The 55,331-nt window shown below is 69.4% G+C and carries 55 protein-coding genes and 5 pseudogenes (2 of these 60 running past the window's edge); 34 read left to right on the top strand and 26 right to left on the bottom strand.

Annotated elements, in window-relative coordinates:
• Window positions 1–1,091 carry the beginning of a lantibiotic dehydratase gene (locus CG740_RS19765; protein ID WP_234376398.1) on the bottom strand. Its footprint begins 2,071 nt before the window's first position, so the window shows 1,091 of its 3,162 coding nt (coding positions 1–1,091); its start codon is at window positions 1,089–1,091; the stop codon falls past the left edge of the window.
• Window positions 1,092–1,315: 224 nt separating this feature from the next.
• Here CG740_RS19765 and CG740_RS39730 point away from each other — a divergent pair, with 224 nt between their 5' ends.
• The 5 genes and pseudogenes from CG740_RS39730 to CG740_RS19750 all read left to right on the top strand — a co-directional run bounded on the left by CG740_RS39730 (window position 1,316) and on the right by CG740_RS19750 (window position 4,715).
• Window positions 1,316–1,456, top strand: coding sequence for a hypothetical protein (locus CG740_RS39730; protein ID WP_159030346.1), 141 nt, complete (start codon window positions 1,316–1,318; stop codon window positions 1,454–1,456).
• Between the two features lie 401 nt (window positions 1,457–1,857).
• Window positions 1,858–2,611, top strand: a pseudogene (locus CG740_RS41050) (TetR family transcriptional regulator); the annotation flags it as partial.
• Window positions 2,612–2,839: 228 nt separating this feature from the next.
• On the top strand, window positions 2,840–3,352 hold the full coding sequence (locus tag CG740_RS19755) for a DUF2199 domain-containing protein (RefSeq protein WP_100576508.1): 513 nt from the start codon (window positions 2,840–2,842) through the stop codon (window positions 3,350–3,352).
• Window positions 3,353–3,523: 171 nt separating this feature from the next.
• Window positions 3,524–3,738 (top strand): annotated as a pseudogene (locus tag CG740_RS41045) (dihydrofolate reductase family protein); the annotation flags it as partial.
• A gap of 221 nt (window positions 3,739–3,959) precedes the next feature.
• Window positions 3,960–4,715, top strand: a complete 756-nt coding sequence (locus tag CG740_RS19750; protein ID WP_100576507.1) for a GntR family transcriptional regulator — start codon at window positions 3,960–3,962, stop codon at window positions 4,713–4,715.
• Window positions 4,716–4,869: 154 nt separating this feature from the next.
• Here CG740_RS19750 and CG740_RS19745 read toward each other — a convergent pair whose 3' ends face one another.
• Together CG740_RS19745 and CG740_RS19740 are read right to left on the bottom strand one after the other, a co-directional pair.
• Complete coding sequence (locus CG740_RS19745; RefSeq protein ID WP_100576664.1) at window positions 4,870–5,373, bottom strand: TspO/MBR family protein; 504 nt, start codon at window positions 5,371–5,373, stop codon at window positions 4,870–4,872.
• Between the two features lie 125 nt (window positions 5,374–5,498).
• Window positions 5,499–5,861, bottom strand: coding sequence for a WhiB family transcriptional regulator (locus CG740_RS19740; protein ID WP_100576663.1), 363 nt, complete (start codon window positions 5,859–5,861; stop codon window positions 5,499–5,501).
• A 700-nt stretch (window positions 5,862–6,561) separates the two neighbouring features.
• On the opposite strand from CG740_RS19740, the gene CG740_RS19735 reads away from it, so the two are divergent.
• Window positions 6,562–6,993, top strand: a complete 432-nt coding sequence (locus CG740_RS19735) for a chromosome partitioning protein (protein WP_100576506.1) — start codon at window positions 6,562–6,564, stop codon at window positions 6,991–6,993.
• A complete protein-coding gene (locus CG740_RS19730; RefSeq protein ID WP_100576505.1) occupies window positions 6,990–7,895 on the top strand; it encodes a hypothetical protein in 906 nt (301 codons plus the stop codon). Before CG740_RS19735 ends, CG740_RS19730 begins: the two co-directional genes overlap by 4 nt.
• A 48-nt stretch (window positions 7,896–7,943) precedes the next feature.
• Here the strand turns inward: CG740_RS19730 and CG740_RS19725 are convergent, their stop codons facing one another.
• From CG740_RS19725 to CG740_RS19715, 3 genes are all read right to left on the bottom strand, one after another.
• Window positions 7,944–8,504 carry a hypothetical protein gene (locus tag CG740_RS19725; protein WP_199846515.1) on the bottom strand — a complete coding sequence of 187 codons (561 nt, stop codon included), beginning with the start codon at window positions 8,502–8,504 and terminating at the stop codon, window positions 7,944–7,946.
• Window positions 8,505–8,708: 204 nt separating this feature from the next.
• On the bottom strand, window positions 8,709–9,584 hold the full coding sequence (locus CG740_RS19720) for a cyclase family protein (RefSeq protein WP_100576504.1): 876 nt from the start codon (window positions 9,582–9,584) through the stop codon (window positions 8,709–8,711).
• A 186-nt stretch (window positions 9,585–9,770) separates the two neighbouring features.
• On the bottom strand, window positions 9,771–11,414 hold the full coding sequence (locus tag CG740_RS19715; protein WP_100576503.1) for an FAD-dependent oxidoreductase: 1,644 nt from the start codon (window positions 11,412–11,414) through the stop codon (window positions 9,771–9,773).
• A 71-nt stretch (window positions 11,415–11,485) separates the two neighbouring features.
• Here CG740_RS19715 and CG740_RS19710 point away from each other — a divergent pair, with 71 nt between their 5' ends.
• On the top strand, window positions 11,486–11,926 hold the full coding sequence (locus tag CG740_RS19710) for a MarR family winged helix-turn-helix transcriptional regulator (protein WP_234376376.1): 441 nt from the start codon (window positions 11,486–11,488) through the stop codon (window positions 11,924–11,926).
• 29 nt (window positions 11,927–11,955) lie between these two features.
• Here the strand turns inward: CG740_RS19710 and CG740_RS19705 are convergent, their stop codons facing one another.
• From CG740_RS19705 to CG740_RS19670, 8 genes are all read right to left on the bottom strand, one after another.
• On the bottom strand, window positions 11,956–12,963 hold the full coding sequence (locus tag CG740_RS19705) for an Acg family FMN-binding oxidoreductase (protein WP_100576502.1): 1,008 nt from the start codon (window positions 12,961–12,963) through the stop codon (window positions 11,956–11,958).
• Between the two features lie 163 nt (window positions 12,964–13,126).
• Entirely contained in the window at window positions 13,127–13,579 is a 453-nt protein-coding gene (locus tag CG740_RS19700) for a universal stress protein (protein WP_100576501.1), read from the bottom strand.
• A gap of 321 nt (window positions 13,580–13,900) precedes the next feature.
• On the bottom strand, window positions 13,901–14,857 hold the full coding sequence (locus CG740_RS19695; protein WP_199846514.1) for an STM4011 family radical SAM protein: 957 nt from the start codon (window positions 14,855–14,857) through the stop codon (window positions 13,901–13,903).
• Between the two features lie 7 nt (window positions 14,858–14,864).
• Window positions 14,865–16,229, bottom strand: a complete 1,365-nt coding sequence (locus tag CG740_RS19690; RefSeq protein WP_100576500.1) for an STM4012 family radical SAM protein — start codon at window positions 16,227–16,229, stop codon at window positions 14,865–14,867.
• Complete coding sequence (locus CG740_RS19685; RefSeq protein ID WP_100576660.1) at window positions 16,226–17,032, bottom strand: STM4013/SEN3800 family hydrolase; 807 nt, start codon at window positions 17,030–17,032, stop codon at window positions 16,226–16,228. Before CG740_RS19685 ends, CG740_RS19690 begins: the two co-directional genes overlap by 4 nt.
• A gap of 62 nt (window positions 17,033–17,094) precedes the next feature.
• Complete coding sequence (locus CG740_RS19680; RefSeq protein ID WP_199846513.1) at window positions 17,095–18,291, bottom strand: STM4014 family protein; 1,197 nt, start codon at window positions 18,289–18,291, stop codon at window positions 17,095–17,097.
• A 44-nt stretch (window positions 18,292–18,335) separates the two neighbouring features.
• Window positions 18,336–19,301, bottom strand: a complete 966-nt coding sequence (locus CG740_RS19675) for an STM4015 family protein (protein WP_100576499.1) — start codon at window positions 19,299–19,301, stop codon at window positions 18,336–18,338.
• Between the two features lie 262 nt (window positions 19,302–19,563).
• Window positions 19,564–20,442 carry an EamA family transporter gene (locus tag CG740_RS19670; RefSeq protein ID WP_100576498.1) on the bottom strand — a complete coding sequence of 293 codons (879 nt, stop codon included), beginning with the start codon at window positions 20,440–20,442 and terminating at the stop codon, window positions 19,564–19,566.
• Window positions 20,443–20,487: 45 nt separating this feature from the next.
• Between CG740_RS19670 and CG740_RS19665 the strand changes: the two genes are divergently transcribed.
• On the top strand, window positions 20,488–21,336 hold the full coding sequence (locus tag CG740_RS19665; RefSeq protein WP_100576497.1) for a MurR/RpiR family transcriptional regulator: 849 nt from the start codon (window positions 20,488–20,490) through the stop codon (window positions 21,334–21,336).
• A 144-nt stretch (window positions 21,337–21,480) separates the two neighbouring features.
• Here the strand turns inward: CG740_RS19665 and CG740_RS19660 are convergent, their stop codons facing one another.
• Entirely contained in the window at window positions 21,481–22,104 is a 624-nt protein-coding gene (locus CG740_RS19660) for a TetR/AcrR family transcriptional regulator (protein ID WP_234376375.1), read from the bottom strand.
• Between the two features lie 86 nt (window positions 22,105–22,190).
• Here CG740_RS19660 and CG740_RS19655 point away from each other — a divergent pair, with 86 nt between their 5' ends.
• Complete coding sequence (locus tag CG740_RS19655) at window positions 22,191–23,123, top strand: aldo/keto reductase (RefSeq protein WP_100576495.1); 933 nt, start codon at window positions 22,191–22,193, stop codon at window positions 23,121–23,123.
• A gap of 208 nt (window positions 23,124–23,331) precedes the next feature.
• On the opposite strand, the gene CG740_RS19650 is transcribed toward CG740_RS19655, so the two are convergent.
• Together CG740_RS19650 and CG740_RS19645 are read right to left on the bottom strand one after the other, a co-directional pair.
• On the bottom strand, window positions 23,332–23,850 hold the full coding sequence (locus CG740_RS19650; protein WP_234376374.1) for a hypothetical protein: 519 nt from the start codon (window positions 23,848–23,850) through the stop codon (window positions 23,332–23,334).
• A 432-nt stretch (window positions 23,851–24,282) separates the two neighbouring features.
• Complete coding sequence (locus tag CG740_RS19645; protein WP_100576493.1) at window positions 24,283–25,263, bottom strand: alpha/beta hydrolase; 981 nt, start codon at window positions 25,261–25,263, stop codon at window positions 24,283–24,285.
• Window positions 25,264–25,685: 422 nt separating this feature from the next.
• Here CG740_RS19645 and CG740_RS41550 point away from each other — a divergent pair, with 422 nt between their 5' ends.
• The 8 genes from CG740_RS41550 (at window position 25,686) to CG740_RS19610 (ending at window position 33,345) form a co-directional block, all read left to right on the top strand.
• Window positions 25,686–25,817: a hypothetical protein gene (locus tag CG740_RS41550; protein WP_267895413.1), complete on the top strand. Its 132-nt coding sequence runs from the start codon at window positions 25,686–25,688 to the stop codon at window positions 25,815–25,817.
• Window positions 25,818–26,497: 680 nt separating this feature from the next.
• A complete protein-coding gene (locus CG740_RS19640; RefSeq protein ID WP_234376373.1) occupies window positions 26,498–27,697 on the top strand; it encodes an ATP-binding protein in 1,200 nt (399 codons plus the stop codon).
• On the top strand, window positions 27,694–28,092 hold the full coding sequence (locus tag CG740_RS19635; protein ID WP_100576491.1) for a roadblock/LC7 domain-containing protein: 399 nt from the start codon (window positions 27,694–27,696) through the stop codon (window positions 28,090–28,092). Before CG740_RS19640 ends, CG740_RS19635 begins: the two co-directional genes overlap by 4 nt.
• Window positions 28,089–28,478, top strand: coding sequence for a DUF742 domain-containing protein (locus CG740_RS19630; RefSeq protein ID WP_100576490.1), 390 nt, complete (start codon window positions 28,089–28,091; stop codon window positions 28,476–28,478). Before CG740_RS19635 ends, CG740_RS19630 begins: the two co-directional genes overlap by 4 nt.
• Window positions 28,453–29,058 (top strand): GTP-binding protein, encoded by a 606-nt coding sequence (locus CG740_RS19625; RefSeq protein WP_100576489.1) that lies wholly within the window; start codon window positions 28,453–28,455, stop codon window positions 29,056–29,058. The genes CG740_RS19630 and CG740_RS19625 overlap by 26 nt, the downstream gene beginning before the upstream one ends.
• Entirely contained in the window at window positions 29,055–30,401 is a 1,347-nt protein-coding gene (locus CG740_RS19620) for a cytochrome P450 (protein ID WP_100576488.1), read from the top strand. Before CG740_RS19625 ends, CG740_RS19620 begins: the two co-directional genes overlap by 4 nt.
• Window positions 30,402–30,748: 347 nt before the next feature.
• A complete protein-coding gene (locus CG740_RS19615; RefSeq protein WP_100576487.1) occupies window positions 30,749–31,999 on the top strand; it encodes a tryptophan dimethylallyltransferase family protein in 1,251 nt (416 codons plus the stop codon).
• Window positions 31,972–33,345 carry a tryptophanase gene (locus tag CG740_RS19610; protein ID WP_100576486.1) on the top strand — a complete coding sequence of 458 codons (1,374 nt, stop codon included), beginning with the start codon at window positions 31,972–31,974 and terminating at the stop codon, window positions 33,343–33,345. Before CG740_RS19615 ends, CG740_RS19610 begins: the two co-directional genes overlap by 28 nt.
• A 327-nt stretch (window positions 33,346–33,672) precedes the next feature.
• On the opposite strand, the gene CG740_RS19605 is transcribed toward CG740_RS19610, so the two are convergent.
• Window positions 33,673–34,521 carry an NmrA family NAD(P)-binding protein gene (locus tag CG740_RS19605; RefSeq protein WP_100576485.1) on the bottom strand — a complete coding sequence of 283 codons (849 nt, stop codon included), beginning with the start codon at window positions 34,519–34,521 and terminating at the stop codon, window positions 33,673–33,675.
• Window positions 34,518–34,943: a nuclear transport factor 2 family protein gene (locus CG740_RS19600; RefSeq protein ID WP_100576484.1), complete on the bottom strand. Its 426-nt coding sequence runs from the start codon at window positions 34,941–34,943 to the stop codon at window positions 34,518–34,520. The genes CG740_RS19605 and CG740_RS19600 overlap by 4 nt, the downstream gene beginning before the upstream one ends.
• Before the next feature lie 86 nt (window positions 34,944–35,029).
• Here CG740_RS19600 and CG740_RS19595 point away from each other — a divergent pair, with 86 nt between their 5' ends.
• Window positions 35,030–35,641: a TetR/AcrR family transcriptional regulator gene (locus CG740_RS19595; RefSeq protein ID WP_100576483.1), complete on the top strand. Its 612-nt coding sequence runs from the start codon at window positions 35,030–35,032 to the stop codon at window positions 35,639–35,641.
• Window positions 35,642–35,675: 34 nt separating this feature from the next.
• Complete coding sequence (locus tag CG740_RS41925) at window positions 35,676–35,837, top strand: zinc finger domain-containing protein (protein WP_442802834.1); 162 nt, start codon at window positions 35,676–35,678, stop codon at window positions 35,835–35,837.
• Window positions 35,838–36,002: 165 nt separating this feature from the next.
• On the opposite strand, the gene CG740_RS19585 is transcribed toward CG740_RS41925, so the two are convergent.
• From CG740_RS19585 to CG740_RS19570, 4 genes are all read right to left on the bottom strand, one after another.
• Entirely contained in the window at window positions 36,003–37,541 is a 1,539-nt protein-coding gene (locus CG740_RS19585) for a sulfatase family protein (protein ID WP_100576482.1), read from the bottom strand.
• 335 nt (window positions 37,542–37,876) lie between these two features.
• Window positions 37,877–39,601 (bottom strand): FAD-dependent oxidoreductase, encoded by a 1,725-nt coding sequence (locus tag CG740_RS19580; RefSeq protein ID WP_267895412.1) that lies wholly within the window; start codon window positions 39,599–39,601, stop codon window positions 37,877–37,879.
• A gap of 18 nt (window positions 39,602–39,619) precedes the next feature.
• Entirely contained in the window at window positions 39,620–40,093 is a 474-nt protein-coding gene (locus CG740_RS19575; RefSeq protein WP_100576480.1) for a MarR family winged helix-turn-helix transcriptional regulator, read from the bottom strand.
• Between the two features lie 351 nt (window positions 40,094–40,444).
• On the bottom strand, window positions 40,445–41,431 hold the full coding sequence (locus CG740_RS19570) for an alpha/beta fold hydrolase (RefSeq protein WP_100576479.1): 987 nt from the start codon (window positions 41,429–41,431) through the stop codon (window positions 40,445–40,447).
• A gap of 143 nt (window positions 41,432–41,574) precedes the next feature.
• Between CG740_RS19570 and CG740_RS19565 the strand changes: the two genes are divergently transcribed.
• On the top strand, window positions 41,575–42,234 hold the full coding sequence (locus CG740_RS19565) for a helix-turn-helix domain-containing protein (RefSeq protein WP_100576478.1): 660 nt from the start codon (window positions 41,575–41,577) through the stop codon (window positions 42,232–42,234).
• Between the two features lie 144 nt (window positions 42,235–42,378).
• Here the strand turns inward: CG740_RS19565 and CG740_RS19560 are convergent, their stop codons facing one another.
• Complete coding sequence (locus CG740_RS19560) at window positions 42,379–44,316, bottom strand: BTAD domain-containing putative transcriptional regulator (protein ID WP_100576477.1); 1,938 nt, start codon at window positions 44,314–44,316, stop codon at window positions 42,379–42,381.
• Window positions 44,317–44,427: 111 nt separating this feature from the next.
• On the opposite strand from CG740_RS19560, the gene CG740_RS19555 reads away from it, so the two are divergent.
• The 8 genes and pseudogenes from CG740_RS19555 to CG740_RS41040 all read left to right on the top strand — a co-directional run.
• Window positions 44,428–45,306 (top strand): alpha/beta fold hydrolase, encoded by an 879-nt coding sequence (locus tag CG740_RS19555; RefSeq protein ID WP_100576476.1) that lies wholly within the window; start codon window positions 44,428–44,430, stop codon window positions 45,304–45,306.
• A 523-nt stretch (window positions 45,307–45,829) separates the two neighbouring features.
• On the top strand, window positions 45,830–47,356 hold the full coding sequence (locus CG740_RS19550) for an alpha/beta hydrolase (RefSeq protein ID WP_100576475.1): 1,527 nt from the start codon (window positions 45,830–45,832) through the stop codon (window positions 47,354–47,356).
• 198 nt (window positions 47,357–47,554) lie between these two features.
• On the top strand, window positions 47,555–47,806 hold the full coding sequence (locus CG740_RS19545; protein WP_100576474.1) for a hypothetical protein: 252 nt from the start codon (window positions 47,555–47,557) through the stop codon (window positions 47,804–47,806).
• Window positions 47,807–47,921: 115 nt separating this feature from the next.
• Window positions 47,922–48,215, top strand: coding sequence for a hypothetical protein (locus CG740_RS19540; RefSeq protein ID WP_100576473.1), 294 nt, complete (start codon window positions 47,922–47,924; stop codon window positions 48,213–48,215).
• 847 nt (window positions 48,216–49,062) lie between these two features.
• Window positions 49,063–49,911: an oxidoreductase gene (locus CG740_RS19530; protein ID WP_100576471.1), complete on the top strand. Its 849-nt coding sequence runs from the start codon at window positions 49,063–49,065 to the stop codon at window positions 49,909–49,911.
• Window positions 49,911–50,525, top strand: coding sequence for a TetR/AcrR family transcriptional regulator (locus tag CG740_RS19525; protein ID WP_100576470.1), 615 nt, complete (start codon window positions 49,911–49,913; stop codon window positions 50,523–50,525). Before CG740_RS19530 ends, CG740_RS19525 begins: the two co-directional genes overlap by 1 nt.
• A gap of 127 nt (window positions 50,526–50,652) precedes the next feature.
• Window positions 50,653–50,760: pseudogene (locus CG740_RS41920) on the top strand (IS5/IS1182 family transposase); the annotation flags it as partial.
• Window positions 50,761–50,895, top strand: a pseudogene (locus CG740_RS41040) (IS5/IS1182 family transposase); the annotation flags it as partial. It abuts the pseudogene before it with no gap.
• A gap of 109 nt (window positions 50,896–51,004) precedes the next feature.
• Here CG740_RS41040 and CG740_RS41915 read toward each other — a convergent pair.
• A pseudogene (locus CG740_RS41915) lies at window positions 51,005–51,070 on the bottom strand (hypothetical protein); the annotation flags it as partial.
• A 229-nt stretch (window positions 51,071–51,299) separates the two neighbouring features.
• Here CG740_RS41915 and CG740_RS19515 point away from each other — a divergent pair.
• Window positions 51,300–52,802, top strand: a complete 1,503-nt coding sequence (locus CG740_RS19515) for a metallophosphoesterase (RefSeq protein ID WP_100576469.1) — start codon at window positions 51,300–51,302, stop codon at window positions 52,800–52,802.
• A gap of 42 nt (window positions 52,803–52,844) precedes the next feature.
• The gene (locus CG740_RS19510) at window positions 52,845–53,039 is read left to right on the top strand and encodes a hypothetical protein (RefSeq protein ID WP_100576468.1); all 195 of its coding nucleotides are present in this window, start codon (window positions 52,845–52,847) and stop codon (window positions 53,037–53,039) included.
• Window positions 53,040–53,046: 7 nt separating this feature from the next.
• Here CG740_RS19510 and CG740_RS19505 read toward each other — a convergent pair whose 3' ends face one another.
• Window positions 53,047–54,021, bottom strand: coding sequence for a helix-turn-helix domain-containing protein (locus tag CG740_RS19505; RefSeq protein ID WP_100576467.1), 975 nt, complete (start codon window positions 54,019–54,021; stop codon window positions 53,047–53,049).
• 455 nt (window positions 54,022–54,476) lie between these two features.
• Between CG740_RS19505 and CG740_RS39725 the strand changes: the two genes are divergently transcribed.
• The 3 genes from CG740_RS39725 to CG740_RS19495 all read left to right on the top strand — a co-directional run.
• Entirely contained in the window at window positions 54,477–54,641 is a 165-nt protein-coding gene (locus CG740_RS39725; protein WP_159030345.1) for a hypothetical protein, read from the top strand.
• Between the two features lie 7 nt (window positions 54,642–54,648).
• Window positions 54,649–54,957, top strand: a complete 309-nt coding sequence (locus CG740_RS19500) for a hypothetical protein (protein WP_100576466.1) — start codon at window positions 54,649–54,651, stop codon at window positions 54,955–54,957.
• Between the two features lie 136 nt (window positions 54,958–55,093).
• Window positions 55,094–55,331, top strand: the beginning of a protein-coding gene (locus CG740_RS19495; RefSeq protein WP_100576465.1) for a chap protein. Its footprint extends 1,397 nt past the window's final position; only the first 238 of its 1,635 coding nucleotides appear in the window; the start codon lies at window positions 55,094–55,096; its stop codon lies off the right edge, out of view.

Raw genomic sequence — 55,331 nt, 5'->3', positions numbered from 1 at the left:
GCGGCGCCCGCTCGTTCCAGTTCCTCGGCCACCCCGTGCGAGAGAACGGCGGTGCCCTCCAGGCGCAGGTCCACCTGAACGGCGTCCGCCGGCAGGGCCCGGCGGCCCGCGGCCCGGGCGTCCGTGCCCGGCCCGGACTCGGGACCCGAGGCCGCAAGCTCAAGTGCCCTGCGCCAGGCGCGACTTCCCTCGCCGAGCGGAGTGCGGCGGTAGTCGTCCAGGGACAAACGCAGCCCGGCGACCCATTCGGCGGCAGGCGTGCCGGGCGGGAGCAGCGCCGCCACGTGAGCCAGCGGATCGGGAGCGTCCAGCGGCGGACGCAGCTCCGTGAGCAGTACCTCCGCCCCGATCAGCTGGGCGACGAGGCCGGCCACGGCGCCCTCGGGTGCGCCGGGGAACTCGGCTTCGACCGCCCGGATCAGGTCGTCGCAGCGGACCGGGCCTGCGGCGGCCTCGACCACGGCGCGTACGACGGGGGTGTGGCGGAGCGTCCGGGACGTGGGACGGTCTCCTGGTGTGCCGCCGGGGCCGGAGCCGGCCGCCTCCGGCCCCGGCGCGGCCGGGGCGAACGGCAGGACCAGCCGGCCCCCGCGTACGAAGCACAGTCCGTTCGCCACCACACTCAATCCCCGGTGCACCGCGGGGTCGCGCTCCCACCGGGCGATCAGCCCGGCGAGCCGCCCGGCATCGGGCCGCACCGCCCTGTGCCCCTCGCCCGTGAGCTCCCCCTTGGTGGCCGCGCCGAACGAGCCCCACAGCACCCCGGCGAGCAGCCCGAAGGGGGTGGGCCGTGACGCGGCCCGGAGCAGGTACCGGGTCACAGCCCGATGTGCCTTGCGCAGATCGGACGTGGTCACGGGGGAGCCCGCGAGCACGGCGTCCACGGTACGGGCGAGCGAGGGACTGGAGACGTCCAGCGCCTCGCGGAAGCGTGCGTCGACGAGCAACTCCACGAGACGGGAGCGGAGTTCATCGGCCTCCCGGCCGGTTCCGCCGAATTCGGCACGGGGCCCGTCCCGCCAGGTGGCGCGCACGCTGGAGCGGGCCAGGAGCGGCGCCCTCAGCAACACTCCGTCCGCGCAGCGAAACATCGGTTCCACGCCATGGCCGTGCTGCATCCCTGCCCCGCCCTCCAACTTGATGCCCCATGAAACGGACTGGGTAATTCCCGGCTTCTCCCTCGGTAATACCTCGCCACACTAACCCCGTCCGAACCTTCCCGTAACCCCTTGACTGTGCCTGCCGTCGCTGCCTAGATTCCGTTTCTGTCGCCAAAATGGCGGCGATTCGACAGGTTCCAGAGGAAGGAATTCCCATGTCCGAAAACATGACGGACCTCTTCGATATCGACCTCACCGAGACCGCCATCCAGGATGTCGAGTCGGAGGGTGCCGCAGGCGCCATTTCCGGCGAGGGCACCTGTTTCCGCACGTGCACGACCTGCGCCGTCTGCTGACGCAGGCCGTCTGAGCCGGTTCCGGCACGATCCGTTGCCGGAACCGGCCTTGCCGGTAGGTGGCGAGTTTTCGAGGTGTCGCCGAGCCTGGCGCCGGTCCCGACGTCCTGGGTGCCCGAGGCGGTGACGTCGTGGCGAGGGCAACGGAAATTGCCCTTCCGGGCACAGGGAGATTGCGCAGCCGGGCACAACAGTCCAGGCTTGCATCTCACCGTTGACGCGCGGGAATCCATCGGTGATGCTTTTTGATGCTGCGGCGCAAAGCGGTGCGCGGGCGCGGATTAATCGAGGGCGTCGCGTATCGCGCACTGCGCTTATGTAATTCTGCTTTTATTGCGACAGCTCATGGATTCCCGTGTTACCGGCGCCCCGGGACGGCTGCGGCCCGCACAGCCGCCGTGATGGCGCATCGCTACGGCCCCCGACCGGTCGGGAGAGCACGGACGGGCAGATGGTCGGGACAAGGGCAGGGGGAGTGCGGGCGCCACGATTGGGCCTGGCGGGATGCCACCGCTGCGGACGTCACTGCCCTTGACGGCCCCTCCGGCCATGTCGCACAGGTCGCGCCGCGTCGGCGCACTCAGCAGGGCATCGCCAAGACCTCGGCCCGCTCGATCGCGACGACCGCAGGGGTAAACCAGGGCTTGATCTGCTACCACTTCGGCTCCGTGGACGAACTCCTGGCCGCCGCCTGCATACACGGCGCCGAGCCGAGCAGCGCGTACCCCACCATCGCGAGCGGCTCGCCGCCCTCAACTCCCTCACGAAACTGGTGGACTTCGCCCGCGCAGTGCAAGTCGAGGAACGGGCGTCAGGGCAGGTGGCCGTCCTGGGTCACCTGCTGGCCGCCGGGCAGACCTCGCCCACCCTGGCGGCCGCCACCGCCGGCGGAATCGCCCTGTGGATCGAGGAGTTGGAGACCGTCCTCACCCGGCTCGGCGCCACCCCCTGGCGGCCTTCACCGACCCGGCCGGGCTTGCCCGCGCCGCGGCCGCCTCCTTCGTCGGGATCGAACTGTACGAGGGCGTCGACCCCGAGGGTGCCACCCGCACCCTGGACTCACTCGATCAACTTGCCGTCCTCGCCGAGGCCCTGGACGGACTCGGCCCCCTGTCCCAACGCGCCGTCGCCCACCCCATCCGCCGCCGCGCCCGAAGCTGCCCAGCACGCGTCCCGTGCGGCCCACGTCCCGTGCCGCCCGCGGCGTCGGCTACGGGGCAGCCTTCAGACAGACCGCGTCGACAGACCTGGCAGGGCGGCGCCGCACCAGGCGGGCACTAGGGGTGTGGACACACGAGCGTTTTGTCCTGCCAGGGGTGTTTGGTGAGGCCGTGGTTGAAGCGGACCACGGTTGACGTTTCATCAGTCATTAGGCTCCCGCCCATGACCAGTGATCACGGATTTACCTGCTCGTGCTGCGGTGAGCGTCATGCGGAACTGCCGATGAACTACGCGACCGCGGCCCCCTACGTATGGGACGAGAGCTTCGCGGACGCACCGGACTGCCTGCTCTCCTCCGACATGTGCGTCATCCAGGCACAGCACTACTTCGTCAAGGGTCTGATCGAGATACCAGTCATTGGCAGCGCCGAAGTGTTCTCGTGGGCGGTCTGGGTCTCCCTGAGCCGCAACAACTTCTCCCGTGCCGCAGACCTCTGGGGCAGCCCCCAACGCCGAGCCGAAGAGCCGTACTTCGGATGGCTGAGCAGTGAACTCGGTCTCTACTCTCCCAGCACCCTCGACCTGAAAACTCACGTGCACACCAGGCAGGTCGGGCGACGCCCGTTCATTGAACTGGAGGTCACCGACCATCCCCTCGCCGTCGAGCAACGGACCGGCATCACCGTGGACCGCGTGCGCGAGATCGCCGAAGCCATCCTCCACTCAGCGACTTGACCGATGTCCGGGACCGCTGACTCTGCGCCGCGCTTGTCGAAGTCCACGAGCCGACCGCGATCGGTTACAGAACACCACCTGCATGATCGATGTGTCGAGGGATTCGGCGGTGGAGCCGGCTCCGGACGCCGACTCGCTGGGCGGCATGCGCTCGTGTCTGGGCGAGGCGCGGGCCCGATCATCATCCACGGCGGCGCCTCGCTGAGAACCGGGCAGTCTCGAACGCCGGCTTGATGGAGCGCTACCACCCGTTCCTCTTCCCGCTCCTGCTCGGCCCGGGCAAGCGGCTGTCCAGCGCGACCGACCAGGACTCGTAGGCGCCGTGGCTCGTGGAGCGGGAGGCGTCCGCAAATGATCTGCGGAAGCAGGTGTTCGACGTGGTCCGACGGTCCCTCCCTCCCGCCGGCCGGTGGCCCCGCCAATCATCGCCAACCGGCTTTGCCACCGTGGGGCGGCGGCTCGCGGTGGGCCGGTCGGCTCGGGGGTCGGAATCCGGCCGGGTGGGCTCGCGGCGTGGTCCGGATCGTGAACCAGGCTTGCCGAGAGGTGTAGACCAATCTAGATTGTCGCGCGAACCGCACGAGCCGTTACGCACTGTGAGGTCGTTTTGCCAGTCGCTGGATCCTCCTCCAGAACACCCACCTATCAGTCGATTGCCGCCGACCTGGCCAAGGCCATCAGCTCCGGCCGCATCGAGGTAGGCGCCGGGCTGTCGTCGGAACGGGCCCTGGCCCAGAAGTACGGAGCGGCCCGTCACACCGTCCGGTCCGCCCTGGAACTGCTCCGCGAACAGGGCCTGGTGTTCACCGGCCGCCGCGGCACTGTCGTCCGCACGTCCGCCACCGAGCCCCCGTCGAGCCCGGCCGCCCGGCAGGAGGCGTCGCCATTCGTCGCCACCGTTCCGCCGGGCCCCGGGCGCCTGTTCAGCGCCTCGGTCGCGCCCACCCTTGCGGCTGAGCTCTCCGTCGAACCAGGCCGGAGCGTGCTCACCTACCGCTATACCCTTCACCAGCCCCTGGGCGACACCGCGGTGGACGCCATCACCTACTTCACACCTCGACTGACCGACGCATTGCCGCAGTTACGGACCTACGCCCACCGCTTGCCCGTGACCAACCCCGATCTGAAGAGCCTGCCCCACTGGTGCGAGCGCGCCGGGCTGACCGTCACGGCCAAGGAAACCGTGACCCTCACCCGCAACGACCACGTACGGGGGCCCGCATGGCCGACGCTGAGGCTGCGGCGACGCCTGTACGACCAGACCATGGGCCTCCTGGCGCTCACCGATCTCTGCCCGCCCCTGACATGGAGCGAAGTCACCGTGGAATCAGGCCAATTCCACTCCTGCCAGGTCAGCGTCTGAACGTTGGGTCGGAGCTTCGGCTTCGTCCCGTCCGGCCGACGGTCTTTGTGCCGCGACGAAAGGCGAGATCGCTGCCGCCCAGGCCCACTTGTGCGGGGGCGTGCACGACCATATGGGTCGTGTCGGGCGGGTCGGGTCGGGCCCGGCGAGGCCTTTACGGGTTCTTGCGGACGATCGATGCGTTGAGCGCGGTGGCGAAGGCGCACCAAACCGCGTAGGGCAGGAGGGCTTGGGCCGCACGGCGGTCGAGCCGTGCGGTACGGCGGATCAGGTCCACGTTGCTGACGTTCAGGAGCATGGTTCCGGCCAGGCCCGCCCGCGGACTGTGAAGGCGGAAGAAGAGCCAGTTCCAGCCTGCGTTGAGGGCGAGGTTCGTGGTGAGACCGGCCGCCAGTCGTGTGCGTTCGTGTCGGTCCTCGGCCTCGCCCAGAGCGCGGCCGCCTGCGTAGGCGATGGTGGCGTACAGCGGAGTCCACACGGCACCGAAGGCCCAGGACGGCGGCTGCCATGACGGCTTGCGCAGCGACCGGTACCAGACGCTCGCGGGATCGACGGCTCGCGCCCCGAGCACCGCGGTGGCTGTGACGGCCGCGGTGGTGGCGCCATATCGCAGCCAGGGGCCGACGGCATTGCGTGTGTTCGTGATCGTGATTGCCATGACCTTACGGTTCCCCGCGCGGAGCGCCAGTATCGGAAGTCGGCGGTGGAAGCCCCCGCCGGTCCCGTCGTCGGTCCCGGCCGAGGGCGGTATCACCGCCCCGTACGGCAGCGCGCGCTTCCGCGTCAGGCCGCCTTCGAGGCCGAGCCGGTGGATCGCAGAGCCGACCGTGCCGCGGGGGCGCTGCCGGTGGCCGGTACCCGGACCAGGTCCTTGCCGTACTCCATATGGGCGCTTTCGAGGAGGTCGCTCCACGAACTGACGCGCGGGCGCCGACGGAGCAGCGCCCGACGCTCCCGCTCCGTCATGCCACCCCAGACGCCGAACTCGATCCGCTGATCCAGAGCATGGGCCAGGCATCGGGTCCGGACCGGGCACGCGCCGCACAACGCCACGGCCTCCTGCTGCCGCGCGGCCTCGGCGAACAGTGCGTCCGCGTCGCTCTCCTTGCAGACCGCCCGCTCACTCCACCCCAGCAACACCGTCATGCCCGCCTTCTCTCCCGTACCCGTCTTGCGCCCGTCGTGGCTGGCCTCATCCTCAACGGCGAGGTGAGACAAGGGGGTTCACAGTGGATCCGCCCGCGCTTCCGTATGCCCCGGATCGGTGATGACGCACGGCAGAAGTGGGACGGATTGTGCGCGAGGGGCGACGATGGGATCCGTAGTCCGGTCGGGGCGGGAGTCGGGGACGCGCCGGCTGTCGATGGGGCACGGGACCGAACGGCTGATGTGCGTGGGTCGGGTCGCCGCAGTGGGGTACGGAGGCCGGGGCGGCGTGAGCCACTCGCCGGGCGCCCGTGCCGTGTGTACGACGACGTCACGCCGGGTGTACCACGACGTCACGCCGGCACGGGCTGACGGCTCGGGGACCCGAACTCCCGACGGACGTACGACCTGGACGAAGCGCCCTGGGCCCGGACACAGTCCCGCTTCGTGAGGCTGCTGCTCGCCGCCCCGCTCGGACCGTCCGTGCATCCGCGGGCGGTCCAGGACGGCGGTTCGGGCCGTCGCCGTTCGCCGCCCGCGAGGTTCTGAACCTATGCCGTCCGCACGGTGGTCGGCCCCAGCAGGCCCAGGGGCCAAGGGAGTTCGCGGCCGAGTGGGGCACCGTCGCGGAATCTCGATATCGGCGTTCCGCTAGCGGTACTGTCTGACGTGAGGTCAGCAGTGGTCTTGGGGGGATGCGGTGACAGGCATCGAGATCGCGATCGGGTACTTGTTCGCTTGGGCTGTACGGAAGGCCCGGCTCGCGGCCGGGCGTGCCGACGGGGAAGTCGACCGCATGGTGAACGCCGGCATGGACCGCCTGCACGAGGTCGTGAGCCGCAAGCTCGGCGACGACCCGGCGCTCCGCCGGCTGGCGGACGAGGCGTCGTCCGGTCAAGAACTGCCCAGTGACCGGACCCGGCAGCGGGTCCGGCTCGCACTGGAGGAGGCGTCGGAGACCGACCCGGGCTTCGCGGTCGCGCTCGAACGGGCAGCGGCGCACCTGTGGTCCCTCGCCCCGCAGGCCGGTGCCCCGGCAGGCGGTGACCACATCGAGTTCCAGCACAACACCTTCCACGGCCCCGTACAGGCCAAAGGCGTTCAGCACATCGATCACGGTGACGCGCCATGACCGACGGCAACCGGTGGCCCGGCGGGCACGAGGGGCAAGACGCCATCCGATTCCACGACAACTCGTTCCGAGGCCCCGTACAGGCCGAGGGCGTCCAGCACATCAACTACTACAGCGGACCTCCGGAACATACGCCGAAACAGCCGAAACAGAAGTGGTGGCACCGTAGGGCAGCGAGGGCGATCGTCGCCGTGACGCTCCTCCTCTCGGCTGCCGGTGGGTACGCGGTGTACGCGCTGGCAAAGTCCCTCAACGGCGGGGACGCCCAAGCGATCCAGGTTTCACGTCCGCTCGATCCCGGCAGCGCGACCCTGCCGTCCTACGTCCATCTCCAAGCGCAGGAGGACTGCGCGTCCGACGTCCACTACTACGCGGAGACGGCGGCTGACTATCAGAACGGCGACAAGCGCGGGCAGCGGAGCCTGGGACCGGTGGCCGTCGACATCACCAGTCAGACGTCTTCCGACGAAGCGGTCCTGCTGGTGGGCATGAGGGTGCTGGATGTGCAACGGCAGCCGGCTCCTACCACCGGCATCGCAGTCCAGGACGGTGGATGCGGTGGCCAGGTGGACGTCAGACCTTTCGCGACCAATCTGAACAAACCCGACCCTCCCATCTTCGCGGAGCCGTCCGGCGGACACCCGCCGGTGAAGTTCCCCTACAAGATCTCTCCCGGCGATCCTGAAGTGTTCAGGCTGGCAGTGGACAACACGACCTGTTTCTGTGCGTTCGCCGTCGAACTCGACTGGATCGCGGCGGGAAAGGCCGGCAAGACGATCCTGGACAACGGCGGAAAGGGCTTCCTGTCCGCCGCCGCTCCCGCCGTTCCGGCATACCAACTCGATTCGACCAGCCACCTCATGCGGTCCACGTACCAGAGGATCGTGCCGTCGCACTCGTAACATCAGGAGTGAATCCGCCGTTGAACCCGGGCATCGGGCATCGGGCATCTACACGTCGGGTGTTACCTGCTGGGCCCTTGCCCAGCTTTCCTCGAACTCGTGCCGACTGATCTCCTGGCCCGCCAGCACGGGATCGAAGAGGTCGACGACGGGCGGGTTGAACGGCCAGTCCTCAGGGCCACTACGCCATGCGGTTCCGTCGTCGGCCAGCTCCACTTGGCGAACCCGGCGTCCTGCGGGCCCGATTTCCATCAGGTAGACGACCCGTCCGTCGTCCTCGTCGTCCCACGGCTTCCGGACGTAAACGACGTCCCGGCCGGCGAGCGCGCCAAACCCCTCGCGCCCACGCTGCGAGTCACGCTGGGCGCGCAGGCCGTCCAGACCTGGAGGCATCACGGGAGCGTCGATGTCGAATTCCTCCAGTTCATCGCCTTCGCGCTGCGTCACTGCCTCGGGATCAGTCTCGGGATCAGTAACGACCTCCACCCAGGCGAACTTTTCGAGGACCTCCCGCGCAGACCGCGCATGGACCCACCACCAGGCGCCACCCATGCCGTAGTCGTGGAGGACGAGGAGGCGATGCTTGTGTGCGCCGCCGGTGTCCGTCATGGGGACTGAGCCTAACGGCGAAAGGCCGTGGCTCCTCAATGGAAGTCCGATGCCCGTCCGCTGCGGTGCTAGGGGCCCGACCGCGTGGGGCGTACGGCGCGGGTGCGCCTGGGCCGGTGTTGTCGGCTGTAGCCCCCTCGCTCCCGTCCGATGTCTCCACACCCTTCGCAGCCGGGACGGCCGCGCCGTCGCGCGGGTTCCGTTTCAGAAGACGGCGATCGGGTTCACGGCGAGTCCGGTGGTGCCAGTGATGCGCGGCGGCGCCAGTATCAGCATGAAACTGGAACGCCCCAGCCGTCCGCAGACTTCGGCGAGCTCGTCCAGGTCCGCGGCATCGACCAGCGGCAGGCCGAGCCGAGCGAGGGCGACCTGGTGCATGGGCATGGGGAATGGGGCCGGCCGGGCGTCGCTGATGTCGCCGAGGTACACGCTCACACCATGTTCGTCCAGCCATCGCACGGCGCTGAGATCGAGGCCGGGTACCGGTTCGCTGAGCGGGCGATGGGTGTCCCATCCTCCCCGCACGGCCACGGCGTCTCCCGAAGACAGCACGGTGCCCGCACGATCGAGCGCGGCGTCGAGATCGGTCGCTCCGATACGCCGGTCGGCCGGCAGGCTGCCGCCGTCGGGAGCCAGGTCAAGGAGCACGCCGCGGGTCACGATTCCGGCGCCGAACGGGTCTGCCGAGCCGTGCACAACACCCGTCGGGGTCACGGCGGCCTGCACCGGCACACCGGGGTAGACATGCTCGTCGACCGGCATGTGTGCGACGGCGTCGAGATGGGTCAACGCGGCGTTGTGTGTGTTGATGACGAGCGTGTCGGTCAGTGCCACGGGCTTCGCCCCGTTGAAATTCATGATCTGTAGCACGCCGGCCGGCATCACCGCAGGACTGCCGACGGGGCCCAGTCCTGTGGTGAGAGGTACCGGCCGAATGCGGCGGGCCAGGCTGACGTGGTGCGCGTCGCGCACTTCGGTGGCGGCTCGCTTCTTTGCCGCCGCGTCGATCAGGTGCAGGGTGCCCAGTTGATCGTCGTCGCCCCATCGACCCCAGTTGCTCGGAAGTGCGGTCTCGGTCATGGTTGCTCCTTTCCGGCGGGACGGTGCTGTAGTGCCGTCCCGCTGCTGGTCCGAGGGGGAGTTCAGCCTGTGCGCGTTCACGCGCACTTGCTTTGCCGCCCCTGACGGCTGTCTCGTATCGCCGATGCCGATGCCGATGCCGATGCCGATGCCGATGGTGTGCCGGTGGCTGCGGCGATGCCGGCTCTATGCGTCTGCCCCGCTCGTGACTTGTCCCGCCGGTGCCGCCTCGCGCATGAACAGTCCGGTCAGTCGGTCCAGTGCGGCGCGAAGACGGTCGCCCCCGGTGCCGCGTGCGCTGAGATAGCCGTCGGGACGCACGAGGATCCAGTCGCCATCGGAGGCGTTCAGTGTGTCCCGCACCCGGCTGCCGGGATCCCACACGCCGCAGTCGTTGCCTTCCGGCCGATGCCGGCTGACCGTCACTCTGTTCAGCCACGCTGGGAGCGTGCTCGTCCCGGCGGTCGTCCGATCCTCGCTGGAGGCAGTGCCGTCGGTGAAGACGAGCAGGTGCCATGCAGGGGCCCTGAGCAGCGCGCGCAGCGCGGTCCAGCCGGGGGATTGAGCATCGGCTGCGGAGATCTGAGTCAGTCGTTGGCCAGGACGTGGGCTCTTGTCCGCCTCGCCTTCCGCCTCGCCTTCCGGCTCGGTGAGGGGGCTTTCGGGGTAGGCGATGCTCAACCCCGACATGCTCCGAATGAGCCCGCGCATGAACCCGCGATCATGGTGCTCGGTGTCCCCGGTCTCCCCGCTGGACGTGTCGACCATGGCCGTGTTCATGACTTTCGCGGTGGAGGCAAGCAGGGCTTGGCCGATGGGAACCCGCTCGGCGTCGTAGGTGTCGAGCAGTGTGTCGTCGGCGTGACCGTGGACGACCATGGCCAGTTTCCAGGCCAGGTTGAACGCGTCCTGGATGCCGGTGTTCAGACCCTGCCCCGACGCGGGCGAGTGGACATGGGCGGCGTCGCCGGAAAGCAGGCACCTGCCGACGCGCATGGTGGGGACCGCGCGCTGCTGGATGGTGAACTTCGATGCCCAACTGGGCCTGTTCACAGCGGTTTCGCGGCCCAGAGCCTGTGACAGCTTGGTGCTGAACTGGTGGGCGATCACCTCTGGATGTTCAGGTTCCCCTTCACCTGACGTATCCAGTAGCCGCCACTTCCCCGGTTCCGGAAACGGAAACAGCATCAGCGCGCCGCCGGGCGGAAACAGCCAGTGCACCCCGTCTCGTTCCACGGCGGCGTGCACGATCGCATCGGCGATCAGCCATGTGTGCGCGGCTTCGCCTGCCAGGGGGAGCCGGAGGGCCTTGCGTACTGTCGAGTGTCCGCCGTCGCAGCCCCACAGGTATTGAGCACGCACGGTCTCCTGCGCGGCGCCCGTGCGGTCGCCGCTGCGCAGCACGGCAGTGACACCGTCGGCGTGGGGCTGGAACGACTCCAGCTTGGTGTTCCACTCCACATCGATCCCGGCCGACACTGCATGCCCACGCAGTACTCGCTCGGTGATCACCTGATCGACGTTGAACATGTACGGAAACCGGGTCACCAGGTCGCCGTAGTCGAAGTCGACCCGGGTCGTGCGGTCGGCCTGATGGCGGACGAACGCGTTGACGCGCGTTCCGTGCGGAGCGATGTCGCCGAGGATCCCGAGCTGATCGTAGATCTCCAGGCTGCGGGCGTGGGTCCCTAGCGCGCGGCTGGTGGTGGCGGGTCCGGGTGCGGCATCCACCAGGCGAACCGACAGTCCCCACCGGGCCAGTTGCATCGCCGCCGTGAGACCGACAGGGCCCGCTCCGGCGACAAGGACGTCAACGGTATTGCTTGCCATGGCAACCGAACCTCTGCTGTGTCAGCTATGCTGACGCAGGAACATACCCCACAAGCGACAGGACCGCGAGCGTGAGCGCACAGGAGAATGCGGGGACGAACCCGCCGCTCCTCACACTCCTGCAACGAGGGGCCCGTTGGTTCTCCGACGAGTTGATGGAGCGTCTGGAAGCCGCGGGCGTGGACCCCATCACACCGGCGCACGCGGCGGTGCTCGCGCACCTGGACTCCAGCACGTCGCTGAGCATCGCCGAACTCGCCCGCCGTGCCGGCGTCACCCGTCAGACGATGCATCGCGCCGTCACGCAGCTTCTCGAAGAAGGCCTGCTGGTCAGCAAGCCGGGGCCGGGATTCCCTCGCAGCACCCTGATCGGCCTGACGGACGCGGGTCGTCGGCGTCGTGACGTGGCGTCAAGGATCCTTCGCGACCTGGAGCAGGTTCTGGAAAGCCAACTGGGCACTGGGGCAATGGCGGATCTGCGTGACAGCCTGACGCGGGCCTGGCCGGGGTGAAGAAGTGGGTCGTCCACCAGCCCCCAGGGTCACTCGACGGTGAGAACGTCCCGCACCGGGCGACGGGGGGAGCGCGGCCCGGCCGGACCGTATCCGATCCGGAGCATCACCTGTACGTACGGCATGGCGGAGAGCGGGTCTCGTACGGCCCATCGCAGGTCCTCGCGCTCAAGGGCCTCCGTGGTGACGTTGGCCACGACATCGTGGTGCGTGGCCAGGAGCAGTACGTGTTGCAGGGCCTGGCCGACTCGCAACCAGTCGCCAGGGGAGTCCTCGGCCGTGCCCAGGAGGGCCAGTTGCGGGACCTGCTCGAAGTCCAGGCGGCCGCGGTCGGCGACCGGGCGGCCGGTGGCGAAGTCGCGGATGGGGGCGGCGCCGCTGCGACGACGCGGCGCGAAGGCGAACTCGGGGACTCCGTCGACGGCCGTGTCCGATGGGGCGGCCCCGACGCGGGTCCAGCGGGCGACTTCCGCGATCTGCTCGGGGTCGTGTGCGTTCTGCGATTCCGCGTCCTGGACCAAGTCCAGTAGCGCATCCACGTGCCAGGGATGGGGGAAGAGGAGTTCCGCGCCCTCGCATGCCGCCGCGTCGCGGAGAGCGTCACGGACGGGCTCCGGTACGAGTGTCGGAGCGAACGGGTGTCTGCTGGTGTGCCGCCTGGCGATGTCCTGACGCAGGGAGGCCAGGTCCCGGGCCCCCTGTGTGTCCTGGGGTGGCTGCGCGTCCAGCCGTACCACGGCGAGGAGTTCGGGCCGGGCCGGATCGGGCAAAAGGGTCACCTTCGGGTCCAGGCCGGCGTCGGCGCAGGCCACCCGCAGGGTGAACAACGACGCGCCACACCCGATGTGCAGGGCCCGGCCCTGGGGGTCGGCGTACGGGACCGCGCGCCGTTCGTCCGAGTACAGCTCGATGCTGCTCGTCGCGCGCAGGAAGCGGAACCGCCAGGGTTGGGCGTTGTGCAGGGACGGCGCGGCCGTGGCGGCCTCGATGAGTGCGGTCACGGCCGGAACGTCCAGGGTGGGGATGGTCCGTGGCATGGTGTTGCCCTCCTTGCCGAGGCCGGGGCGCGGTGGTGGCCCCCTTCGCCGGATGCCCCTGCGGGCGTGGGCCCGGCGTCCCGGGAATCCTTGGCGGGCCGTGCGCTCGACCCCGGGTACGAACTGAGGCGGGCGGAACGGCCGCCGTGCACAAGGGAATTGATCAGCTGTCAGTGGACGCGCGCACCACGGCGACGGTGCAGTGTGCGTACTGGACGACCTGCTGGCTCACGGAGCCCAGGAGCGCGTTCTTGAACCCGCCGTACCCGCGAGTGCCCACGACCATGGTGCGGGCGTCCTGTGACACCTCCACCAGGACGTGGGCGGGCGAGCCCTGCATGACCCGGGGGTGGACCGGAACCGCAGGGCGGTCGCCCAGGGCCTCTTGGATGACCTCCGCCAGCTTCTCGCGGGCCATCTCCTCCGGGCTCACCATCCCGGAGGCGAGCCCCGTGGTCCCCATCCCGAGGGGGTTGCGCGACCACTCCCAGCACATCACCGCGTGCACGCGCCCCTCGATGGAGGCGGCGTGCTCGACAGCCCACCGCAGGGCGTCCATCGAGTTGCGCGAGCCGTCCACACCGACCATCACCAGGGGCTTTCTGGCCTCGTTCATGTCGTCCTCTCGCTTCGCTGTCGTACGCGACGGGCACTCGGGGGAGATCGAGGTATCGGTGCGGTGCCCGCCCTTCGGCGGTCCGCGCTCACTCTCAGCCTCACCGTTGTGAGCGGGCGCTCACAGATGCCAAGGTCCTTCGCGGCAGGGCCGGAGGTCCCGACCGCAGGGGCCGTCGACCGTCCGGCGCGTACCGGCTCGTAGGTCTCCACAAATCCTGCCCGGCTTTGCCCGGAACCGCCTGGCGAGATCGGCGCGTGCACTGGGGCTGCCCGGTCCCGGCGTCTCGCACTCGCCTTCGTCGTGCACTGCGGGCTCGCCTCACGCCGGTCGTACGACTGCGCCCGGGCTTGCGAGGTCGAGGCGGGTCCGCGCGGCCGCTTGTCGGGTTGCTTGTCGGGTTGATGGAAGCGCGGGTACGGGCAGTACGGCCGGCAACGACCGGGGTATGCGTTCCAGGACGCCGCCGGCGAAGACGTCGTACAGGGGCAGGGACTCCAGGTGCACGTACCCGATGTGGCAGTCGCACGTGGTCAGGGGGCAGGGACGCGGGGCGAGGGCGGTGCGGTAGGAACCGTCGTAGAGATTTCCCAGTTCATTGCGTACGAAGTGGCAGCGGCGGACCGTGCCGTCCCCGTCCACCGAGATCACGGACTCTCCGGTGCGGCAGGGCAGACCGCCCGATGAGTGCGGATGACGGCTGAAGGGGAAGAGCGGATCGAGCGCGGTCCACCGGGCGGCCTGCTCGTCCGTGTAGGTGTGGCCTTCGGCGGCGTTCACCCAGAGGTACACCTGCTCCGGCAGTTCCTCGCGCAGCTTGCGGGCGGCGTCCATGTGCTCGGGCAGGCCCACGACTCCGACGCTGAACCGCACGTTCAGATCGCGCAGTTGGCGGGCCTTGGCGAGGAAGCGCTCGTGCGGTGTCTGCCCCGGGTGGTAGGTGCACCACAGAGCCGCCGTGTCCCGGTCGGCTTCGCCGAGCCAGTCGGTTCGGCAGCTGAGGTTGGTCTGGATCGCCACGCGCCGCACGTGCGGTTGACGGGACAGGCGCACCAGGGCGCGCCGGTACCAGGAGCGGGTGAGGCCTTCGCCCCACGGAGTGAACAGTACGGAGAGGCTGTCTTGGTGCTGCGCCGCGACCCAGGCCTCGAAACGCTCCAAAGCCGCACGGTCCGCGCGCAGTTGAGCCGTTGAGTCGCGGCGCTTGGCGAACGGGCAGTAGGGGCAGTCGTAGTCGCAGGAGGCCAGCGGGCCGCGATAGAGGATGGTCAGGTCCACGGTGGCCTCACTTCAGTTCGTAGGCGGCCATGGCGTCGCGTACGGCCGGGGAGAAGAACTCGGGACCGATGGCATCGGAGTGGGCAAGTCCTTCGGCGGACAGGCGCAGCAGCTCGTCGCTTCCGGCGCCGCCGTGCAGCCAGCCGCGCGCGGCGAGGACGCCGAGTTCGGAGCGGAAGTCTTCCCAGGGGGCGGATCCGAAGCGCAGGCGGTATTCCGCTGCGGGCAGTCCCTCGGCCTGCAGCAGGGACTGGAGCAGGTGTCGGCGCCGGGCTTCACCCTCGTCGACGTGCCGGCCGTGGAGGGCGCGGGAGAAGTCCTCGGTGGCGGTGTAGTCGTCGATGATGCCGCGGATCTCCCGCATGGAGACGGCGTAGTCGAAGGAGTAGTGCAGCGTCGAGGTGTACGAGCGGGCGCCACAGCCCAGGCCGATCATGCCGTCGGTCTGACAGGCGTAGTCGTCCGGGCCCTGCGGCGGGGCGTCCGCACGGCGGAACATCCGCATCGACACCTGCTCGTAGCCGTGGGCCAGCAGATGGTCCCGGCCCTCCCGGTAGCGGCGCAGGCGCTGCTCGTCCCAGTCCCGTCCGGCGCGAAGCGGGTCGGCGTGCCGGCCGAGGCCCGTCAGGGGACGGACATAGAGCGGGTAGAGGTAGATCTCCTCCGGCCGCCAGGCCAGCGCCGCGTCGAGGGACTGGCGCCAACTGGCGGCCGTCTGGCCGTCGATGCCGTAGATCAGATCGATGTTGAGGACGGGGATACCCGCCTCACGGATGCGTGCGAGCGCAGCTTCCACGTCGGAGCGGCGTTGCGGCCGTGCTGCGGAACGCGACTCCTCCTCGATGAAACTCTGCACTCCCAGGCTGAGTCTGGTGGTGCCGCGGGCGGCCAGTACGTTCAGCCGATCCGTCGTCGCGGTGGAGGGAGAGGCCTCGACCGACAGGGGAACAGCACGGAGGTCCGCCCCCATCTCCTGCTCGGCGATGTCGCACAGCTGCTCCAGTTCGCGGGGCTCCAGGAACGTGGGTGTGCCGCCGCCGAACGCGGCGTTGACGAACCGCGGGGGTTCGTCGTCGCCGAGGGCCGTGCGCACCGCGGCGGCTTGGCGGCGCACCGCGTCCAGGTAGCGGCCGGTCAGGTCGTCTGGCGCCCCGATGCGGGTGAACAGGTTGCAGAATCCGCAGCGGACCTCGCAGAACGGTATGTGCACATACAGCGAGAGGGACCCACGGGGCTCGCCTGCCCACAGGTCCTTGAGCGCGGGGTGCGGATCGAGCGGCCGGTAGGCGGTCTTGTGCGGGTAGGCGTAGGTATAGCTCTGGTAGGGGCGTGGAGCCGTGTGCGACGGCGGTGCCAGGGGGGTGTGGGTCATGTGGTCGGCTCCAGGAAGAAGTGGCTGTACGGCACGGTCCATACGCAGTCGTGGCCGAGGCGATGACCGGTGTAGCCGTCGTCGCCGTACGCGGTGCCGTGGTCGGAGCTGACGATCGCGAAGCAGCGGCGGCGGGAGCTCATCGCGTCGAAGAGCCGTCCGACATGGCGGTCGATGTACTCCAGGGCCGCCGCGTGGGACGCCCGGCTGTCGCCCGACTCACGGGTCGCGCCGGGCAGGTGGAACCAGTTGGGCTGGTGCAGGGCCGAGGCGTTGACGAAGAGGAACAGCCTTTGTTCGGGCGGCAGTTGGGCCACGACCTTTTCGGCGCACTCCACTTGGGCTTCGAAGGAGGTAGGGGAGGCCACCGAGAAGGCGGGTTCCCAGTGGCTCTCCTGGAAGAGTCCCGGCAGAACGTTGCCCAGCGCACCCTGCTTGTTGAAGAAGCCGACTCCGCCGACGCACACCGTCCTGTAGCCGCGGGCGGCGAGCCCGGCCACCAGGTCGGGGGCATCGAAGACGAACGTCCGCCCCGCGGTGCTCTCACTGCCCGCGAATCGTGCCGCGAACAACCGCGGGTGGGGGCCGGGCGAGGCCGGAGTGGGGAGGAAGCCCGCGAACATCGCTTGATGGGAGGCGTAGGTGAAGTTGCCCGGCGCGTGGCGCTGTTCCCAGGTGCCGCCGGGCAGATGCGCGGAGAGGTTCGGGAGGCGGCCGGTGGCGGCGAGTTCGACGGCCACGTCGTAGCGCAGGGTGTCGAGCGTCAGCAGGAGCAGGTCGTCTCGCCCCACCACCTCGTTCATGTCCGGGATGTCGTGCCACGGGGGAGTGGTGTCCGCGGCGGCCCGGGGGGTTTCAGGGGCGGTCATGTGCTGTCCTCGGTGGTGCGTCGAGCGTGGTGGGTGGGGCGACGGTGCGTCGAGTCGGGAGCGCGTGTGATGAGCGCGGGTGATGGGGGAAGGCGCGCGGGCGGCGCGGTGCGGCCGGACCGGACCGCGGCGATCTGGGCCGCGTAGGTGTCCATGCCTTCCGCGCCGCTGTCGGGCAGTCCAGTCAGCCGGGGGAGGAGATCGCCGAAGGCATTGACCTCCCCCACGGCGAACCGACGCCAGCCCACGGCGGGCAGCAGGTCCACCCCGACGCACAGGGTGCCGGGGAAGCAGGCCGCGGCCCGCTCGCTGATGGCGAGGGCTTGCGTCCACTGGTCACCGGCCAGTGCGCGTACGGCCGAGAGGTCACCGCGGGCCCCTCCCAGGTGAAGATTGGTGAGGGGGGAGCGGCTCGTCCGGACCACGGCATGGGTCGCGCGGCCGGCCACGACCACTACGCGCAGATCTGCGGATCTGCCGAAGAGCGAGGCTTTGGGCAGCCAGCGCTCGATGTGCAGCCCGTCCGGTGCGAGCGTGTCCACGATCGCGGCGATCTCCGCCTCGTCCGTGTAGCGGCGGATGCGCAGGGAGTTGTGGAGGCTGCCGTCCGCGGTGCGCTCCACGCTGGTGGTGGCGGCGACGCGGCCGGTGCTGTTCGTCTGGACGGCGAACACGCCCGAGGCGGACGACCCGTGGGCGAGCTTGACGAACACTCTGTGCAACCCGGCCTCGCGCATGAGGTGCCGTACGCCGCTCCAACCCTCCACCGGTGCGAGCCCGCCGCTCGTCGGCGACGGGGGCACGGGCACGCCCGCGCGGTCGAGACGTCCGTGGCACAGCCGTTTGTCGAAGAGCACGGCGAGGTCCGACGGGTCGTCGAGGCGGCGCCCGCCGCGCAGCGAACGGACGGCGCCGAGGAAGTTCTTGTACCAGCGTGCGGAACCCTCGACGCGTGTCTGCTCCTGGCTCCCGCGCAGCATTCGGTCCACCGCCGCGTTCTCGCCGGGCGAGTCCAGCCGTACCACCTCGTCGTCGCCGAAGTCGGCGCCGCCGTCCCGCAGCACGTCCAGCCACTCCACGACGCGTGGTGTGCCATGGCCCGCTTCTCGTGCCGCCGCCGTGAAGAGTTCCGTCCGGCGGTTCTCCCCATTGGCGACGACCGCCCATTTCAACGCCACTTGCTGTCCCCGCACCTCTGCCGTCCCACGTCTTGGCTTCGTCGTTCTCGCCGCGCGGGCTATTCGCCCACGGCGACGAAGCGCCAGACGGTCCCGTCCTCCTCCTCGTCGGACTCGGCATCTCCCTCGCCGGCGTCTACCCTCACTCCGGCGGCCTCCAGCGTCGTCACGAGTCGATCGCGCAGTTCCGGGCCGACATAGTTGTGGTGCAGATCGAGTGACGTGAGGTGGGTCAACGACTGGCCCGACAGCAGTGCCGCGGCACCGTCGTCCGTGAGGACACCCATCGAGATGTCCAGGTCCTCCAAGCGGGCCACGACGGGAGCCGAGGCGAGTGCGCGGCAGATGTCGTCCTGGATCTCGCTGTTGCGCAGCCCCAGCCGGCGCAGGCCGGGCAGCCGGTCGCCCGCGAGGATCGGGGCCAGGTCGGAGACCTGGCAGTCGCCGCCGTACTCGGATGTGCCGAGCCACAGGTCGAGGGAGGCCAGCGCGGGCAGATCGCTGCCGGCGATGCCGCTTACCGCCGCCACGGGAAGGCCGCCCGTCTCCACGGTGAGCGCGCGCAGCCGTTCGTGCCGCACGGCCGGAAAGACCAGCTCGTTGCCGCCTCGCACGCCGAACTCCGCCAGATCCGGGAAAGCGGCCAACAGGGGTGAGACGTCGCCTTGGACGATCCAGGAGATCTCGCACTCCTCCACGACGATGTCACCGAGGAACAGGCCGCGCAGCGCGGGCAGTTGATCCCGCGCGGCCACCAGCGCCTCGATCACCGCATCCGGCGCCTTCTCGTACACATCGCTCCAGGCACCGACGATCAGCGCGCGCACCCGTCGGCTGTCCACGGCCGCGAGGAAGCGGGCGAAAGCCTCCGGCCACTCCTCCTCGCTGTCGTACGCGTCCACGGCGATGCGCCAGGCCACGGATTCGGCGGCGGGCAGGGGTACTGCCGTCCCCGGAGTGTCGGCGCTGGGAAAGGTGAAGGCCGGCAGGCCGTGGAATTCCTCAAGGTGGCTGCCAATGGTCATGGGGACCGCTCCTTCGCGCTGTTTTCGGTGCATCGATGATGGGCCCGGCTCGATGGGCCGACGCCATCTCCAGGTAAGGGAGTTGTACCAAGCCCCACTGACATCGCAGCCGACAGGGGGCGTTGCTCGGCGGCTGCACGGAGCTCGGTGGCCGCGTGGAGCAAGCGCGTCGAACCCGGCCGGGATGCATGGGCGTTGGGCCGGCTGAGGGCGGGCCCGGGCCTGGGGGCAAGCTCGCGGACGGGACCGAGAAAGATCACCGTCAGGCGTGGGCGAGTTCCAGGACCGCGATGCCGGCCAGGACCGCCGCGCTTGCGGCGAGGCGACGGTTGCCGAAGGGCTCCCGGAACAGCAGCAGGCCGATCAGCGCGGCGAAGACGATGCTGGTCTCCCGCAGCGCGGCGATGGTGGATATGTTGCCGCGGGACTGTGCCCAGACCACGAGCCCGTACGCGAGCAGGGAGAGGACGCCGCCCGCGAGGCCGCGCCGGCCCACGGACTTGAGCCGGACGCCCAGCGATCGCCTCCGCATCAGCCAGGCGGACAGGAGGAAGGCGAGGCTCTGGGACAGGAAGAGCCATGCGATGTACCCGGTGACCGTGCCCGATTTCCGCACGCCGCTGCCGTCGACGAGCGTGTAGGAAGCGATCATCACCCCTGTCCCGAGGGCGGCGGCGAGCGCCGGTAGCTGAGCGCGGCCGGGCATGCCGTCGGCCAGGGCCAGACCGGCGAGGCCGAGGGAGATCACCAGGACGCCCGCCGTGTCCTTGGCGGACAAGGGGTGGTCCAGGACGGTCGTGGAGACCAGGGCGACGAGCAGAGGGGACGTGCCGCGGGCGATCGGGTACATCTGGCCGAAGTCGCCCAGCCGGTAGGCCTGCAACAGCAGCATCTGATAGGCGACTTGCAGACCGGCCGAGGTGGCGATGTACGGCCAGGCCGCAGCGGCGGGCAGTGCGGCGAAGCAGACGAGGATCGCGGCGCATCCGGTCGTGGCCACGTTCATCAGCACGAAGACGGCCAGTTTGTCCTCGGCTCCGTGTGCCAGTGCGTTCCAGACCGCGTGGAGCAGGGCGGCGGTCAGCACCGCGACGGGCACGGCGGCCGCGCCGTGCGTCGGCAACGACAGGGCCATGGACATGGGCACCCTCCTTCGTGGAATGGAATTCCACGCTAGCATCGAGCTATGGAATTCAATTCTTCCGGGGGTCGGCGGCTCGCGGCCCACGTCCGGGCCCATCTGTCGGAGCTGCGTGACGCCGAGGCCCGCGTCGCCCAGGTCGTTCTCGACAAGGGGGCGGAGCTGGTGCATCTGAGCGTCAGTGATGTCGCGCAGCTCGCCGGGGCGGCACCGTCGTCCGTCGTCCGTGCCTGCCAGCGTCTGGGTTTCCGCGGATATCAGGAGTTGAAGATCGCGGCGGCCCGGGAGGCGCCCGCGTCGCCTCCCTCCAGCGAAGCCGATCCCGCAGCCCGTGCCCTCGCCGAAACGGTTCGTTCCGCGCGGGAGGCGCTGGACGGTCTGGCTTCCACGCTCGCCCTGGACGCACTGCGGGACGCGGCGGCGGCACTCGACACGGCTCCGCGCGTACTGGTCGTGGGCGCGGGACTCTCCGGAGCTGTGGCTCTGGACACCGCGTACCGCCTGCGCGCCCTGGGCTGCGTCGTCGACGCGCCGGCCGACCCGCTCACCGCCCAGCTGGCCGCCGGGCTGCTACCGCCCTCGGCCGTCTGCCTGGCCATCAGCCACACCGGTGCGACCCGCACCACGGTCGACGCGGCCCGTAGGGCCCGCACGGCGGGGGCGACCGTCCTCGCCCTGACTAGTTACGCCCGTTCACCCCTGAGCGAGATCAGTACCCGCACACTGGTCGCGGGCGGTCAGGACCGCATCTTCGGTCTGGAGACGGTCGCGAGTCGGCTTGCGCACCTCGCGGCCGTCGACGCGCTGTGCCAGACCCTGCTCGCCGTACGCGGGGCGGAAGCGGACAAGGGGCTGGCGATGTCGTCCGATGTCACGGCCGACCACACCTACTGATCGGCCGCGGCTGCCGTGCGGGACCGGTTCGGCGACGGCCCGTCCCGGACGCGAGGTCGGCGGCCGTGTGCCGCCGGCGAGTGAGGGCTCGGCGGGGACCGGTCCGTCGGAGGCACGTCCCCGATGGATGCGCCAGGGACCGTGTCACGCGTGCGGGTTGCCCGCCGCGGGTGGCCGCAACGCGTCCACCAGGAGGTCCAGCATCCGGCCGGTCGGAGCTGTGCCCTCTACTGCCGCCGAGGACAGGAACACTCCGAGGAGCATCATCGTGACCTCGTCCGGTTCCACATCGGCCCGCAGCGAGCCGGTCCGCACCCCGGCGCTGAGGATGGTGCCGATTGCGTCGGTGAGTCGTTCACGGGTCGCCGGGGTGGCGATGGCGCCCGATGCCCAGCCCGAGCGCAGGGTGTCGGAGATGCCGCGCTTGGCCGCGAAGAACGCGGCGTAACGATCCATCCACGCCCGCAGGGCGGCTTCGGGTGGCAGCTCGGAGAGCAGCACGGGGACGCTGGTGACGACGGCATCGAGTTCGGAGGCGTAGATGGCCTCGACGAGGGCTTCGCGGGTGGGGAAGTGACGGTAGAGCGTGCCGATGCCGACGCCGGCCTCTCGGGCGATGGCGTCCAGGCGCGCCGTGCCGTCCGTCGCGGCGAAGGCGTCGCGGGCTATGGCGAGCAGGCGTTCGCGGTTGCGCCGTGCATCGGCGCGGGCCGGGCGTCCGGCCGCAGGGGACGGCCCGTCGGCGGCGGGGGAGTCTGGCGAAGCCAAAACGGAGACCCTCCGGTTAGTGTTACGGTCGTAGGTAAACGGAGTTCCTCCGTTTGCTTCCATCGTCTCATGAGAGCGAGACCGCCATGGTGTCCACCGACCGATCTCTCCAGCTCACCGCCAGCGGCGCGGCACGACCCGGTGGGCCGGGAACGCTGGCGGGCCGAACCGTGTCCAGGGTCGGCTACGGCGCCATGCAGCTGGAGCGACTGCGACGCGACGACGCGATCGCGCTGCTGCGTCGCGCGGTCGAGCTCGGCGTCGATCACGTCGACACCGCCCAGTTCTACGGCGACGGCCACGTCAACGAGGTCATCAGCGCGGCGCTCCGCCCCGAGGACGACGTCCTGGTCGTCAGCAAGGTGGGCGCCGAACCCGCTCCGGGCGCCGCGGTGCCGCTGCGCCTGGCCCAGCGGCCCGAGCAGTTGCGGGCCGGAGTCGAAGCCAACCTCAAGAGCCTGGGGCTCGACCGGATCCCCCTGGTCAACCTGCGCCGCGCCGACACCGGTCCGGGTCTCCGCCCCGAGGGCGACCAGGTGGTCGACCTCGACGACCAGCTCGCCGTCATGACCGACCTGCGGGACGAGGGCAAGATCGGCGCGATCGGTCTCAGCAGCGTCACTCTGGACGGACTGCGGCGCGCGCTCCCGGCGGGCATCGCCTGCGTGCAGAACGCGTACAGCCTGGTGGCGCGCGACGACGAGGACATGCTCCGGCTCTGCCGGGCCGAAGGCATCGCCTGGGTACCGTTCTTCCCGCTGGGCGGAGCCTTCGCGGGCCTGGCCAAGGTGGTCGACGAGCCTGCCGCGATCGTTGCTGCCCAAGCGCTGAACGTGACCCCGGCGCAAGTCGGCCTGGCCTGGCTGCTCCACCACGCCCCGAACACGCTCCTCATCCCCGGGACCGCCGACGCGGAGCATCTGCGCGGGAACATCGACGCGGCCGCGATCGCTTTCGACGACTCGACGCTCGCCAGGCTCGACGCCGTTCCCAGCCGCGGGGGAGACATCGTGCTGTGAGGGATGTGGTGTGTCCCACCGGGGCCGGCCGCGGTGGGCTGGACCGGCGGCCTGATCGCCGCGCTCAGGAGCTCCGCGGGCCGACGGCAGGCCATCCTTCACCACTACGGGGCTGTCGTCGCCCCGGGTTCGGCTCCTGCGGCGCCAGAGAGGTGACCGGCGGTGGTCGGTGCGACGTGACGCATCGCCGCGGGGGCCGAGGTGTGTGTCAGGCGCTGGCCGCCGCCGTGCAGGACGTGTCGCCGCCGCAGTAGGTGATGTCCCAGTGGCTGCCCTCGTTCGCGTAGACGTTTCCGGCCGAGGAGCGCCAGCGGGTCGCTCCGTCGCTGCGGGTCGCGATGTGGGTGAAGCTGTTGGTGACGTACGAGTCGATGCAGGTGTTCCGGGAAATGTCGGCCTTGTAGCCGTTGTAGTGGCTGTAGGTGCCGGAGGCGTGACCGATTTCGGTTCCGCCGGTGACGTTGATCGCGCAACTGCTGGCGCTCTTGAGCGTCTTGAGTCCGTCCACGGTCGTCTGGTTGATCTGGTCGTACGAGGTGCAGTGGGCATTGGACCGGGTGGTGCAGCCGCCGGTGGAGGAGTGGGTGACTCCGGCGGCCGACAGCTGGGAGGCCGCCGCGGACTGGCTGAGCTTGGCGACGGCTGCGTCGGCGGTGCCGGCCAGGGCGAGGACGGCGGCCGCGGCCACGGCACCCGAGCCGATGAAGAGTCGTTGACGGTCCATCATGTTTCCGTTACCTCCACTGAGTTGAGTCGTGATGAGTAGCGGCTTGGCGTTGGAGCGCTGTGACAAATCTACTGATGATTGCTCGATGGACGATGAGCTTGCCGGTTTCTCTACTGACTCTCTCGTCAGCTCGATGAACAGGGGACGAAATCGGGTTGAGCCTTGAGGAGATGATCGACGAGGAGCCATGGCGGCGTTCCTTGCGCGAGCAGCGGCAGGCTGAGCTTGTGGGGCGACAATCCGCCGAATCACACGCCGATGTCTGTGCTCACCCATAACCCGCGCGATCCACAGCCGGGGGAGAGAGCGGGCGTCGCGCTCGGGCGCAGCTTCCGCGCCGGACGGGATGGCCCGGCCCCAGGCAGCGTCTGACGCTGTGGGGGATCTTTACGACGACCACGTTCTGCCGGAGCGGGCCACGCGTGGGGGACGTCAGGCCGCCGCCAGAACCCGCTCCAGCCAGGAACGGCGGGCCTGCCACGCTGCTCGACTGATCGCCGCGTCCGGGACCACCAGGTCGAACGTGTGGTAGCCGCCGGACCACACATGCAGCTCGGCGGAGCCGCCGGCCCGCCAGATCCGGTCGGCGTAGGCTACGGCCTCGTCGCGCAGCGTCTCCGCCGAGCCGACGTCGATGAACGCCGGGGGCAGTCCGGAGAGATCCGTGGCGCGGGCCGGTGCGGCGTAGGGCGAGACGTCCGGGGTGCCGCATGCGGAGCCGAGCAGGGCCTTCCACCCGAAGCCGTTCCAGCTGCGGTCCCAGACGTCGACACCGTCCATCTGGTGGGCCGAAGCAGTGTCGTTGCGGTCGTCGAGCATCGGGCACATCAGCAACTGGCCGACCAGCTGCGGGCCGCCCTTGTCGCGCACCGACAGGCTCAGCGCGGCGGCCAGGCCACCGCCGGCACTGGTCCCCGCGACGACGATCCGGTCCGCGTCCAAACCGAGTTCGGCCGCATGCTCAGCGGTCCACAGGAGCCCGGCGTAGACGTCGTCGAGCGGTGCGGGATACGGATGTTCCGGCGCGAGCCGATACCCTGCCGAGATCAGCGATGCCCCGAGCCGTTCGGCCTCGTCCAGCAGCGGTTTGATGAAGAACAGGTGCCGTGGATCGCCGCTGAAGTAGCCGCCGCCGTGCACGAAGTAGAGGACCGGGCGCGACGCGGCAGGACCCGCCACGGCGGCAGGCGTGCAGATCAGCAACTCGGTTTCGAAGGCACCGGACGCCCCAGGGACGGAGACCGAGGTCACCTCGAACTGCCCACCCCGCCGCAGCTCGTCGAGCGTCGGCACCTCCGCGGCATCTTCGGTGCGGACGGTTGGCAGCCGCTCCAGGCTCATCGGGCCCGCACTGGCCTCCCGCACAGCGCGGTATCCGTCCAGCAACGCCGCATCAAAAGGTACTGCCGCCATCAGTCCACCTCGTCCGAATGCGAGCGCCGTCCCCGAGCATGGCGCTCATGAACCGCTCATGAGCTCCGAACGCCCGCCGCGTGAGCACTCACTGGAGGCGGGCGTCCAGTCGCCATGGGCAGTGTAGATCTTGCTCCACGTGGCCAATCCCCGCGGTCCCACGGTCGTGTGGAGGGCTGGGGCGCAGCGGAGGGGAGCACCTCGTCTGTGGTGAGCCCGGCGGGCTGTGGCGGCCCGAATGCCTGACAACACTGCCTCATGTGCTCGGCGGGTCGGGGCGCGGGGCCGGACGCTCGACGACGGTGCTTTCACGGTGGCGGTCATCGGCGGGTTGCGCGCCTGAGCCATCGACCTGGCGACCTGGCGGACTACTGGATGCCTCTTGGAAGTTAGCCCCATACTCGGGTGCGACCAAGGTCGCGGTGCTGGTCGCAGCGGCGGCGCGGGGCACCATGGTGCTCGACCGCGTTTACGGCAAGCCCGATGTCCTTGACATGGTGCATCTGCTGCGCCAGGTCGGCATCGGCATCGAGGAGCCGCGCAGCACCAGGTGATCACCTCGATCAGGTCGGGCGGAAGGACGCTCCGGGACGCTCCGGGACGCTCCGGTCCCTCGGTCCTGCGCCCGGAGGGCCTCACCGTCCACGTTGCCGGCATGGAGCGGGCGGTCCGTGCGCTCGACCCGGAGTTGAGGGTGCTCCGCGGTCCGGGCGTGCCCCGCGAAGCCGGCACCGATACGCTCGCTCGTGCAGCCGAAGCATCTCCTGAGTCGCAGCTCGCGCCGCTGTCCGTAGCCCGCTCTCGAATCGGCCATCTTGCGCCCTGGGAAGGGGTGTTGGCCGGATGCCACTCGCCCTGCTCTCTCTACGCTGCGTCAGCCCGCTACTGGGCGAGCGGCGCCGCCGTGCCGCAGTGCTGTAAGCAACCCAGGTGTCACACGGCGGAGCGGCACGGTGTGCGCTGCGCCACTGTGGGTCTTCACCTCGCAGGCACACCAGCACACCTTCCTCACTGGTGGAAACATGTGTTTCTCACCAACGGGGCGTCGAGGGAGCAGACTTGACGAAAGCTCAGGATCTTCCGGTGATACGCTCCCGTGCACATGCCACGTGAGCTTTCACCTCGGCATGGAGACAGCCAGGGGGGCTCTCCGGGCGGTGACGTCTGCCCACAGCCGAGGGTCCGCTTGGGCAGATTTCGAGAGCTGGACTCCAGCCGCTCAATAGAGAGTCACATGACGAATTTTTGGCAGGATCCGACAGTCTGGGCGCTTGTCGTCGGCGTCGCTGTCGCCGCCACGGTAATCACTGGCCAGCGAAAAACGATTAAGGCGATACGTCGTCAAAAGCAGGGCCTTCAAGGTGAGCTGACCGCATCGCAGGGCAGAGCCGCCGGCCTTGAGTCCACCGTCACCGAGCTGCGCAGCGGCTATGACGAGGTGGTCCGCCAGGCTAAGGAGGAGGCGGAGGAGGCCACCAACACCGTACTGAAGTCGGCCATGCGGACCCTTCAAGGCCTCGCCGCGGAGCAGCAGCGGGTCATCTCCGGACTGCAGAAGAAGTATGGCGACTCGGCCGTATTGCGGGACATGCTGGACATCGACCACATGAACTCGCAATTCAACCGGCGTGCGCAGTCCATCGCTGTGCTGTGCGGCGGCTGGCTCGGCCGGCAGCGGGAGGCCGCATCGGTCTATGACGTGATCCGCGGAGCGCAGGGCCGTATCCGGCACTACCAGCGCATCGAGATCGCCTCACGGGTCGATTTCGCGGTGACCAGCCGTGCCGTCGAACCGATCGCGCTGACGGTGGCCGAGCTGCTCGACAACGCGACCAGCTATTCCGAGCCGTCCACGATGGTCGAGGTCGAGGTGCGGACGGTGCCCCGGGGCATCTGCATCGTGATCGACGACGCTGGTGTCGGCATGAGCGAGGAAGAACGGACGAACGCCACCGCGCTGCTGTCCAGCGGGTCCGCGGTGAGCGTTTCTGAGCTCGGCAACCCTCCCGCGTTCGGATTCGCGGTGATCGGTGCCCTGTGCGCGCGGTTCGGGTTCACGGTCGCCATCGACAGCACCTCTCCCTACGGCGGCGTCCGCGCCGTGGTGATGGTGCCGAAGGAGTTGTTGACCGAGATGCCCGAGCCCAAGAGGCCCACCTCCACGCAGGAAGCCAATGCCGCTGCCCTGAGCCGCGGTTCGGCTCCGGCGGCGACGGAGCACGGGCTGCCCAGGCGGCGGAACAAGCGCGGCATGGCGCTCGTACCCGACGGGGGCGCCAGGTCTGATGAAGCGCCGCCGGCCCGGTCGGCCGAGGAACGGGTGGCGGTCATGGGCGCGTTTCAGCGTGGCACTCTCAGCGGCCGAGGCGCGGAGGTACCGGCCGCCGAAGGCGATACCACTGCCGATTCACACGAAGGACTCGATGCCCCATGAGCGACAACCTGTCCTGGATGCTTGAGGACGCGCTGCAGATTCCGCATGCTCTCCACGCGGTCCTGATCTCTGCCGACGGCCTCCAGATGTCCCGTACCGCGGAGATTGACCGGGGTGATGCCGACAAGGTGGCCGCCGCCGTCTCCGGCCTTCAGTCGCTCAGCCGGGCCGTCAGCTTCTTCTGCGGTGATCACGGGGCGAACTGGCGCCAGACGCTCATCGAGTTCGACGGGGGCTGGGTGTTCCTGAACGCTGCGGGCGGCGGCAGCTACCTTGCCGTGGCGGCGTCGGTCGAGGTCGACATGCAGGACATCACGTACCGGATGCAGCAGCTGGTCAGCCGGCTGGGCAAGGCGATGTCGACCGGCCTTCGCGGCGACACGGTCACCTCATGACGGAACCCGGCCGTCCCGAGCCCGAGTTCGAGTCCGAGGCCGGCGAATTAGTCCGGCCCTACGTCATCACCCGTGGCCGTGACCTGCCTGATGAGGGCGAGTTCGCCCTCATCACTCTCGTGACGACGGCCACCGACGGGCAGCAGCGTCCCCAGCGGCTCTCGCCCGAGGAGCAGCAGATCCTGGAGATGTGCTCCAGCGGCTACCTCTCGGTCGCTGAGATCGCCGCGTACTCCCAGCTGCCGCTCGGGGTGGTCAAGGTGCTGCTCAGTTCCCTCGCCGAGGGGGGCTATCTCGTGACCCGGGCGCCGGTGCCCTCGGCCCGTCCCACCAACAAGGCCTTGCTCAAGGAGGTGCTCGATGGCCTCAAGGCTCTCACTGTCTGAGGATGCCTACGTGCCCAGCGGCGCACAGCAGACCGCAGTGAAAATCCTGGTCGTCGGACATTTCGCCGTCGGCAAGACCACCCTGATCGGCTCGCTTTCCGAGATCACGCCGCTGTCCACCGAGGAGCGGATGACGACGCTCTCGGAGCGCGTCGACGACCTCAAGGGGGTTCAGGGGAAGACCACCACCACCGTCGCCCTGGACTTCGGTCGGCTGACGCTGAGCGAGCGCATCGTCTTGTACCTGTTCGGCTCGCCCGGACAGCAGCGCTTCGTGAGTCTGTGGGACGACACGGCCCGCGGAGCGCTGGGCGCCCTGGTCCTGGTGGACCCCGAGCGCCTGGCCGACTCGTTCGACATCATGGATCTGGTCGAGAGCTACGGCCTCGATTTCGCTGTGGCCATCAACCACTTCGACGGCAGCACGGTCCACACCCCGGAGGAAGTCCGGGAAGCACTCGACCTGCTGCCCGAAACCCCCGTCGTCACCATCGACGCACGCGACGAGAAGTCGTCCGTCGACGCCCTGATCACCTTGGTCCGCTATCTGCACGAGCGCGCCGACCTGGAGCACGCATGACTACCCCCTCTGTACCTCCGCCCGGCTGCCCCGCACACGGCAGCGGGCAGCGCATACCCCTGGACAGCGCGGAGTTCGCTGCCAATCCGCACGCGTACTACCGCTACATGCGCGAGTTCGGCCCCACCGTGCCGGTCACCGTCGCCCCCGGCGTGGAGGCGACGCTGGTGACCGATTACAACGCGGCTCTGGAACTGCTCCAGGATTCGACGACCTTTCGCAAGGACTCACGCCGTTGGCGTGCTCTGGCCGAGGGCTGCATCCGCCCCGACAGCCCGGTCCTGCCGCTGCTGGCCTACCGGCCGAACGCGATGTTCACCGACGGCGCCGAGCATGTGCGGCTGCGGCAGGCCATCACCGACTCCTTCGCCCGCGTCAGCAACAAGCGGCTGAGCCGGATCGTCAGCCAGGCGGCCCAGTTCCTGATCAACCAGTTCAGCGCCCGCGGCAGCGCCGACCTGCTCCGCGACTACGCCCAGCAGCTCCCGCTGTACGTGTTCAACGAGCTGTTCGGCTGCCCGGCGGAGATCGGTGACCGGGTGCTGTTCGGCATCTCCGGCATGTTCGACGGAGTCAACGCCGAGGCCGCCAGCCAGGTCCTGCTGGGAGCGGTCGGCGAGCTGGTGGCGCTCAAGCGCGCCCAGCCCGGGGAGGACGTCACGTCCTACCTGATGCAGCATCCGGCGCAGCTGAACGACGAGGAACTGGCGCACACGCTGGTGTTGCTCCTCGGCGCGGGCGGCGAGCCGGAGGGCAACCTGATCGGCAACGCCTTCTACACGATGCTGACCAACGAGGAGTTCGCACGCCTGGGGCAGTTCGACAAGGCTGTGGACGACACTCTGTGGCGCAATGCGCCGATGTCCAACTATGCGCCCCATTACCCGGTGGTCGACACGGACGTGGCCGGCGACAAGGTGCGCGCCGGTGACCTGGTGCTGGTGTCCTTCGGAGCCGCCAACACGGCGCTCGCGGACCGCGGCGCCGACACCCGCGGCCACCTCGCCTGGAGCGCCGGCCCGCACGCCTGCCCGTCGAAGGAGCCGGCCAGGCTGATTGCCCTGACGGGCCTGGAGACGCTGTTCAGCGCCCTGCCCGACGTGGAACTCGCCGTCCCCGCCGACAGCCTCGCCTGGCGCCCCGGCCCCTTCAACCGGGCCCTGGCCTCCCTGCCCGTCCGGTTCAGCGCAGCCACCCCGCGCGCTGCGGCCGCACCGGAGCCGACGGCCGTGCCCCGCTACCAGGCACCCCCCGTCGCGGCCGCATCCGCGCCCGCGGCTTCGCAGCCCGGCGGCAAAGCGGGGCGCTGGAGCAGCTTCATGAAGTGGCTGACGGGCCAGTAGCCCACCCCCTGTGATGCATGTGACACAGGCAGTTGAAGTAGGCTGCATTAAAGATCAACTTCCTGGGTAGAACGGCGCGGAGTGTTCGGAGTGACACAAGATGAAGGAGAGGCAGTGGACCTCGCAAACATCTCCGCGCCCCAGTCGGCGAGCGCCCGACCGGGCCCACTACGCACCATCCCCAGAAGACGGAATCCGTGCGGCGGCGGCGATCCCGACCAGCCGCAGGACCGAATACCCGCTGGTCCAGGCAGCGGATTGACTCTCGTCTCCCTTGTCGGCGGCGCACGTCCCCGTACTCCCGCACCGTCCAGGCGCGTTACGCGCCACGACCTGCGAGGCAGCCGATGACCTCCCGCCCCGGCATACCGGCGACCAGCCCCGGTGAGACGACGCTCGGCGACCACGTACTCGGTCAACTGCGGCGCCTGGGCGCCGCGGTGGACCTGAGCGAGGCAGACACCGAGCTGTACGGACAGGTTCTGATCGAGTCCCTCGCAGGCGCCGCCCACCGGCCGCTGTCCCTGCCGCCGGCCTCGCCCGCCTTCCTCTCCGACGACCACACCCCCGTCGAGTTCTCCCTCGCCGGCGCTCCGGACACCGCCCCGGCCCTGCGCGTGCTCGTGGAGCCGGGGTGGGCCCACAACGACATGGTCGACAGCGGCCGCGCCGGGCTTGCGGCCATTCGTGCGCTGGGCGCCCGCTGGGGCTTCGCCATCGACCAACTCGACGCCCTCGCCGACCTGTTCTTCCCCGCTGAAGCCCAGGGCCCCTTAGCCCTGTGGTACGCGCTCGATCTGCGCGCCGGAGGGGTTCCAGGGGTCAAGGTCTACCTGAACCCCTCCGCCTCCGGCCCGGAAAGCGCGGCCCGCACCGTGCGCGAGGCACTGCGGCGGCTCGGCTACGGCCAGGCCTTCGAGCAACTGCCCGCGGCGGCCGGCTATCCGTTCCTCGCTCTGGACCTGGGCGCCTGGACGTCCCCCCGCGTCAAGGTCTACGTGAGACACCTGCGCATGTCAGCCGATGACGCCTGCGCGCTCAGCCGTACCTCCGGAGCCGCGGCGGCCGACGTCCGCTACTTCTTCCACGCGGCCGCGGGTTCCCTCGCGCCGTCCGAGCGCGGCGAGAACGACACCCCGCGACTGGTGGGGCGGCCGGCGCTCACCTGCCACTCCTTCACCGAAGACGACAGCAACCCGAGCGGCTTCACGCTCCACATTCCCGTGCGCGACTACGTGCGCGATGACGAAGAGGCCCTCGCCCGCGCCACAGCCCTGCTGAACCGAGCCGGCGTGGACCCCACCGTCCTGAAGCGGAGTCTGGCCGCGCTCACCCAGCGATCCCTCGCCGACGGTGTGGGGCTGATCGCCTACCTCGCCCTGGTGTACGAGCGCAACCGGCCGCTCCGGCTCACCGCCTACCTGAGTTCCGAGGCCTACCGCGTCCGGCCGCCCCAGGAGCAGTACCCGCGGGGCACCTGGTTGCCGGCGCAACGCACGCAGAGCGTCCTGGACTTCGGGCACCAGGCCGTCGGCCACACCAGCCCGCACACCGCACAGAAGGAAGTCACGTGGAGCCCTACCGCATCAAGGTCGTAGAACCTCTTGCCTTCACCACCCGGGAGGAGCGCGAGGCCGCGCTGAAGCGGGTCGCCTACAACCCCTTCGACCTGCGGGCCGACGAAGTCACCATCGACCTGTTGAGCGACTCCGGTACCGGCGCCATCTCCGCGGACCAGCTCGCCGCAGGAATGCAGGGCGACGAGTCCTACGCCGGCAGCCGCTCCTTCTACCGGTGGCACGAGGTCGTCTCCGAACTCACCGGCTACCCCCACATTTTGCCGGCCCACCAAGGCCGCGCGGCCGAGCGCATCCTCTTCTCCTCACTGCTGCGCCCCGGCACGAGTGTGCTGTCCAACACGCACTTCGACACCACCCGCGCCAACGTCGAACTGACCGGCTGCACGGCGTACGACCTGCCGTGCGCCGAGGCGAAGGACCTCGACAGCGACTATCCGTTCAAGGGCAACATCGACCTGGTCGCCCTCGAACAGGCCCTGGAGAACGCGGCCCAGAAGCCCGTTGCGGCCGTGCTGATGACCATCACCAACAACGGCGGCGGGGGCCAGCCGGTCAGCATGGACAACCTGCACCGCACCGCCGAACTGTGCCGCCGTCACAACGTGCCGATGATCCTGGACGCGGCCCGGTTCGCGGAGAACGCCTGGCTGGTCACCCAGCGCGAACCCGGCTACGCCGACCGCACCCCGCGCCAGGTCGCCGAGGAAGCCTTCCGCCTCGCCGACGGCTGCGTCATGAGCGCGAAGAAGGACGGGATCGTCCACATCGGCGGCTTCATCGGCCTGAAGGACGCCGAACTCGCCGAGCGGTGCGGGGGCCTGCTCATCGCCACCGAGGGATTCACCACCTACGGCGGCCTGTCCGGACGTGACCTCGACATGATGGCCCGCGGCCTCCTCGAAGTGACCGAGCCGGCCTACCTCGCCGAGCGTGCCGACATAGCCGCCTACCTCGCCGCACGCATCCGCGAGGCCGGCGTCGACATCCTGGAGCCCGCCGGCCTGCACGCCCTCTACGTCAACGCCGGCCGCCTCCTGCCCCACATCCCCCCGCACCAGTACCCCGGCACCGCACTGGTCTGCGAGCTCTACCTGCGCGGAGGCATCCGCTCGGCGGAGCTGGGGTCGCTGTACCTCGGCGAAGAGGACGAGCACGGCAACCCTGTCAAGACGGCGCCCTACGAACTCGTCCGGCTGGCTCTCCCCAGGCGGGTCTACACCCGCAGCCACTACGACCACGTTGCCGCCACCCTGGCAGACATCGCGAAGAACCCCGAGTCGGTCCACGGCTACCGGGTTACGGGCCAGTCCCCGATCCTCCGGCACTTCAGCATCAAACTGGAGCCCGTGAAGACCGGCGACTGATCAGCACGACAGTGCGGCGGCCACGGGAAGGCCCCACCCGGGTGATGGGGAGGGGCCTTCTTTCACCGGGCCGCCTCCCAGCAGCCCCACCGGGGCCGCACCCAGGCTGGAACCCGCGCTGTACGCCACGGAGAACACGGCGGCCAGCCTGCGGTTCGCCTGCTGCGGCAGCCGGGGTTTCACCAGAGCGGGGTAGGCAGTTGAAGGCGACAGCATCGCCACCGCCTCCTCCGGTGAGGGGCACTTCTCCGACGTCCGAGCCTCCGCAGAAGGCCGGACCGAGATGGCGCAGGGTTTCGAACCAGAACCGCTGATCGTCCTGGAACATCAACTGTTGCATCGCATCTCCCGCTCAAGGAGGGCTCGGAAGGTGCGCGGGGCCCGACCCGTGAGGCGCTGGACGGTGTCGGTGATGCGGTCCTCCACGCCGTTGGCGATGGCACGGTCCATGTCGGCCAGCATCGCGGCGAACTCCACCGGCACCTGCGTCGTCAGGCGGTCGCGCATCTCCTCGTAGGACAGGCGCCGGTGGACCACGGGGTGACCGGTGACCTCGGTGACGATCGTGGCGATGTCGTCGTGGCTGAGTGCCTCGGGTCCGGTGAGGACGAGGTCGGTGTTGGGGGCTTGCTCGTCGGTGAGGGCACGGACGGCGACCGCCGCGATGTCGTCGGCGTCGATGAAGCCGACCCGGCCGCTTTCGGCGGCGGTCCAGATGCTGCCCTCGTCCCGGATGCTACGAGCGTGCGCGTGCGTGCCGGTGAAGTTCTGCATGAACCACGAGGGCCGCAGTACCGCCCAGTGCCGGAAGAGATCGGGCAGGGCCTGGTGCACCGTTCCCACCGCCGGACCGCCCTCGGGGATGGCCGAGGAGCTGAGCAGCACCGCGCGGTGCACGCCGGCGGTGCGGGCCTGGTGGAGGAACGGCAGCATGGTCGCCGCGGGGTCGGAGTCGCCCAGAGGCGGTATGAGGTAGACCCGGTCGACGCCGTCGAGGGCGGCCGCGTGGGCGGCGGGGTCGTACCAGTCGAAGGGGACCGGCTCAGCTCCGACGACCAGGGTGGCTTGACGGCTGGCGGCTTTGACACGGTGGCCCGCGGCCGTCAGCTGCGCGGCGGTGCGGCTTCCCGTGGTGCCGGTGGCGCCGATGACCAAAGTGATGCCGGCGGTGGTCATCGGCTGCTCCCGGTGAAGTCGGCGCTGGGCTCCTGGACGGCGAGGGGGTTCCAGTAGTCGCGGTAGGAGGTGATGTGTCCGTCTCGAACGGTCACGACGGCGATGTAGGTCATGTCGAAGGGAGCGTCGCTTTCCACCAGGCGGCCGATGCCGCGCATCTCGACCACGATGGTCCCTGGATCGGTGGTCTGATGGATCCGCAGGTCGGGGAAGTCGTGCAGGTCGATGTGGTCGGGGTAATGGCGCATGTAGGCGGCGATGGCCTCCTTGCCCTCCAGTCGCCGGGGCCAGCCGGCGGGGGCGAAGGGGAACTCCATGAGGCCGCCCTCGGCCCACAGGGCGACCCACGCGGGAATGTCCTTGTCGAGCAGCAGTCGCAGGCTGTGGCGGTACAGATCCGCCGGGCAAGTCGGTGCGGACATGAGTGTCCTCCTGTCATAGAATCCGGACCCTAGGTCCGTTTGAACAATATGGACCGCCGGTCCGTTTCGCAACCGGAAGGTGCGGCATGCCCGAACGCCAGTCGTCTCGCAAGGACGCCATCCGCAACCGGGAGGCCGTGCTCGCGGCTGCCGACGCCCTGTTCGCCCGCCATGAGAGTCCCGAGGACGTCACCATGGCCGACGTCGCGGCTGCGGCCGGCGTCGGCAAGGGCACGCTCTTCCGGGCCTTCGGTGATCGCGCCGGGCTGCTGCGCGCGCTGTACGAGGGCCGGCTCGAACCGATCAGGCAGGCCGTCGAGACCGGCCCACCACCACTGGGGCCCACGACCCCGCCACGCGAGCGGGTTCCTGCCCTGCTCGATGCCGTCCTGTGCTTCAAACTCGACAACCGGCGCCTCGCGCTGGCCCTGGAGGAAGGCGGGAGCAGCAGCCCGTACCGGGCGGAGCACTACGAGCGCTGGCACAGCCTGCTCCAAGCCGTACTGGAGGAGATCCCCAGCGTGACCGACAGCGGCTTCACCGCCCACGCCCTGCTCGCCGCCACACGAGCCGACCTCGTCGAGCATCTGGCTGGAGAAGAGCGCATCCCGCGGGAAAGAATGCGGGCACAGCTCTCGAACTTCGTCACCGCAGTCCTGGCTTCCGGCCCACTGCAAGGACTGACCGCCGAGGAATGATCGAAAAGGATCAGTGAGTCCTTGATCCGAGCCCATGACGGGCCCTCAGCAGCCTTTCCCGGCCAACCGTTCGGACGCTGACGACGTCGAACAGCACGCCTGCCCTAAGTGTGACGCCCAGCCGGGCTCGCCGTGCCGCTCGCGCGGCGGTGAGGGCAACTCACGTACGTACACGGCCATGTGGGTCCCCTCATGACCCGCCGCATCACCCACCCATCAACACCAGCCTGGCGACGGGCGTGAAACTCACCAAGTGCGCGGACCGAGGCGTTCGATGGGCACTGTGCAGTGGCGAAGGCCTCGGCCCGGGGGAACGGAAGCCCTTCGTCGCGGATCACACCCGGGCCGGGACGGGCTGGGCCTATCGGCCTGCGGTGGGCTGGAGGGCCGACGCCTTCTCGCAGGAGACCGTTCCGGAGCAGTGCTGCATGGCGGTCAGCGTCGCGTGCAGCGCGTCGCGCCGGGCAGCGGAGAGCGACGCTGCCTTGTTCTGGAGTTCGTTCGGGTCTGCGGTGGTGCCGTAGTACTCGCGCTCGCCGTCGGCGTACTCCACCCACAGCGCGTTGGCCGTGCGGATCGCCTCGTACGTGGGCGGGTTGCCGCTGTTGTCGGGGGCCGCGTCCGGGTCGTCCGTCTTCGAGACCGGGTGATGGTGCTCGATCAGGACTGCCTGTCGCCAGCCGGTCGGGCTCTGCCCGCGCAGGAGTGGCGCGAGGCTGCGCCCGTCCGCCGTTGTGGGGGCGCCAGCGCCCGAGAGGTCCTGAAAGGTGGGGCTCAGGTCGATGTTCTCGGCGAGCTGGGAGACGGTGTGTCCAGCCGGGACACCCGGTCCCGCCACCACCAGCGGCACCTTGATATCGGTGTCGTACGCCGTCTGCTTGCCCGGGCGCAGCCGGTGCTCGCCCATGTGGAAGCCATTGTCGGAGCTGAAGACGATGTACGTGTTGCGCGCAAGGCCCTTGGATTCGAGTTCTGAGCGCACGCCCGCGATCATGTCGTCGACGGCCTGGACCGACCGGACGCGCTTGGCGAACTTCTGGTCGATGGAGGTCTGTTCCTCGGAGGACAGCGGTGCCAGGCCGCTCTGCCATTTCGGTGTCGGAGTGGACGGGGTGTTGTATGCGGGGGTGCGCGGAGCCCTCAGGCCGGGAAAGGAGCGTGCGTCACGTGGGGCGGGCGTGGAAGGCGCATGCGGGGCGAAGGTCGCCAGCTCAAGCATGAAGGGCTTCTTGTTGGTGGCCGCCGAGTCGATGAACGCGCGGGCTTTGCCGGCCACCACGTCGGTGAGGTAGTCCTTGGGGTCATGCCCGTAGTGGACGACCTTGCCGTTTTCGTTGAGGGCATAGTTGAACTCCGGGTAACCGTTGCCCGCCGCGTCCCAGGTGTTCCAGCCCGGCGGCACGTACGGCGCGGAGGTGCCGTTCTTGTCGGCGGGAAGGTAGCCATTGAGGTACTTGCCCATGAAGCCGGTGCGGTATCCCGCCTTCTGCATCGCCGGCGCGTAGCACTTCTTCTCGTCACCGTTGCGGTTGAACGACGCGTATCCGCCGTCATCGCCGTTGTTCGTGAACACCCCGGTGTTGTGCGGGAATTCGCCCGTCAGGATCGACGACCGGGACGGGCAGCACAGCGAGTCCGTCACGTAGTAGTTCGAGAAGGTCGTCCCGTCCTTCTGCAACTCCTTGACGTGCGGCATGTACTGCACCAGATTCCACGACAGGTCGTCCGTGAGGACGAACACGATGTTCGGACGCGTGCTGGAGCCACCCGAAGCCGTTGATGTCGTCCCGGCCGATGCGTTGCTGTGTCCGGAGCCGCCGCCCGAACAGGCGGCCAGGAGCGCCACCGCGAGTCCCACGCCCAGCACCGAGGCCGGGCGGCACTGCCGAATACCGAACATGGCAACCGATCCCTCTCATCCGCCGATCATCGTGTTCCGCGGCCGCTGGGGATCCAGTCCTCGCCCCGGCGCCGGCTCATCGCACGCTAGGAACCGCCTTTGTGAGAACTCTGTGACCGGGGGAGGGTCTGCCTGCGGCCACCGGCGCCCTTTCGGGCCACCGCGTCCGTCGCAATCGTTCACGCAGGTTCGGGGATCTGGGTGTCGTTGATGTTGACCTCGAATGGCTCGGCAGGGACGGCAGGCGCGGCAGGCACGGCAGGGACCCTGCTGGGCAAGGCGATATCGGGTCCGATGCGTCTTGAGTGTCGCGTGGTGGAAGCCGTCGGGCCGGTTCATTCACGCGCGGGTCGTGTCGGCTCGGGCTTCTGTGCCGCAGGTGGCGGAGTGATGGGAGTGAGGGGAGTGATGGGTGTGCCGAGCCAGGTCCCCAGTACGTTGCTCAACGCGCTCTCGTTCGGTTCGCCGGCCCAGGCGACGTAGCCGTCCGGCCGTACGAAGAGGGTTGCGGGAGCATCGTTGCCCACCGGATCGGATGTGATCGTCCGCATGCGGTCGCGATATCCGGCGGACGCGGCCCGGAGTGTGCCGGACGGGTCGAGCAGGACCGCCCGGCCGTCGTGCATGTGGTCGGCGAGCCGGGATCCGTCGGCCAACTCGTAATCCGGGGTGCTGGCGCCGACCAGCGGGTCATCGCCGGGGAGGTCGTATCGCTGCCAGAGGCCGGAGATCTTCTTCGCGAAATACGTGGCGCCCTGGGTGGTCCCTGCCAGATCGCTCACCACCTCGCGCAGCGCTCGTGCGTAGGGGTCCGGGCGCATCAGGGCGATCTGGGCACGCGTCCAGTCCAGCACCCATGCGCCGAGGGGGTGCCGCTCCGCGGTGTAGGTGTCCAACAACCCCTTTGGTGCCGTCCCGCGTACGGTGGCGGCCAGTTTCCAGCCGAGGTTCATCGCGTCGCCAAGGCCCAGATTGAGTCCCTGCCCGCCGAACGGGGAGTGCACGTGGGCCGCGTCGCCGGCCAACAGCACCCGCCCCTGTCGATAGGTCGTGGCCTGGCGGGCGTTGTCGGTGAATCGGGTCAGACTCGTGATCCCGCTGACCGTGACGTCGACGCCGGTCACATGCCGGATCGACGCGCGCAGTTCCTCGGTGGTCGCGGGGGTGTCGCGATCGGCCGGTGCGCCGCCGAAGGCGATGGTGGTGATCCGTTTGCGCGGCGGGTCGTTGATGTACACACCGGTGGCGGTCGCGTGCCAGCCGACGCCCAGACTCTGCACGCCCGCTACGTCGGCGACGGCATGGTAGGCGGTGATCTCCGGATCGGTACCGGGGAAGTCGAACCCGGCGCGCTTGCGCACGGTGCTCCGGCCGCCGTCACAGCCGACGAGCCACCCGCACCGGATCAGGCCCTCGCCGGTCGAGACGGTCACCCCGTCGGTGTCCTCCTCGAAACCGGTCACCTCCACTCCGCGGCGTATGTCCGCGCCGAGTCGCGCAGCGTGCTCGCTGAGCAGTACCTCTACCTGCCTCTGGTGAACCAGGTCGACCAGGTCCGGTGGGTGGAGCCCGGACAGATCGGGGTCGGATGCATCCAGCATCTCGTCGCTGAGCGCGATCGCCGCGAAATGACCGGCGAACCGTGGCAGCGCCCTCGTGCCGTCCGACCGCCGGGTGGACATGAACGAGTGGGCCCACTCCGTCTGTTCCTGCGCTCGGCGTAACGCAGGCAGCAGGCCACGCCGATAGAGCGCCTCGACACTGGGCCTGTTCAAGGTCCCTGCCTTGAGCGTCGTGGCGACGTCGGTCAGTCGTTCGAGCACGGTCACCGAGGCGCCTCCGGCCCGCAGTTCCCCGGCCAGCATCAACCCCGTGGGGCCGCCTCCGGCGATTACGACGTCGTAGCTGGACGGAAAGTCGGCTGCTCGGGATCGCGAATTCGTTGGAACAGTGGCTGTATCGGAGCGTGTGGTCATCGTGTCTCCCTCCGCAAACAGATGGCAGGACGTGACGACGTGACGACGGGACGACGGGACGACGGGCTGATGTGTGGCGGTCATTGCTCCCTGGGGAACTTGTCAGCCGGCGGCTGCGTCGTCTGACCGCGAGGAGGCGTCGATCAGCCTCCGGACGATCGGCCCGGCCGCTCGCATCGCCGACCGCAGCGTCGCGTCGTCTTCGGGTGAGAGCGTTGTCAGCAGATCAGCCAAGCGGTCGTGGCGATCACGCAGCCGGTCGGCCAGCAGCGCGCGACCGGCCTCACTGATGGCGATCAACGACACTCTGCCGTCCTGAGGGTCCTTGCTCCGGACCACCAGCCCCTGCCGCTCCAGGCGCTGCACCAACTGGCTTGCCGAGGGCTGGCTGATGCCCTCAGCCGCTCCCAGAGAGGTGAGCCGGGACGGCCCGTCGCGATCGAGTGTGCCCAGGAACATGATCGTGGTGAACGTCAGACCGCGATAGTCGGTGAGATGACGGATCACCAGGCGCATGACCTCGTCGAAAGCCTCCGCGATCACACCCTGCTCGGGATCGTTCGTCGCCTGACCCATAGTTCATGTATATCACATGCCTATGTATCTCGGTTGGATCGATGCGATCGATAAGGGCGGGCAACTTGATGCAGCGGCCCCCGCGCCAAGCCTGGCGTATGCGACCGAATCATCCGTCACCTGAATCGATGGCCGACCGACGGTGCAGGGCCGCATGGCGTGAGTGCGCGGCGCCGCTGTCGACGGGCTCCCGTACGGCTGGGGCGTCGAACTGATTGCAATGCGGCACCCGTTGCGGAAGCGCGAGGACGGCGCCGCGTTCGCGCACGTCGCCGAGCGGGCAAGGCTTGCGTCGCCTCGGCGTGGCCGCCTGAAAAGCACCGTCAGACTGCTCGGGTCAGGCCGCCCGCGTCAGCTCTGCATCGAGGCGAGCCAGTCGGTCAGCAGCCTGTTGACCTCGCCGGGGCGTTCCTGCTGGATCCAGTGGCCGCAGCCGTCCAGGAGGTGGGAGGCGGATAGGGCGGGGAGAGTGGTGGGGTAGGCGTAGATGGCGTCGGCCATCCAGGTGGTGGAGGCGTCCAGTGCGCCGCCGATGAACAGGGACGGCTGGTTGATGGGGGCGCCGCGGTGCGGGGCGAGGTCTTCCCAGTCGCGGTCCATGTTGCGGTAGCGATTGAGGGCGCCGGTCAGGCCGGTGCGCTCGAACTCTCCGGCGAAGATGTCGAGGTCGTCCTCGGTCAGCCAGGCCGGGAGCGGGCCGGAGGGGAAACGGTCGCGCAGCCGGCCGCCGCGGGCCACGAAGTGCGGGTCGGGCTCCTCCGCGGCGGGCATGGTGTCGGCGGACAAGGCCGCGTAGAAGCCTGCGAGCCAGCCCCGTACGTCGGGCTCGATCTCTGCCTCGGCGCGGCCGGGCTCCTGGAAGTAGGAGACGTAGAACTCCTGCTCGGGGCCGCCGATCTGGTCGAAGACGTCGGTGGGGCGGGGGCCGCCGGGTGGTGCGTAGGGGACGCTGAGCAGGCCGACAGCGCGGAAGATTCCGGGGTGCAGCAGGGCGGAGGTGGCGGCGATGTTGGAGCCCCAGTCGTGGCCGACGATCACTGCGTTCTCCTCGCCGAGAGCGCGCACGACAGCGACGTTGTCCGCCACCAGGTCGAGCATCCGGTAGGCGTCGGTCGCCTCCGGCCTGGAGGAGCGGCCGTACCCGCGCACGTCTATCGCCACTGCCCGGTAGCCGGCCGCCGCGAGGGCCGGGAGCTGGTGGCGCCAGGAGTACCAGGACTCGGGGAAGCCGTGCACGAGCAGGATCAGCGGACCGGTGCCCTGCTCTACCAGGTGCAGGCGCCCGACGGCGGCCTCGATGGTGCGGTGGCGCAGCGCAGTGGTCGGCTCGGATCGCATGGGGGACGTCTCCTCGGTTCGCGGATGGACGCGGGTACCCGTCGATCATGCGGGGCCGCGGCCGGCCGGCGCGATCGTCGTTGCCATTCTGGCAAGGTTGCAGGACAGGGCCGTATGGCGGGCAAGGGAAAGGAACGGGGACGGTGGCAGGTGACGACGTGATCCGGACGTTGGCGGCGATGGGGCCGCGGTTGCGGGTCGTGCGCGAGAGCCGTGGCGTCACACTCACTGATGTCAGCCGCACGACCGGCATCTCGCCCAGCACGCTGTCGCGGATCGAGACCGGCCGACGCAAGCCCACCCTGGAGGTGGTGCTGCATCTGGCGAAGGAGTACGCCGTCTCCCTGGACGAACTGGCCGGCACCGCCCCCGCTCCCGCGGCCGAACCCCGTAGCGCGGCGCGGCACAGTTTCGGCGACGACAAGGCGGTGTTGCCGCTGACCCCATACGTAGGCGGTCTGCACGCTCACAAGCATGTCCTGCCTGCCGTCGCAGAGCCGCCCGGGCGGCCCCGTCAGGTGTCCCACGAGGGCTACGAGTGGCTGTGCGTCCTGTACGGGCGGTTGTGGCTCGTACTCGGTGATCAGGACCTCGTCCTGACTTCCGGGGACGTCGTCGAGTTCGACACCCGCGTTCCCCACGGAGTCGCGAACGCCGGATCCGCCGGACCGGTCGAGTATCTGGTCATGTTCGGACCCCAAGGAGAACGTCCACGGCTCCGCACCCCTCCACCCACCAGCCTCTCCGTCACCAGCCCCTCTGTCACCAACCACGGGGCCGGTGACAGAAAAGCTGCCGAATGAGCATGTGTGGCAAACCGGGTGCGCATTGAATAGCAGGCAGAGCAGGCAGAGCAGGCAGAGGGCGACGCCCGCCAAGCCGAGGGGGGGAGGCGAAGGTCTGCGGGGTGAAGGCGGACGGGCCCGGGACTCGCTGACTGCGGTCGCTTACCTCGCTGAGGCGCATGCCTGCGCCTCTGACAGGTATCGCGCCACGGGCCCCAGGGTCAGCAATCCGCTGGCGGCACCGGCGTGTTCTGCACCTGCTTCCCGCAGGGCAGCCGCAGCGTGCGCGGCGATTCCGCGCTCGCCGAGGAGTACGGCGGCGCGGGCGGTCAGGCACCACATGGCTTCCTGCATGTGGTCATGGGGTGGTTCGGGTACCTCGGCGAGGGCTGCGCGGGCCTGCTCGTTCCGGTCCTGGGCGAGCAGCACGAGGGGACGTGTCCAGGATCTGTAGGGGCCCCAGTCGAGGTGCGGGTCGGTGGGCGCCGGCCGGTCGTGCAGCAGGCGCAGTCCCAGGAGGGCGAGCGGGAACAGGCCGCGGTGCAGCCCTGGCATCCCGGCTGTCCGCAGGGTCTCCTCGGCTGTGCGGTAGCGGGCTGCTGCGGTGGCCGCGCTCGGCCCGCCCGGTTCGGTGCTGCGGGCGGCTGTGGCGCGGGCCCTGAACCATCGGGTGAGGACGGGGACGAGGGGCGCCTCGGTGGTGGCGGCGAGCTGGTCGGCGGCATGGGCGTGCGAGCTTGCGTCGTGGAGGTCTCCGAGGGCCGAGGCGGATTGCAGGCGGATCAGGCGACCGAGTACGGCGAAGTTCGGCAGGTCGTGCCGAGTGGCCAGGTCGAGGATCTCGACGCCGGTCCTGTCCCGTGCCCCAGCGAGTCCGGGGCTGCCGAAGGACTGTAGGAACACCCCGTTGACGGCGTAGACGAGCAGGGCGGGATCGGCGAGCTTCCTCGCCAGCTCCTCGGCCTGACGCGCGGCCTGCTGCGCGCGCTTCAGCTCGGCCGTGGACAGATCGGCGCTCCGGCTTTCGATGGCGATCGTGGCCAGGAGGCGGGCGCGCAGGTCGGCGGGACCGTCCGGGCCGAGTCCGGCCAGCGTGCGCTCAGCGGCAGCCACGACCGCGCGGGACTGCTCGGGGTCGTCGGCCCGGCTCCAGATGGCCGGCACGTCGTAGGCTCCGATGACGCGCGCGGTCAGGGAGAGGTCTCCTGTGCGTTGCGCCGCCCGGATGGCGGCGAGGCGGTCGCGCCGTGAGCGCAGGAGGGCATCACCGCCCGCCAGTGCGAGGGTGCGGGCCAGATCCACGGTGGTGCGCGGGCCGAGCCGGACACCAGGGCCGGCCCATGCGGTATGTGCTCCTTCAAGGGGCGCCGACCCGGTGAGGATTTCGGTTTCCAGGGCCTGGAGGCTGGGGCTGGGGTCGAGCCCGAGCTGATCGACGAGCTGGGCGCGGGCGCGGCGGAGGCCGGCAAGCGCGTCGGCCTGGCGGCCGGCACGAAACAGCGCGCGGGCGAGCAGCTCCCAGGCCGGTTCGCGCCACGGGTGCTCGGTGACATGGGCACCCAGTTCGGCGACGAGATCCGTCCCTTCCCCGGAGTCCAGGAGGATGCGCGCGCGCAGCTCCACACCCTCCAATCTCAATTCCTCCAGCCGGGTCCGCTCGCGCTGCGCCCAAGTGGAGCCCGGCACATCGGCGTAGGCCGGTCCGCGCCACGCCGCGAGTGCCGCACCGAGGTCGGTCACCGCCGCGGGGTTGAGGCGGGCTCGGGCCAGCGTGTCCTGGAAGTGGTGGACATCCACGTCCTCGCGCTGAAGGCGCAGCGCGTAGCCGGGGCCTTCGGTGACGATGACGGTTGGCGGAGTACGGGGCGGCCGGTCGGGTTCGAGGGCGCGGCGCAGCGCGGCGACGAAGGTACGCAGAGCGCCGACGGCGCGGGCCGGCGGGTCGGCCCACAGGTCGCTGACGAGGGTGTCGGTGGTGACCATCTGTCCCTCGGCGGCGACGAGCCGGGCGAGTACCTCACGATGGCGGGGTCCGCCCAGGTCAACCGGGCTGCCATCGTCGTGGAGGGCCCGAACCGCACCGAGCACGTCGATTCGCATGCCCCCATCCTCCGTGCCATGGGCATCCGCGCCCAACCGCACTGATCGGTTGCTGATCGCTCTCGCCCACGCTGATCCGGTCGAGTTCCCGACCAGAAGAGGTGGTCCCGTATGACGTTCACGATTCCTGGCTTCGAGCAGGTTCGGCTGCCCGGTGCGGACGGTGTGGAGCTGACCGCAGCTGTCGGCGGCAGCGGCAGCCCGGTCGTGCTGCTGCACGGGTTTCCCCAGACGCACCTGATGTGGCGACACGTAGCCGAGCGGCTCGCCGACAGGCACACGGTGATCTGTCCCGACCTGCGGGGCTACGGCGCCAGCGACAAGCCGGCGGCAACCAACCCCGACGTGTACGCCAAGCGCACCATGGCCGCCGACATCGTCACGCTGGCGGCGTCGCTCGGCCATGAGCGCTTTGCCCTCGTCGGCCACGATCGCGGGGCCCTGGTCGCCTTCCGCGCCGGGCTGGACCACCCGGAGACCATTACGCACCTGGGCATCCTCGACATCGTGCCGACGCTCGACATGTGGAACGTCCTGCACGGCACCTCGGCGGCGGTCGGCTACCACCTCTACCTGATGGCGCAGCCGCCGGGCCTGCCGGAGGCGATGATCGCGGCCAGCGCGGACGCGTTCTTCGGCTCCTTCCTCGACGCCTGGGCCAACGACCCGACCACCATGCCCGCAGATGTGCGTGCCGAATACCTGCGTGCGAGCGCCGCGGCAGTGACGTCGATCGTCGCGGACTACCGGGCCTCGGCGGACATCGACGTCACGCACGACCAAGCGGACGTGGACGCGGGATCGCAGCTGGCCATGCCCGTCACCGTCATCCAGCAGGACTGGGGCGCGCAGCTCGGCTTCGATGCTGCCGGAGTGTGGAAGGCATGGGCGCCGGACCTGGACCACCGGCTGACCCGCGCCGGGCACTTCATGGCCGAAGAGGCACCCGACGAGATCGCTGCCGCAGTCCGTGACCTGCTGGCCCGCTGAGCCTCCCGCACCCGTTTCGTCGGCTGGTCCACGGTCGGCCGGCGGATGACCCATTGGGTCCCGTACGTATCACACACACCTGGCCTCGTCGCGCCGCAGCACGAGCCGAGCCACGTCATTGCACATGTTGGAACATCCCGCTGTATTACCGACATTGATGTGCTGATCTCCTCAAATAGACTGAGAACTGCGGGAGTTGAGCCGGAATCAGGACGCCTTGCCCGACCTGCGGCCGATGGGACTGGGCGTCCGTCCTGTAGCGCCGTGCTGGCGTCGAGGATGGCCAGTTCGGCATGACGAAATAGGTCCTTGTCCACGAACTTGGTTCGTGCTGGACTTCGGCAGTCGGCATTCCGGCTGATTACCGACAACACCGAGCAGAACTTCATGCCCAGCCCGCCGGGCCGCGCGACGTCGTGACGGCGCAGAAACCCGATTACGGGCGCCCGGAAACCGACGTCACTCCGCCCCGCCGAGGCTTGAAGTCGTTGCTCCACACAATTCGGGAGTGATTTTGAGATCGATGTCCCACACCTTCGGGGTTTTATTCACCAGCACGTTGTTGCTCGGCGGCGTGCTAGCTGGATTCCCCGTATCAGCCGCATCAGCCGCGCCGGCCACGACGGTCCAGTGGTCGGCCTGCCCCGAGGACGCGACCGTGGAATGCGGAAGCCTGCGTCTGCCGGTCGACTACGGGAACCCCGCGGACGGAACGTTCGATCTCGCGGTGGCCCGCCGCAAGGCGACGGATCCGGCCAAGCGGATCGGGGTCCTGCTGATCAACCCCGGCGGACCGGGCGGTTCCGGGGTGGACTACGCACTGCGCCCGAACCTGTTCAGCCCTGACATCTATGCCCGCTTCGATGTTGTCGGCTGGGATCCCCGCGGTGTGTCCCGCAGCCGGCCGGTGATGTGCTCCACCGAACTGCTGGACCACCCGGCGTCGATATTTCCGGTCAATCAGGCCGAGTTCGACGCTCTGGGAGCGTACAACCGCACGCTGCTCGACGACTGTCGCCGGCGCACCGGACCACTCGCCGAGCACGTCGACACCGCTTCGACGGCCCAGGACATGGACCGGATCCGGCGCGCGCTCGGCGAACAGCAGATCAACTACTTCGCCGCTTCCTACGGCACCTTGATGGGACAGCAGTACGCGGAACGGTACGGCGACAAGATCCGCACGATGGTCCTCGACAGCAACATGGATCACAGCCTGGGCATCTGGGACTATGCCGGCACCGAGTCTGCCGCCGTGGAGGCCACCTTCACCGAGTGGGTGCGCTGGTGCGGCAGAACCCCTTCCTGCGCTTTGTACGGAAGGGACGTCATCCAGCTGTGGCACGACGTGCTGGCCAAGGCTGACCGCGGCGAACTGACCGATCCTGACCACCCCGGTGCGCGTCTGCGAGCGCAGGACATCATCAACACCGTGTCGTACTCCCTGTACCGGCCGGTCGAGTACGCATCACTGGCCACCTATGTGCGTCGACTGGATGAGCAGCCCAAGAGCGAGTCCGCCCGGCCCCGGACGGCGGCCGGCCCGGAGGAGAACAGCGTCTATCAGGCTGCGGTCTGTTCGGACTGGAACTTCCCGATCCGCACCTTCGCCGAATACCAAGCGCTGGAGGCCAGGGAGCGTGCGCTGGCTCCCCTCATGCGCGGCGGAACAGTCGGCCACACCGACATCACGGCGTGCGTCGGCGTGCACGATCCGGTCAACAACCCCCAGCACCCGCTGAAAATCCGCAAGGCTCCGCAGATTCTGATGCTCGACGCGCTCTATGACCCGTCAACGCCGTACGCCTGGACGGTCAACGCCCATCAGCAGTCGAAGGACACCACCACGCTGCTGACCTACGACGGCTGGGGCCATTCCTCCTACGATCGCAGCGGCAGCCCGTGCGTCCGTGCCGCGGTCGACACCTACCTGACGACGGGTAAGGCCCCGGCACCGGACAGTCATTGCGCGGCCGTCGACCCGCCCGGCGCCGTCACGGCAGCAGCGGTCCGAGGGGATAGAGGCGCCGCGCCGCTCCACGCCCGGTGAGGCGATCCGGATCCGGATTCGCGCGATGAACACTCACGACACTGTGGAAGCCTCCCGCTCACGCTACGAGCGGCGGCATACGTGCAGTTCAAGCCGAGACCCACACTGTCCGTGCGAGGTGAGCGCGCCGAAGCGGAACCATTGTTTCGTGGCAACGGTCTTCCCGCAGAAGATCGAGTTCGTAGGAGAGGAGCCACGGTGAAGAACCGCGGACGGGGTCGTGACGCAGCCACACCACCACCTGGCGATGCGCCCTGGTGGGCCGGGCTCGGCCTGACGGGTGGGATAGTCCTGGTGGCGATCGGCGTGGGACTGCTGCTATGGCTGGTGTGGGGTGGCCGTGCGGCCACCGAGGACTGGCACCAGTACTACGGGGCTGCCAAAGTCCTGGCCATCGGATGCGTCATCACCGGCACCACCCTCCTGGCCAGCCGCCGCGAACGAAAGTAGGGGAGTGCGGAATTCCGGCCCCTGAACGGCGCCGTACGGTCGTGACCCCGTGATCACACCAGCCACGAGAAGATCGTCTCACCCGCGCTGCGAACCGCCCGACTCGGAGGCATTCATGGAGAAGGACTTGGTCCGTCGTCTGGAGGAGGCGGCGAATCGGTTCGTGACCCCTCTGCGTATGAACGACGGGTTCGATGAGCAGGCGCTCCTTCATCTACAGGTGGAGATCGATCGCTGCGGAAGCGCTTGGAGGAAGGAAACCCACGTACCGAAGCGTGCGGCGTTGATCCTCGCCGAACTCTCCCCAGCCATCGAGGCTTGCGCCTGGCTGTATGAGGGAGACATGCGCCAGCGGATCCAGGAAGCGGGGCTGGCGGTGTCTGAAGCGGTGATCGTTGCTCTGGACTGAGTGTCACGGCGCCCTGCGGCGTAGCGCCCGGTAGGCCCCGGAGCGAAGGGGAAGCGCTGTCAGGACAGCGGGTGCTGGAGACGAACACGGTGTTGCGGGATGAACCCGCCCAACGCCCACTGCGCTGCCGGGATGCCCCGGGACTCGACGACGACGGCCTTGGGCAGAGGCGTTGTTGGTGGTGACCATCTCCGGCCTGCGCCCGTCGTCCGGGTTCAGCAGCGCGCCCAGGCTGTGCAGGTGGTCGCGCGGGGTGCCGGGCGCGACCACCTGCCCGATGCCCGTGACCTGGTCGTTGACGGCATTGAGCCAGGTGATGCCGCGGCCTGCTTGAGCTGTGTGCGCCGAGAGACGCACGCACGGTTCAGAGGGGGCGGCTACGCGGCAACGTGTCCCCGCTACCCGGCAGGGCTTGTTCAGCGCTGGGAACTATTGATCACGAGGGTGCGAGCACCCTCGTGATCAGGCGCACCACCCGCCGGACTCCCCGGAGAAGCGGACGGCGGGCCTCCCGCGAGACCGGCCCGGGACTGATCGTTCTCAAGTTCACGGTCGGCAACCCCACGCGGCAACCCCACGCGGACCGGCTCGGGATCCCGGCCAGGAGACCACTCACCCACGAACTCCCATGATCCACATGGCGATTCCCCCCCCGGGCGTCCGCATCTACGCGTCCCTCACCTCCGACCTGCACCACGTGGCAGCCGGGCTGAAGACGACGCCGGCCCCGCCCTGTCGCCCTCTGTGCGCCTGCCCAGAATTGACGTGGTGAAGATAAAAATCGACACTATGTAGACTTTGCTGCAAGGGGCATCCCGGCTCCTCGCGCGACCTCTCTGGAGGAATGATGGGGAACCAGAACTGGCTCATCACCGGCGTCAGCACGGGCTTGGGGCGTGCATTCGCCCAAGCCGCCCTGGCCGCCGGGCACACCGTCGTCGGTACGGTCCGCTCCGATGAGGATCTGCGGGCCTTCGAAGCGACCAGGCCTGGGTTTGCCCACGGACGCATCCTGGATGTGACCGACGACGTGGCCGTCTCAAGCGTGGTCACGGAGGTGGAGCAGAGCGTCGGCCCCCTGGACGTCGTCATCGCCAACGCCGGCTACGGCCTGGAGGGCATCTTCGAGGAAACCCCGCTGAGTGACGTGCGGCGGCAGTTCGAGGTCAACGTCTTCGGGGCGGTGGCCACTTTGCAGGCGGCCTTGCCCTACATGCGTCGGCGCCGCCGTGGACACCTGATGGCCGTCACCTCCATGGGCGGCCTTATGGCCGTGCCGGGCATGTCCGCCTACTGCGGCAGCAAGTTCGCCCTGGAAGGCATCCTGGAGGCGCTGGGCAAGGAGGTCGCACAGTTCGGGATCCACGTGACGGCGATCGAGCCCGGGTCCTTCCGCACTGACTGGGCCGGACGGTCCATGACACGCGCTGCGCGGTCCATCGGCGACTATGACGAGCAGTTCACCCCCGTCCGCGAAGCGCGAGAGAAGGCCAGCGGAAATCAGCTGGGGAATCCGGCCAGGGCCGGGGACGCCGTCGTACACATCGCGTCGGTCGATCAGCCGCCGGCCCACCTCGTCCTGGGCTCGGACGCGCTGCGGTTGGTCACCGCCGCGCGCACGGCCGTGGACGAGGACATCCGCGCGTGGGAGACGCTCTCCCGCACGACCGACTTCGCCGAGGGCGCTCAGCTCTGATGGCCGGCCACCACCCTGCCCGGAGCCGACGCACCACCGAACGCAAAGGTGACGTCCGGGAGCGGGCCATCCTCGACACCTGCGAATCCCTGCTGGCGCAACAGGGGTACGACGCCATGACCATCGGCGACATCGCGCAGGGCGCCGGCATCACACGCGGCGCCCTGTACTTCTACTTCGGCTCCAAGCAAGAAGTGGTCACCGCGCTCGTGGCCCGGACTGTCGAGCACCTGTGGGAACGGTCCCGAGTCACCGCGCAGACCGACGAACCACGCCAGGCCATCGCAGCAGCCATGCAGCGCACGGTCGAACTGTGGAACGAGCACGGCTTGGTCATGCGCACGGCGATCGACCTGTCGCTGACCGTGCCGGAGATCGGCGAACTGTGGAACCACACAGCCGACCTGTTCATCACAGCCATCACCGCCGTCCTGGAACGAGCCGGCGTCGAGGTCGGCACCGCACCAGATCATGCTCCGGCGGTGGCACGGGTCCTGTGCTGGATGATCGAGCGGACCTTCTACCACGCCTCGCAAGAGTCCCGCGAGGAGTTGCAGAAGGCAGCTTCGACCTGCGAACACATCTGGCTGACCAGCGCCGGCCTGATCACCTGAGGTGTCTGCCATGGATGCAGCGAGGCGCGGAGCCATGGCTGACACCCTCGTGGTCGCGGACCAGGAGGCGCTCTTCCCGCTTTCTGGATCCGAGTGAATCCATGCCCAGAACCAGTCCGCAGGGCACCCTGATCGTGCTGTGCACGGAACGTCCTGGGAGCACCAGCCGCAGGAACTCGGCTTCGGCTCGGGCACGACCTGCTGGCGCCGCCTGGCCGGGTGGACCGGGGCTGGAGACCGTAGATACGACCAAGACAAGTACCGGCGCCTCGTCTGGGCTCTCCGGGTGAAGCCGGTGATTGCCCGCCGGGGCATCGAGCACGGCTCGGGTTTCGGTGCCCAACACTGGGTCGTGGAGCGCACGTTCGCCCGCGCGTTCTGCCCACCGGCGCTGGTTCCGCCGCCTGCGGATCCGCTGGGGGATGCGGGACGAGCGGCACCCGCACGGTGACCATGGACCCCGACTCGTCCTCTAAAACCACCTCCGGACAGTCATGCTCGCCCGTGCGCTGGATGGAGATGGACGGCCCACTGTCCCACTTCATTCACACGACGTCGTCGTCGGCGTCGAGCCCGGGCGCTCCAGCCCGGATCGCGGCCCAGAGCGGTGACGATCGGCACGTATCAAGAGATCGCCACCCTGCAAGGAGTGCATCTGCCACCCCATTTCGTCAGGTTCTCAGCGCTACTAGGGCGGCGCCGCAGTCGGAACCCCGCCACGGATCGCAGGCCCCTGCTCCGGGTGCAGCGAAGACCGGTTGTTACCGTGCACCCGTGCCTCACTCCTCACGCGACACACCAGAAGGCGCCGGTTGGGGGAACTCCCAACTCGGCACGTACAAAGGCCTGATGCCCGCTCGGGTGGAGAAGCTGTCGTGGCTGAATCCCGGGACGCTATGGGCCGCCCGAAACGGCGTCCTCGCCTCCTGGTTCGGGGATCCGACGGGCCGGACCCGCAATCGCTGGGTGGAGCAGGCCGTGGCCGCAGGCGCTCCCCGCGACGCGGTCGTCCGCCGCACGGACGCCGACCACTTCTCGTTCATGGTCATCGGCGACACCGGGGAAGGTGACGATCCTCAATACGCTGTGGTACCCGGCTTCCTGAAGGTCAGTCAGGGCACCGACTTCGCCGTCCTCGCCAGTGACGTGATCTACCCAGTGGGGAGCACCGACGACTACGGCACGAAGTTCTTCCGCCCGTACCAGAACTATCCGGCGCCCATCTATGCGATACCGGGCAACCACGACTGGTACGAGGGCCTGCAGGGCTTCATGCGGGTCTTCTGTGAGGCGCCGACCCTGGCGTCCGAGGCGCGCCCCCGCCCCCTGACGCGGGCCTGGTTGCGCTCGCTGCTCTGGCACGCTCCGGGCAGCACCGACGAGCACCGTCTCGCCGAGGCGCGGGCGTTGCGCTCGGAGCCGTCCCAACAGGCCGTTCAGCCGGGCCCGTACTGGGCCATCGACGCCGGGCCGATACGGATCATCGGCATCGACACGGGCCTGCTGGGCACCCTCGACGCCGAACAAGGCCGCTGGCTCCGCGAAGTGTCGCGCGGTGACCAGCCCAAGATCCTGGTGACAGGGTCGCCGCTGTACGTGGACGGCGAGCACCATCCGTGCGCCATCGAGGGCGGAGGCACGGTGGACGCCATCGTGCGCGACCCGGAGCACCACTACGTCGCGGCGATCGGCGGCGACATCCACAACTACCAGCGGTATCCCGTTCGGGTGGACGGCGGGCGCACGATCCAGTACGTCGTCGCCGGTGGTGGCGGGGCGTTCATGCACGCCACGCACACGGTCCCGCGGGTCTCCATAGCCGACGTGACCGAGCACGAGTTCCGCTGCTATCCGCTACGCGGCGACTCGTTGGCCTTCTACAGCAGGCTGTACGGGAACCGGCTGCGGATGCCCCGCTTCTTCACGCTGACCGAGGCCGAGGCCATGGCGGTGGTCGCCGAACGGCTGGGCGTCCCGCCGATCCGCGGTCAGGAGGAGCCGGTTCGTATCACCCGGCGCATCCGCCTGGTCGCCAGTCTCCTCGGCGCAGGTCGGCGACCCGACCGCAAAGGTCGTTTCCGGCTGCCGGTGCGCAAGCTCTACACGCAGCTCTTCTCACCGGGCTCGGCGACGTACAGCCCGCCGTTCTTCAAGTGCTTCCTGCGGCTGGACGTCACACCTGCCTCGATCCGTCTGCGCTGCCACTCGGCGACGGGGACTCTCGACCACGAGATCGATCCGCCGGTCGAGGACGAGGTGACCATCCCACTCTCGTGACGCCGTGCGGCACGTGAGGGGACGGCCGGGCATCTTGTCGCGATGCCCGGCATCACCGTCCTGGACTTCGACCTGGCGGCGGTCGTCCTGGACCTCGACCTGTCGGCGGCGATGGCTGTCGCGCGCGAGGACGTCGGTGGGGGACCCGTGGCCAGTCCGCAGCCCAGTCCACCCCGGACCGGTCCGACGGGGCGGTCATCGACGGAAGCGCGGGAGGAGTATGAGCGCCCCGCGTAGACGGGCGTCAGAGCCAGCCCTTGTGTGCGGCCTTGATGCCCGCCTCGAAGCGGCTGCTGGCATCCAGGCGTTCCATGATGGAGGCCATCAGGCGGTTGACGGTGCGGGAGGAGACACCGAGGCGCTGGCCGGCGGTGTCGTCGGTGAGGCCGGAGCCGAGCAGGCGCAGGAGCTCGCGTTCGGTGCCGCTCAGGCCCGTCGCGGCGTCTTGGGTGCGGGTGGCGCCGAGGGGTACGGCGGTGGCCCAGGCCTGGTCGAAGAGTTCGCACAAGGCGCCGACCAGGCCGGGTTCGGTGACGTGGAGTGCGCCTTTGCGGGTGTCTGCCGGGTCGATCGGGACGAGGGCCTGGGCGCGGTCCACGATGACCAGGCGCTGCGGGATGACCGGGGCGGTCCGGATCTCGCCGCCGTGGTCGAGTACCCAGCTTGCGTGGGCGACGGTGTGCGGGACGTTGCGGACGGCTTCTTGGTAGAGGCTTCTGATCACGATGCCGCGGGCCAGGGCTCCGGCGTTGGCGCTCTGCGCCGCGGCCAGGTCCTCGGGGCGGTGGCGGGTACCGGGGTGGACGCCGAGGCACTCGGCCCGTGCGCCGCGGGCCAGTTCCTCCAGACGTGCCTGGATGGCGTCCATGCCGAGCAGGCGTTCGCCGTGGGCGGTCCGGCTTTCGGCTCGGTCGGCGACCAGTTGGTTGACGGCAACGCGGGAGGCGGCGAGCTGGGCCTGGCGGGCGGCGAGTTCGGCCTCCTGGCGGGCCAGCATGTCGGCGAGGCCGACTTCAGGGCTGACCGCGCGCATCTGGCCGGGGTGTTGGCTAGAGGCGCGCACCAGCAGCAGGGCGGCGAGCTCCTCCAGGCCGGCGTGCACCTGGCCGGCGGTCAGGCCCAGGGTGGTGGCGAGTGCGGCGACCCCTGCACCGGGTCGATCGAGCATCGCCTGGTAGACGGCTGCGGCCGCGCCGGACAGCCCCAACGATTCAAGCATGGTGGTGTTGCCCCCCGTGAAGACGCGGTTGCGCTCAACACCGAGGCTAAGAGCTGCCGTCCTAGATCCGTCCTTGGTCCGTCCTTGCGCACTCCGTCCACGTGAGCGCATGTGACCAGTCGAATGCCTTGGTGGTGACAATCAGCCTGATGCGACCGGTCCGAATCGCCGGCTCACCCCTCTCCGCTGGTGACAAGCACGCTGCTTTGGCTCAGTTGTACAGGTGTGCCCCGAAACAATCCGGTCTGGATCGAGGGTGCCCGGCTCTGTCGTCCTGTCGGGATCCCGCCTGGCGCCTTGGCGACAGGCGGAAGTCCTACCGCTGCCACCACCGGGCGGCGAAGCTTGAGCCATCGCCACCGGGGAACACCCGCAGCGGCGAACGGACCGAGCGCCACCGCGGAGCGCCGAACCGGCCCCTGTCCCGTTCCCTCGCCCCGTGAAGGACAACGACCATGATCCGCCTGTCTCTTGCCGTCGCCACCGCGGTTGCCGCCCTCACCGCCGCCGCCCTGTTGCCCTCGGCCGTCACCGGCACCATCGCCGTCGCTCCGACCGTCGCCGCCGCTCCGGCCACGTCCGCGGCTCAAGTGAACCCGGATGAGTTCCAGTGGGGCTGACCCCCTGATGGACATCGTCTACCTCAGCCTGGACCACCGCCCCGGCACCATCCCGGACTCCCTGACCGAAGCCGCCGAAGCCCTCGACACCTTGTGGGCGCACACCACGCCCGAGGACGGCCTGGAACACGCCAGCGCCCGCACCGGGCTCCGCCGCCTCGACCTGCTGCTCTTCTTGCTCCCGCCCGACGGGCCCGGAGCCCAGTCCGCCACCGGCCGCGGCGCTGCCCTGGTAGCCCGCAGCTACCGCAACTCCCCTTTGCTGAAACTGCGTTACCTCCCGCCGGCCCCCGCGCCGAGCAGCCCCGGCCGCTGATCAATCGCGTCCGTCCGGCCGACCGCTGTTCCTGCAGGACAGCCGTCCACGCCACTCACCCCGTACGCACCGAACCACGCCGTGCCCGCCCGGCGCCCGGCCACTCCGTCTTCTCCACACACCCGCGAGGACATCCATGCTTGTTCGTAGGAACCGCCGCGTCTCCCTGGCACTCGCCACCGCAGCCGCCCTCGGCGCGAGCCTGCTCACCCTGGCCGCTCCCGCCCAGGCCACCAGCTCGATAGGCGGTCAGGTCTCCTCCGTCGAGATCCTCTCCCGCGCCCAAACCTGGGTGGACAAGCACGTCCCCTACGACCAACAGGGGTACGCCGCCGACCCACAGGGCCGCGACTACCGGGAGGATTGCTCCGGGT

It is taken from the genome of Streptomyces sp. CB01201 (assembly GCF_002803085.1).
In the GTDB taxonomy this organism is placed as follows: Bacteria; Actinomycetota; Actinomycetes; order Streptomycetales; family Streptomycetaceae; genus Streptomyces; species Streptomyces hundungensis.
The sequence above is the reverse complement of the archived record's forward strand: the minus strand, read 5'-3'. Positions and strand labels throughout refer to the sequence as shown.

What these genes read in the sequence shown, in the direction of transcription:
- CG740_RS39730 (WP_159030346.1), top strand. Translation starts at nt 1,316, where the DNA reads ATGTCCGAAAACATGACGGACCTCTTCGATATCGACCTCACCGAGACC.
- CG740_RS19755 (WP_100576508.1), top strand. Translation starts at nt 2,840, where the DNA reads ATGACCAGTGATCACGGATTTACCTGCTCGTGCTGCGGTGAGCGTCAT.
- CG740_RS19745 (WP_100576664.1), bottom strand. Translation starts at nt 5,373, where the DNA reads ATGGCAATCACGATCACGAACACACGCAATGCCGTCGGCCCCTGGCTG.
- CG740_RS19740 (WP_100576663.1), bottom strand. Translation starts at nt 5,861, where the DNA reads ATGACGGTGTTGCTGGGGTGGAGTGAGCGGGCGGTCTGCAAGGAGAGC.
- CG740_RS19730 (WP_100576505.1), top strand. Translation starts at nt 6,990, where the DNA reads ATGACCGACGGCAACCGGTGGCCCGGCGGGCACGAGGGGCAAGACGCC.
- CG740_RS19725 (WP_199846515.1), bottom strand. Translation starts at nt 8,504, where the DNA reads ATGACGGACACCGGCGGCGCACACAAGCATCGCCTCCTCGTCCTCCAC.
- CG740_RS19720 (WP_100576504.1), bottom strand. Translation starts at nt 9,584, where the DNA reads ATGACCGAGACCGCACTTCCGAGCAACTGGGGTCGATGGGGCGACGAC.
- CG740_RS19715 (WP_100576503.1), bottom strand. Translation starts at nt 11,414, where the DNA reads ATGGCAAGCAATACCGTTGACGTCCTTGTCGCCGGAGCGGGCCCTGTC.
- CG740_RS19705 (WP_100576502.1), bottom strand. Translation starts at nt 12,963, where the DNA reads ATGCCACGGACCATCCCCACCCTGGACGTTCCGGCCGTGACCGCACTC.
- CG740_RS19700 (WP_100576501.1), bottom strand. Translation starts at nt 13,579, where the DNA reads ATGAACGAGGCCAGAAAGCCCCTGGTGATGGTCGGTGTGGACGGCTCG.
- CG740_RS19690 (WP_100576500.1), bottom strand. Translation starts at nt 16,229, where the DNA reads ATGACCCACACCCCCCTGGCACCGCCGTCGCACACGGCTCCACGCCCC.
- CG740_RS19685 (WP_100576660.1), bottom strand. Translation starts at nt 17,032, where the DNA reads ATGAACGAGGTGGTGGGGCGAGACGACCTGCTCCTGCTGACGCTCGAC.
- CG740_RS19675 (WP_100576499.1), bottom strand. Translation starts at nt 19,301, where the DNA reads ATGACCATTGGCAGCCACCTTGAGGAATTCCACGGCCTGCCGGCCTTC.
- CG740_RS19670 (WP_100576498.1), bottom strand. Translation starts at nt 20,442, where the DNA reads ATGTCCATGGCCCTGTCGTTGCCGACGCACGGCGCGGCCGCCGTGCCC.
- CG740_RS19665 (WP_100576497.1), top strand. Translation starts at nt 20,488, where the DNA reads ATGGAATTCAATTCTTCCGGGGGTCGGCGGCTCGCGGCCCACGTCCGG.
- CG740_RS19655 (WP_100576495.1), top strand. Translation starts at nt 22,191, where the DNA reads ATGGTGTCCACCGACCGATCTCTCCAGCTCACCGCCAGCGGCGCGGCA.
- CG740_RS19650 (WP_234376374.1), bottom strand. Translation starts at nt 23,850, where the DNA reads ATGATGGACCGTCAACGACTCTTCATCGGCTCGGGTGCCGTGGCCGCG.
- CG740_RS19645 (WP_100576493.1), bottom strand. Translation starts at nt 25,263, where the DNA reads ATGGCGGCAGTACCTTTTGATGCGGCGTTGCTGGACGGATACCGCGCT.
- CG740_RS19640 (WP_234376373.1), top strand. Translation starts at nt 26,498, where the DNA reads ATGACGAATTTTTGGCAGGATCCGACAGTCTGGGCGCTTGTCGTCGGC.
- CG740_RS19635 (WP_100576491.1), top strand. Translation starts at nt 27,694, where the DNA reads ATGAGCGACAACCTGTCCTGGATGCTTGAGGACGCGCTGCAGATTCCG.
- CG740_RS19630 (WP_100576490.1), top strand. Translation starts at nt 28,089, where the DNA reads ATGACGGAACCCGGCCGTCCCGAGCCCGAGTTCGAGTCCGAGGCCGGC.
- CG740_RS19625 (WP_100576489.1), top strand. Translation starts at nt 28,453, where the DNA reads ATGGCCTCAAGGCTCTCACTGTCTGAGGATGCCTACGTGCCCAGCGGC.
- CG740_RS19620 (WP_100576488.1), top strand. Translation starts at nt 29,055, where the DNA reads ATGACTACCCCCTCTGTACCTCCGCCCGGCTGCCCCGCACACGGCAGC.
- CG740_RS19615 (WP_100576487.1), top strand. Translation starts at nt 30,749, where the DNA reads ATGACCTCCCGCCCCGGCATACCGGCGACCAGCCCCGGTGAGACGACG.
- CG740_RS19605 (WP_100576485.1), bottom strand. Translation starts at nt 34,521, where the DNA reads ATGACCACCGCCGGCATCACTTTGGTCATCGGCGCCACCGGCACCACG.
- CG740_RS19600 (WP_100576484.1), bottom strand. Translation starts at nt 34,943, where the DNA reads ATGTCCGCACCGACTTGCCCGGCGGATCTGTACCGCCACAGCCTGCGA.
- CG740_RS19595 (WP_100576483.1), top strand. Translation starts at nt 35,030, where the DNA reads ATGCCCGAACGCCAGTCGTCTCGCAAGGACGCCATCCGCAACCGGGAG.
- CG740_RS41925 (WP_442802834.1), top strand. Translation starts at nt 35,676, where the DNA reads ATGACGGGCCCTCAGCAGCCTTTCCCGGCCAACCGTTCGGACGCTGAC.
- CG740_RS19585 (WP_100576482.1), bottom strand. Translation starts at nt 37,541, where the DNA reads ATGTTCGGTATTCGGCAGTGCCGCCCGGCCTCGGTGCTGGGCGTGGGA.
- CG740_RS19580 (WP_267895412.1), bottom strand. Translation starts at nt 39,601, where the DNA reads ATGACCGCCACACATCAGCCCGTCGTCCCGTCGTCCCGTCGTCACGTC.
- CG740_RS19575 (WP_100576480.1), bottom strand. Translation starts at nt 40,093, where the DNA reads ATGGGTCAGGCGACGAACGATCCCGAGCAGGGTGTGATCGCGGAGGCT.
- CG740_RS19570 (WP_100576479.1), bottom strand. Translation starts at nt 41,431, where the DNA reads ATGCGATCCGAGCCGACCACTGCGCTGCGCCACCGCACCATCGAGGCC.
- CG740_RS19560 (WP_100576477.1), bottom strand. Translation starts at nt 44,316, where the DNA reads ATGCGAATCGACGTGCTCGGTGCGGTTCGGGCCCTCCACGACGATGGC.
- CG740_RS19555 (WP_100576476.1), top strand. Translation starts at nt 44,428, where the DNA reads ATGACGTTCACGATTCCTGGCTTCGAGCAGGTTCGGCTGCCCGGTGCG.
- CG740_RS19550 (WP_100576475.1), top strand. Translation starts at nt 45,830, where the DNA reads ATGTCCCACACCTTCGGGGTTTTATTCACCAGCACGTTGTTGCTCGGC.
- CG740_RS19540 (WP_100576473.1), top strand. Translation starts at nt 47,922, where the DNA reads ATGGAGAAGGACTTGGTCCGTCGTCTGGAGGAGGCGGCGAATCGGTTC.
- CG740_RS19530 (WP_100576471.1), top strand. Translation starts at nt 49,063, where the DNA reads ATGGGGAACCAGAACTGGCTCATCACCGGCGTCAGCACGGGCTTGGGG.
- CG740_RS19525 (WP_100576470.1), top strand. Translation starts at nt 49,911, where the DNA reads ATGGCCGGCCACCACCCTGCCCGGAGCCGACGCACCACCGAACGCAAA.
- CG740_RS19510 (WP_100576468.1), top strand. Translation starts at nt 52,845, where the DNA reads ATGCCCGGCATCACCGTCCTGGACTTCGACCTGGCGGCGGTCGTCCTG.
- CG740_RS19505 (WP_100576467.1), bottom strand. Translation starts at nt 54,021, where the DNA reads ATGCTTGAATCGTTGGGGCTGTCCGGCGCGGCCGCAGCCGTCTACCAG.
- CG740_RS39725 (WP_159030345.1), top strand. Translation starts at nt 54,477, where the DNA reads ATGATCCGCCTGTCTCTTGCCGTCGCCACCGCGGTTGCCGCCCTCACC.
- CG740_RS19500 (WP_100576466.1), top strand. Translation starts at nt 54,649, where the DNA reads ATGGACATCGTCTACCTCAGCCTGGACCACCGCCCCGGCACCATCCCG.